This window comes from Limosilactobacillus gastricus PS3 (assembly GCF_000247775.1).
GTDB classification, from domain to species: Bacteria; Bacillota; Bacilli; order Lactobacillales; family Lactobacillaceae; genus Limosilactobacillus; species Limosilactobacillus gastricus_A.
In genome coordinates this window covers 1-45016 of sequence record NZ_AICN01000036.1, presented here as the reverse complement: position 1 = coordinate 45016, position 45016 = coordinate 1, and the positions used below count along the sequence as shown (strand labels likewise).

53 protein-coding genes and 1 other RNA gene are annotated in these 45016 nt (G+C 41.1%); 51 read left to right on the top strand and 3 right to left on the bottom strand.

The genetic code is table 11. From position 1 onward, the window contains the following. The first annotated feature begins 152 nt into the window (after window positions 1–152). The 17 genes from PS3_RS04635 to PS3_RS04555 all read left to right on the top strand — a co-directional run bounded on the left by PS3_RS04635 (window position 153) and on the right by PS3_RS04555 (window position 9501). Window positions 153–1016 (top strand): DUF1351 domain-containing protein, encoded by an 864-nt coding sequence (locus PS3_RS04635; RefSeq protein ID WP_040468171.1) that lies wholly within the window; start codon window positions 153–155, stop codon window positions 1014–1016. 11 nt (window positions 1017–1027) lie between these two features. Then, a complete protein-coding gene (locus tag PS3_RS04630; RefSeq protein ID WP_007122190.1) occupies window positions 1028–1669 on the top strand; it encodes an AAA family ATPase in 642 nt (213 codons plus the stop codon). 12 nt (window positions 1670–1681) lie between these two features. Then, window positions 1682–2428: a DUF669 domain-containing protein gene (locus tag PS3_RS09845; protein WP_007122189.1), complete on the top strand. Its 747-nt coding sequence runs from the start codon at window positions 1682–1684 to the stop codon at window positions 2426–2428. A gap of 3 nt (window positions 2429–2431) precedes the next feature. Next, window positions 2432–3100 carry a putative HNHc nuclease gene (locus PS3_RS04620; protein WP_040468170.1) on the top strand — a complete coding sequence of 223 codons (669 nt, stop codon included), beginning with the start codon at window positions 2432–2434 and terminating at the stop codon, window positions 3098–3100. Beyond that, on the top strand, window positions 3100–3849 hold the full coding sequence (locus tag PS3_RS04615) for a conserved phage C-terminal domain-containing protein (RefSeq protein WP_040468168.1): 750 nt from the start codon (window positions 3100–3102) through the stop codon (window positions 3847–3849). The genes PS3_RS04620 and PS3_RS04615 overlap by 1 nt, the downstream gene beginning before the upstream one ends. Before the next feature lie 9 nt (window positions 3850–3858). Continuing rightward, complete coding sequence (locus tag PS3_RS04610; RefSeq protein WP_007122188.1) at window positions 3859–4641, top strand: AAA family ATPase; 783 nt, start codon at window positions 3859–3861, stop codon at window positions 4639–4641. Beyond that, on the top strand, window positions 4634–4825 hold the full coding sequence (locus tag PS3_RS04605; RefSeq protein ID WP_040468167.1) for a hypothetical protein: 192 nt from the start codon (window positions 4634–4636) through the stop codon (window positions 4823–4825). The genes PS3_RS04610 and PS3_RS04605 overlap by 8 nt, the downstream gene beginning before the upstream one ends. Further along, window positions 4822–5127: a hypothetical protein gene (locus tag PS3_RS04600; RefSeq protein WP_040468166.1), complete on the top strand. Its 306-nt coding sequence runs from the start codon at window positions 4822–4824 to the stop codon at window positions 5125–5127. Before PS3_RS04605 ends, PS3_RS04600 begins: the two co-directional genes overlap by 4 nt. Next, window positions 5127–5351: a hypothetical protein gene (locus PS3_RS04595; protein WP_040468165.1), complete on the top strand. Its 225-nt coding sequence runs from the start codon at window positions 5127–5129 to the stop codon at window positions 5349–5351. Before PS3_RS04600 ends, PS3_RS04595 begins: the two co-directional genes overlap by 1 nt. Further along, complete coding sequence (locus PS3_RS04590) at window positions 5338–5679, top strand: hypothetical protein (RefSeq protein WP_040468164.1); 342 nt, start codon at window positions 5338–5340, stop codon at window positions 5677–5679. The genes PS3_RS04595 and PS3_RS04590 overlap by 14 nt, the downstream gene beginning before the upstream one ends. 3 nt (window positions 5680–5682) lie before the next feature. Next, window positions 5683–5853, top strand: a complete 171-nt coding sequence (locus PS3_RS10465) for a hypothetical protein (RefSeq protein WP_176662254.1) — start codon at window positions 5683–5685, stop codon at window positions 5851–5853. A gap of 1 nt (window position 5854) precedes the next feature. After that, on the top strand, window positions 5855–6271 hold the full coding sequence (locus PS3_RS04585; RefSeq protein ID WP_007122187.1) for a RusA family crossover junction endodeoxyribonuclease: 417 nt from the start codon (window positions 5855–5857) through the stop codon (window positions 6269–6271). A gap of 265 nt (window positions 6272–6536) precedes the next feature. Next, the gene (locus PS3_RS04575) at window positions 6537–6932 is read left to right on the top strand and encodes a hypothetical protein (RefSeq protein ID WP_141566739.1); all 396 of its coding nucleotides are present in this window, start codon (window positions 6537–6539) and stop codon (window positions 6930–6932) included. A gap of 265 nt (window positions 6933–7197) precedes the next feature. Then, a complete protein-coding gene (locus PS3_RS04570) occupies window positions 7198–7410 on the top strand; it encodes a hypothetical protein (protein WP_141566738.1) in 213 nt (70 codons plus the stop codon). Between the two features lie 46 nt (window positions 7411–7456). After that, on the top strand, window positions 7457–7732 hold the full coding sequence (locus PS3_RS10460; protein WP_040468158.1) for a hypothetical protein: 276 nt from the start codon (window positions 7457–7459) through the stop codon (window positions 7730–7732). Beyond that, window positions 7705–8169, top strand: a complete 465-nt coding sequence (locus tag PS3_RS04560) for an ArpU family phage packaging/lysis transcriptional regulator (protein WP_040468157.1) — start codon at window positions 7705–7707, stop codon at window positions 8167–8169. The genes PS3_RS10460 and PS3_RS04560 overlap by 28 nt, the downstream gene beginning before the upstream one ends. Window positions 8170–9072: 903 nt before the next feature. Next, window positions 9073–9501: a hypothetical protein gene (locus tag PS3_RS04555; RefSeq protein ID WP_040468155.1), complete on the top strand. Its 429-nt coding sequence runs from the start codon at window positions 9073–9075 to the stop codon at window positions 9499–9501. A gap of 159 nt (window positions 9502–9660) precedes the next feature. On the opposite strand, the gene PS3_RS04550 is transcribed toward PS3_RS04555, so the two are convergent. Together PS3_RS04550 and PS3_RS10105 are read right to left on the bottom strand one after the other, a co-directional pair. Continuing rightward, window positions 9661–10317 carry a hypothetical protein gene (locus PS3_RS04550; RefSeq protein ID WP_040468153.1) on the bottom strand — a complete coding sequence of 219 codons (657 nt, stop codon included), beginning with the start codon at window positions 10315–10317 and terminating at the stop codon, window positions 9661–9663. A 22-nt stretch (window positions 10318–10339) separates the two neighbouring features. Continuing rightward, window positions 10340–10714 (bottom strand): zinc ribbon domain-containing protein, encoded by a 375-nt coding sequence (locus tag PS3_RS10105; protein ID WP_081478390.1) that lies wholly within the window; start codon window positions 10712–10714, stop codon window positions 10340–10342. Window positions 10715–10931: 217 nt separating this feature from the next. On the opposite strand from PS3_RS10105, the gene PS3_RS04540 reads away from it, so the two are divergent. The 32 genes from PS3_RS04540 to PS3_RS04385 all read left to right on the top strand — a co-directional run bounded on the left by PS3_RS04540 (window position 10932) and on the right by PS3_RS04385 (window position 42179). After that, on the top strand, window positions 10932–11129 hold the full coding sequence (locus tag PS3_RS04540; RefSeq protein WP_040468151.1) for a hypothetical protein: 198 nt from the start codon (window positions 10932–10934) through the stop codon (window positions 11127–11129). Between the two features lie 553 nt (window positions 11130–11682). Continuing rightward, entirely contained in the window at window positions 11683–13653 is a 1971-nt protein-coding gene (locus PS3_RS10455; protein ID WP_176662253.1) for a Cna B-type domain-containing protein, read from the top strand. 281 nt (window positions 13654–13934) lie between these two features. Continuing rightward, window positions 13935–14198 carry an HNH endonuclease signature motif containing protein gene (locus PS3_RS10100; protein WP_235719985.1) on the top strand — a complete coding sequence of 88 codons (264 nt, stop codon included), beginning with the start codon at window positions 13935–13937 and terminating at the stop codon, window positions 14196–14198. A gap of 308 nt (window positions 14199–14506) precedes the next feature. Beyond that, entirely contained in the window at window positions 14507–14968 is a 462-nt protein-coding gene (locus PS3_RS04520; RefSeq protein ID WP_040468148.1) for a phage terminase small subunit P27 family, read from the top strand. Continuing rightward, window positions 14952–15416: a terminase large subunit domain-containing protein gene (locus tag PS3_RS04515; RefSeq protein ID WP_040468146.1), complete on the top strand. Its 465-nt coding sequence runs from the start codon at window positions 14952–14954 to the stop codon at window positions 15414–15416. Before PS3_RS04520 ends, PS3_RS04515 begins: the two co-directional genes overlap by 17 nt. A gap of 235 nt (window positions 15417–15651) precedes the next feature. Beyond that, a complete protein-coding gene (locus PS3_RS04510; protein ID WP_040468145.1) occupies window positions 15652–17001 on the top strand; it encodes a terminase large subunit in 1350 nt (449 codons plus the stop codon). A gap of 24 nt (window positions 17002–17025) precedes the next feature. Continuing rightward, a complete protein-coding gene (locus PS3_RS10770) occupies window positions 17026–17685 on the top strand; it encodes a phage portal protein (RefSeq protein WP_050950837.1) in 660 nt (219 codons plus the stop codon). Between the two features lie 13 nt (window positions 17686–17698). Continuing rightward, window positions 17699–18325 carry a phage portal protein gene (locus PS3_RS10765; protein WP_050950836.1) on the top strand — a complete coding sequence of 209 codons (627 nt, stop codon included), beginning with the start codon at window positions 17699–17701 and terminating at the stop codon, window positions 18323–18325. Beyond that, window positions 18270–19043, top strand: a complete 774-nt coding sequence (locus tag PS3_RS04500) for a head maturation protease, ClpP-related (RefSeq protein ID WP_100207287.1) — start codon at window positions 18270–18272, stop codon at window positions 19041–19043. The genes PS3_RS10765 and PS3_RS04500 overlap by 56 nt, the downstream gene beginning before the upstream one ends. 1 nt (window position 19044) lies before the next feature. Then, complete coding sequence (locus PS3_RS04495; protein WP_007122184.1) at window positions 19045–20175, top strand: phage major capsid protein; 1131 nt, start codon at window positions 19045–19047, stop codon at window positions 20173–20175. Window positions 20176–20396: 221 nt separating this feature from the next. Further along, a complete protein-coding gene (locus tag PS3_RS04490) occupies window positions 20397–20789 on the top strand; it encodes a head-tail connector protein (protein ID WP_050950835.1) in 393 nt (130 codons plus the stop codon). Next, window positions 20746–21099: a phage head closure protein gene (locus PS3_RS04485; RefSeq protein ID WP_040468141.1), complete on the top strand. Its 354-nt coding sequence runs from the start codon at window positions 20746–20748 to the stop codon at window positions 21097–21099. Before PS3_RS04490 ends, PS3_RS04485 begins: the two co-directional genes overlap by 44 nt. 110 nt (window positions 21100–21209) lie before the next feature. Then, window positions 21210–21548 (top strand): hypothetical protein, encoded by a 339-nt coding sequence (locus PS3_RS04480; protein ID WP_040468139.1) that lies wholly within the window; start codon window positions 21210–21212, stop codon window positions 21546–21548. Beyond that, complete coding sequence (locus PS3_RS04475) at window positions 21548–21931, top strand: DUF806 family protein (protein WP_040468138.1); 384 nt, start codon at window positions 21548–21550, stop codon at window positions 21929–21931. Before PS3_RS04480 ends, PS3_RS04475 begins: the two co-directional genes overlap by 1 nt. Before the next feature lie 5 nt (window positions 21932–21936). Next, window positions 21937–22671 (top strand): phage tail protein, encoded by a 735-nt coding sequence (locus tag PS3_RS04470; protein ID WP_007122183.1) that lies wholly within the window; start codon window positions 21937–21939, stop codon window positions 22669–22671. Window positions 22672–22764: 93 nt separating this feature from the next. Continuing rightward, the gene (locus PS3_RS04465; protein ID WP_040468137.1) at window positions 22765–23190 is read left to right on the top strand and encodes a hypothetical protein; all 426 of its coding nucleotides are present in this window, start codon (window positions 22765–22767) and stop codon (window positions 23188–23190) included. Between the two features lie 38 nt (window positions 23191–23228). Beyond that, on the top strand, window positions 23229–23381 hold the full coding sequence (locus PS3_RS10450; protein ID WP_176662252.1) for a hypothetical protein: 153 nt from the start codon (window positions 23229–23231) through the stop codon (window positions 23379–23381). 27 nt (window positions 23382–23408) lie between these two features. After that, on the top strand, window positions 23409–29123 hold the full coding sequence (locus tag PS3_RS09830; protein WP_050950834.1) for a phage tail tape measure protein: 5715 nt from the start codon (window positions 23409–23411) through the stop codon (window positions 29121–29123). A 13-nt stretch (window positions 29124–29136) separates the two neighbouring features. After that, window positions 29137–29973, top strand: a complete 837-nt coding sequence (locus tag PS3_RS04450) for a phage tail domain-containing protein (RefSeq protein WP_007122181.1) — start codon at window positions 29137–29139, stop codon at window positions 29971–29973. Further along, window positions 29970–32141, top strand: a complete 2172-nt coding sequence (locus tag PS3_RS04445) for a phage tail protein (protein WP_040468134.1) — start codon at window positions 29970–29972, stop codon at window positions 32139–32141. Before PS3_RS04450 ends, PS3_RS04445 begins: the two co-directional genes overlap by 4 nt. A gap of 28 nt (window positions 32142–32169) precedes the next feature. Beyond that, complete coding sequence (locus PS3_RS04440; protein WP_040468133.1) at window positions 32170–35085, top strand: tail fiber domain-containing protein; 2916 nt, start codon at window positions 32170–32172, stop codon at window positions 35083–35085. Then, window positions 35075–35266 carry a hypothetical protein gene (locus tag PS3_RS04435; RefSeq protein WP_040468132.1) on the top strand — a complete coding sequence of 64 codons (192 nt, stop codon included), beginning with the start codon at window positions 35075–35077 and terminating at the stop codon, window positions 35264–35266. Before PS3_RS04440 ends, PS3_RS04435 begins: the two co-directional genes overlap by 11 nt. Further along, complete coding sequence (locus PS3_RS04430) at window positions 35266–35574, top strand: hypothetical protein (protein ID WP_040468131.1); 309 nt, start codon at window positions 35266–35268, stop codon at window positions 35572–35574. Before PS3_RS04435 ends, PS3_RS04430 begins: the two co-directional genes overlap by 1 nt. Window positions 35575–35586: 12 nt before the next feature. Then, window positions 35587–36750: an SGNH/GDSL hydrolase family protein gene (locus PS3_RS09825; protein WP_050950833.1), complete on the top strand. Its 1164-nt coding sequence runs from the start codon at window positions 35587–35589 to the stop codon at window positions 36748–36750. Window positions 36751–36766: 16 nt separating this feature from the next. Beyond that, on the top strand, window positions 36767–37819 hold the full coding sequence (locus PS3_RS04420) for a BppU family phage baseplate upper protein (RefSeq protein WP_040468130.1): 1053 nt from the start codon (window positions 36767–36769) through the stop codon (window positions 37817–37819). A gap of 11 nt (window positions 37820–37830) precedes the next feature. Beyond that, a complete protein-coding gene (locus PS3_RS09820; RefSeq protein ID WP_050950832.1) occupies window positions 37831–38652 on the top strand; it encodes a hypothetical protein in 822 nt (273 codons plus the stop codon). A gap of 275 nt (window positions 38653–38927) precedes the next feature. Next, entirely contained in the window at window positions 38928–39443 is a 516-nt protein-coding gene (locus PS3_RS04405; RefSeq protein WP_050950831.1) for a phage holin, LLH family, read from the top strand. Continuing rightward, complete coding sequence (locus PS3_RS10445; protein WP_050950830.1) at window positions 39444–40715, top strand: GH25 family lysozyme; 1272 nt, start codon at window positions 39444–39446, stop codon at window positions 40713–40715. It abuts the gene before it with no gap. 419 nt (window positions 40716–41134) lie between these two features. Continuing rightward, window positions 41135–41266 carry a hypothetical protein gene (locus PS3_RS10760; protein ID WP_268869364.1) on the top strand — a complete coding sequence of 44 codons (132 nt, stop codon included), beginning with the start codon at window positions 41135–41137 and terminating at the stop codon, window positions 41264–41266. Next, window positions 41254–41436 (top strand): hypothetical protein, encoded by a 183-nt coding sequence (locus PS3_RS04395; protein ID WP_040468127.1) that lies wholly within the window; start codon window positions 41254–41256, stop codon window positions 41434–41436. The genes PS3_RS10760 and PS3_RS04395 overlap by 13 nt, the downstream gene beginning before the upstream one ends. 76 nt (window positions 41437–41512) lie before the next feature. Continuing rightward, on the top strand, window positions 41513–41761 hold the full coding sequence (locus tag PS3_RS04390) for an AbrB/MazE/SpoVT family DNA-binding domain-containing protein (RefSeq protein ID WP_040468126.1): 249 nt from the start codon (window positions 41513–41515) through the stop codon (window positions 41759–41761). Window positions 41762–41819: 58 nt separating this feature from the next. Then, window positions 41820–42179: a type II toxin-antitoxin system PemK/MazF family toxin gene (locus PS3_RS04385; protein WP_040468125.1), complete on the top strand. Its 360-nt coding sequence runs from the start codon at window positions 41820–41822 to the stop codon at window positions 42177–42179. 223 nt (window positions 42180–42402) lie between these two features. On the opposite strand, the gene ssrA is transcribed toward PS3_RS04385, so the two are convergent. Next, window positions 42403–42774: a transfer-messenger RNA gene (gene ssrA, locus PS3_RS10085) on the bottom strand. A gap of 134 nt (window positions 42775–42908) precedes the next feature. Between ssrA and PS3_RS04380 the strand changes: the two genes are divergently transcribed. Both PS3_RS04380 and PS3_RS04375 read left to right on the top strand, forming a co-directional pair. After that, window positions 42909–43628 carry a response regulator transcription factor gene (locus PS3_RS04380; protein ID WP_007122178.1) on the top strand — a complete coding sequence of 240 codons (720 nt, stop codon included), beginning with the start codon at window positions 42909–42911 and terminating at the stop codon, window positions 43626–43628. A 3-nt stretch (window positions 43629–43631) separates the two neighbouring features. Continuing rightward, a partial coding sequence (locus tag PS3_RS04375; RefSeq protein WP_040468123.1) for a sensor histidine kinase occupies window positions 43632–45016 on the top strand: 1385 nt, incomplete at its 3' end.

Genomic DNA, 45016 nt, shown 5'->3' with positions numbered 1-45016 from the left:
ATTATCAGCTGGTGGCCAAATCTAGTCACTTTTATCCTGCTAATTATTGACGTTGGGTGCATTGTGACAACCGGCATTGTTGCAGCAAAAAAGCCCTAGCACTGGGCTAGGGCTAATGGAAAATCAAATAGAAATCTTGAGGTAATTATAGCATGGATTTAATTAAACAACCAGACCAAACATTAGAAGATTACGTCGATCAAGTAATCACTAACAACCAAACCATTTTTAATAATGTCATTAAGCCGGTAATTGATCAGACTCAAACACTTGTCGTAATTGAAGATACGATCAAAAGTGCTAAGAAACAACATAGCGACGTTAATAAGGCAATTAAGGAGATTAGTGGGCAACGGAAACAAGCCAAAAAGGATTGGCTTGGTAAGTACCAAAATTACGAATCAACCGTGATGAGCTGGGAGAAACAACTCAAAGCCGTTAACGCAGGGTTGCAAGAGCAGATTGACTACTTTGCCGAGCAAGAACTTGAAAAGCGTCGGAAGATGGTACAAGACCTTATCAACGTTTTAGCAAGTGAACGAGACGAACCGCAGGAAGTGCTTGACCGCTTTGTGATTGATGAAAAGCGATACATCACGAAAAAGCAAAGCAAGCTAGAGCTTGAACGCAAGATTGTCGAAGATTTTGAGTTGATCGAACAACAACTACGTAATGACGAGTTAGCTTACCGATTGATTAATCAGGAAGCGGAATCATTAGGACTAGATTCTAAGCCTTACATCGACGCTTACGATGATCTGCTGGTTAAAGATGTCAACAGTCCAATCAACACAATGCACAACGACATTCGGCGGATCGAAGATGAGAAAAAGAAACATCAAGAAGCGTTAGCGAGATTTAAAGCAGTCAGTGATAAGAAAGCGATAGATAGCGAAACAGGCGAAACGAAAGACCTCTTGACGACCACGCTAGAGCTAACTGGAACGCTAGATCAGCTCAAAGAGTTACGTAAATTTATCGATAACGCTGGAATCACGTATAAGGAACTGAAATAGGAGGATAGATGATGAGATTCTATGAATCGGGTAAAATTCCAAGGCAATCAAACATGTACTTCATTTATGGAGATGGTGGAACTGGTAAAACAAGCCTTTTTAAACAATTTCCGGGAAAAAAATTATTGATTAGTTTTGACATGTCAACCAATCCGTTGGTGGGTGATGATTCGATTGATGTCGCGATATTGGATGAATCTGAGAAACCAAGAATTCAGTCAGTGTTAAATGAATTCCTAATACGCGCTATTTCGAGTGGTCGGTATCAATCGATCTGTTTAGATAATGTTTCTGCTTTACAAAATTATGTGTTAGAAAACATTGATGGTCAAAGCAAAGATGGACGTCAAAATTATCAGAAATTGCAACTATGGTTCCGTGACCTCGGTAGTTACTTACGCAATGTCAACATTAATGTATATGTAACCGCTCACTCAATAGATAAAGGTGCGGATGTGGTGAACGGGCGTTATGAAGCAGATATGAATGTCAAGACGTTTAACGCTCTAACAAGCATGTTTGATGTGGTTGGTCGCATCTACTTACAAGATGGCCAACGGATGATTGATTTAGATCCAGAGCAAGGCAATCACGCCAAAAATCGGATTGACGGCCGGAAATTAATTAAAGCTGATGAACTACTACAACAATAAGGAGATTTAATTATGTTATTTACAACAAATTCTAACGATGTTTTTTCAGGGACGTATGTGGAAGAAGCTGGCGAGTATAACGTCAAGGTGTTGCCAACAACCACACTTACGCAAACGAAAACTAATGGCAATCCAATGATCACATTAAACTACGAGGTAATTGATGGTAAGTATCAAGGTGGCCAGATCCGTTACGATAATCAAACTTGGGTTGACTACGATCAAGAAGCCCACGCTCAAAGTATCAAGCGGTTTAATACATTGTTGAAAGCCACCGGTATTAAAGATGGCATCAAGATCGAAAACATGCAACAGCTTGTGAACCTTTTGATCGGTAGCACTATGTCAATCAAAGTTGACTGGGAACAGGGGAACAACGGTTACTACAATCTTCGGGTAAAACAACACAATCCGGTGTTGCCAAGCGGTTCTAAACCTAATGGAGTTAAAGCCCCTGATTCCGGTAATAGCAACTCTAGCAACAATGGATTTAATACCACTTTTAATTCCACATATAACACCCCACAAGGCAATCAAAATAGTCAATGGGGAAATAATCAAAGCCAAAGTCAAAACGGCTTAGGAGGACAAAATGGGGCTAATAACGACCTGTTTAACGACCTGTTTGCTGGCCAACCCCAATCACTAAAAGATCAAGCACTAGCTAATCAAGATCAACCAGTCGACACTGCTAATCTGCCGTTTGACAATCCACAAGGACAATCAGCCGGCGATCAGATCCAAGAAGTACCGTTTTAGCTTATGACAAGTGCTAGAGCATGGTGGCTGGAAGACAAAGGAGCGTGGCTAGTTAAGCTGGATAAACCAATCAATCTTGATTATGTTGATTTGGTAGATGGCCGGACTGGTGATGTGCCAGTCAGATTTGAGATTGTTGACCCAAGGGCGGTTAGTCCGAAGCAAAGAGCCTTGTTCTTTGCACTACTCAACGATATATATAACTGGAGCGGGCAACCACAAGAGTTTCTCAAAGAGTGGTTTTATGCCCGCTACACGGTTAGGACGAACGGCAAAGTTATCAGCCTAGCTGACAACGGTGGATGTAGTAAGAATGACGCTAGTGTGCTGATTGATGATGTAGTGGACTTCATCTTTGAATTTGATGTACCAGTCAAAACTGGATATGAACTCCTGCCACGAGATGAGAATCAGTTTCAGTACGAGTGCATTAAGCACCGTAAATGCTTGATATGTGGGCAACACGCCGATATAAATCACGTTGACACGGTGGGCATGGGTCGAAATCGAAATACGATTGACCATACGCAAAATCGCTTGTGTGTTCTATGCCGGCAACATCATCAAGAGTGGCACCAGATCGGGAACCAACTCTTTTGTCAAAAGTACAACTTGACCAACTTAGGAATCAAAGTAGATACAGAGACGCTTAAAAGAATCGGGGTGAGATGATGAATAACTTGTTAATTAATGAACCGCCTTTACAAGTATTGCCTAGCCTTGTAATCAAGTTAGGTAATACAGACAAAGCAATCATCCTACAACAGATCCATTATTGGCTACAACGGTCAAATAACATCGTTGATGGTCATAGGTGGATATACAATTCTGCGCATGATTGGCAGAAACAATTTCCGTGGCTGACCGAAAAAACAATCCAGCGTTATCTTAAATCACTGGTTGATGATGGTTGGTTGATTTCTGGTAACTACAACAAGGCAAAATTCGACCGTACAAAGTGGTACAGAGTCCGGTATGACCGATTGGACAAAAATGTCCAAGCATTGGGCCTGTCAGTACCAACGATTGGGCCTGATAGTACCAATGGAATGGGCCTGTCAGTACCAACCAATACCAATAGACTACCAGAGACTACTACAGAGACTAACTATTCTACGTCGATTTCGGACAAGCCGGAAATCGACTATGTCGGAATCGTGAGTTACCTCAACGAATCCACCGGCAAGAATTATCGAGCAACTACCCCTAAGACTAGAACCTTGATTAGGGCTAGATTCAAAGAAGGCTTTAAGAGCGAGGACTTTAAAAAAGTAGTGGACAACAAGGTAGCCGAATGGCAAGGAGATCAAAAGATGAGTAAATTCTTACGACCAGAAACTTTATTTGGAACAAAGTTTGAAAGCTACCTTAACGACGAACCTAAACAACAGGTTAGAGACGATAGCTACTCTTACTTTTAGGAGGCAATTATGGACGGTATCAAGCAACCACCGGTTGAGATTACACCTGAAAAGCGAGCCGAAATCCAAGCAAGGATTGATGGGATCCCCAAAAAATGGAGAGCTATTTTAGCAGATCAGAAACGCAAAGAAATTGCTGACAACAGTTTATGGAGTGGTAACCAGCCACTAGCGTTTAGCTTTGCAGATTGGCAACCTGCTAAGCAACCAGACGAGGGCTTAGGACGAAAGGTAGGCAACCAAGCGTTCCTACTTGCTAAAAAAATGGAAGCCACACCGGTCAATGTCAACTTATTCGGCACTCGTGGATCAGGGAAAACCAGTCTTGCATTGGCAATCGTTGATAAGGTTGCAAAAGAAACGGGCCAATCATGGCTTTTTGTCAACACAACCGAGTTAGCAAGCTTGATCGGTCAACAATACGAGTATCCGGAACTCAAGGGCAAGTTAGACCGGCTTTACAAAGCGATAACCGGAATTAAGTCGGGTGATGGTAGCTGGTACCGCAAGCCGGTTGACATTCTGGTGCTGGACGATTTCGGCACAGAGGGCGGTCAAAAGAGTGACAATCTTAAGGTTCGTCGTGATATGCAAGAGTGGCTATATCGAGCCAGCAATGCCCGAATCGATATACAAAACAACCGGCCGACCGGTTCAACAATCATCACAACTAACAACATCAGTAGTGAACTACTAGCAATGTATGATTCCAAACTGATCAGTCGAATTGTTACTAAGCAACCGGAAAATGTTATTAACTTTACGAAATTAAAGGATGTACGAAATGGATAACTACGTAGAACCAGATTGGACTCGGCTGTATGTCGAGTTCCCGAAAGGACATTATCGTGACTACAATTACGATCACTGGTCGATGGTTGAAACAGATCGGCCAACCAACATGATGATTACATTTAAGCAGTTTTTGTCAGATCGGTTTGGTATTACAAGCGATGAGAGTGGGGTTAGGCAATGAAAGAAACAACTTACACAAATCTAGAAAAGAAATTAATTGAGGTGCTCCCTTTAGGCGGCGAGCATTCTATGGTAGCTAGCCAGATTGAAAAGCTGACTGGTATTAGTAAGCGGGGGCTACGACGGATGAAATTACCATTAGCCTTGAAGGGAGTTCCAATTGCTTCCAGCAGGCAGCATCCCCAAGGCTACTACATTATTTCAAACAATCTGGAAAAGCGACGCTATATCAAGAGCTTGTGGTCACAAGTTAATCAAATGAATTTATTAATCACTGCATTAGAGAAAACGGAGGTGGAATAATGGTGGATCTGAAACGGCCTTTGTGCCCATTTTGTGAAGAATGTGAAGGACTGGTGGATGAAAAGGACGTCTTTATTTTGTTAGCAAGTGATGACGGAGAAGCGGATTTATATATTCAAGGACTTGAGAATTACGCTGACGATTATCAGACTACTTTCCAGTTTACTTATTGCCCGGTCTGCGGTCATAACATGATCACGGGAGACGATGATGAGGACTGTTAAATTACGCGGTTCCTTTAATGGACGTAAGATTTGGTTGATCCGAACTGCTGATGAAGAACCTGGAAAAGCTTGGTATTGTGGGTATGTGGAAATAAAGCTGAACGATCAAATAGCTTGGCAAGATTTAGACGGGCAACTAGATGTGAATGGAGACCTTGTTTATGACCCTTCGATGGCAAAATTGGCAGAGGATCCCGATAATGCTTATATCAGATTTGACACTCGACGTCTTACTGGAATGAACAATCGTGACAGTTTCCAATTCGCCTGTCATGAACTAATTAAACTAATGTACCAAATTGATAATCTAAATAAACGGGAGGAATAGGGAATGAACAAAGACGAAGCACGCGCAGCAATGGTTTTTCATCGCGACGTTAATCTCAAGGGTTCAAGTCGAAAATGGCAGATTCGTAGTGTGAATGCTTTGAAAGAAACCGTTTTGATGAAATCTAACGGTACTTTTGAAGAAGTTGAATACGAAAAACTGGAGGAAGCATGAAGTGAAATTCGTATTTGACATTGAACCAGTAGCCCAAGCTCGTCCGCGGGCAACTCGATTTGGTAAAAGCATCCGCCTATATGATCCTAAGGCTGTGAAAGTATATAAACAGTCACTAGCGTACCTGGCTCAGAATGCATATCACGGGAAACCCCTCTCAGGGCCTCTCAGAGTCATTCTAAGATTTTATCGGTCAATTCAGCGAAGCGTGTCTAAAAAAGAGCATACGCGACGAGATAACGGCCAAATACGGCCAACTGTAAAAGCAGATGTGACAAACTATGCAAAATCGACAGAAGATGCCTTAAACGGAATTTTATGGAAAGATGATGCCATGATCGTTGATGAATTCATTTATAAGTACTATTCTGATCATCCTAGAGTGGAGATTGAGGTGATAGAAATTGGCGAGGCATAACGAAATCCTAGTAACTGTTGTATGCATCAATTGAGAGAATAAGTCACAACAAGTTTATAAAGGACGAGCAAGATGAATAAGCGGATCAAAAATAAGAAATACAAACAAATGGCCATCCGTCGAGTGACGGCTAAGGTTAGAGAGTTTAATCATCGTAAATCATGCGATCCATTAACTGGACGAGACAAGCGGATGATTAAATGGCTTGTTAGTAATGACATTAAGCGACAAATAGCATGGGGTTATTTAAGGGGGCGAAAAGGAAATGACACAAAAGGGATTCTCAACTACGTCAAAGGAGGGTCAGATCAACTATGGCAATGATCAAATGGCACTTAAAGGCACCTTTAACGGACGTCGCTTTGTAGTCATCCGTCGCCGGATCAGCTTGAACGCGAATCATTATGAAGGTTATGTTGAAGTGAAGAAGGATGCAACGATTTCTAAGTCTGTAAAGGATAGTATTAGTGTTTATGGTGGGGTAGACCATCATGGACCAATTCAATTTAATGGTCGTCTATTTGATGACCGGCAATACTTGGGTTTTAGTTTGACCACGGATGGAATCTCTGAAATCGGAAACTACAGCCTCGCGGTATCTGAGGTGAAACGAATGGCTAAACAAGTTGATGGACTAGCCAAGAAAGGAGTTATTGAATAAATGATTAGAACGCTTAAGATTAACGGTCGAGATATTGATATTCTTAAGTCGGCTCAGAATGAGACCTTTTCTGCACGAGTCTTTGTTAATTAACAAGAAGCTAGCGTAATTGAAAATAATGAGTTAGTTAGCACAGAACAAGGGGTTCTAACATGGTTAGAGAGTGCGAGTTTGAATCATGTTTATGGACAGATGATGGATTGATGGCGGCTAAATACTGATTATGTTGAATCACAGTCGTTCATAAATAAGCCTAAAGGGGGTGGTGGTATTGAATTATGTGGAAAAATATGGCATTCAAGACATTCTTGATCATTGCAATGGCGATGTCGATCAAATTAGTCATGATAGTGAAGACTGGAAAAAGGTAGTCATGTTTCGTAAAGCGTTAGGGAGTGAACGAGGCAAAAGCGAACGTTCAGTACAAATTGATGCGAAGTTTGATCGACAACGTGTGAAAGAGTTATTGATGGACTAATAAAGAGATAGCTAATGAATTAGGGGTAGCGGAGTCTAGTACGAATTTGAGAATTGGAGAAGACCCGGAACTGAAACGAATTAAACATGAAGTAAGTCGAAACCAAAAATTGGTTGTAATGATTGATAAAATTACTGGTGAAGTGGTTGATATTGGGGTGAAACATTACTTTACAGATTCTCATTCGATCAGCCCTAGAACTATTATTTCCAAAGTAAATAGCGGTAAACTATATAAGGACCGCTACCAATTCATTCGATATTTAGAAATTAAGGATAGTGAGAGTGTGAAGAAATGGGAATTCTTAAACAAGAGCCGATAGACATCAGTTTAGCTTTTGATCGTCAAGCAACATCCGTTCGGACCCATCAGTTCTTAGTTAATGATTTTCAACATTGGATGATGTTGAGTGGAATTAGTAAGTATGATTTAAGAAGCCCTCAGCTTGATGAACAACTAAATTCGAGATACAAGTCCAATGGTCAGGAAGAACGAGTATTTAGGATTGAGATGGCCACCACAAAGGTTAAGGCTATATATACAGCTATCTCCCATTGTAGGGCAGATCATGCATTACTTTTAAGACTACGGTATGTTGATGATTTATATGATCAACAAGTTATGAATCAACTGGGTGTTGAGAAAACCCAATACTATCACCATCGAAATGCTGCGCTATGTGAATTTGCTGAAAGGCTAGATTATTGGTCTATTATGTTAAAGGCGGAATTACCAAGCTTGATTGTTTCCGGAAAATAACCGGACCAATGCCGGATGAAATGAACGATATAATGTTAGAGTTGAAGGATTGGGATAAACTAATTGCCAATCTGGAGGCACAAACCTAGCGAGCTCTGGAGCTTGCCGTGATGGTTAGTATGTATGGACGAGTTTTCCTAACTTCACGTCCTACTTGAACAGGGTAAGATTGATCTCCTGCCCTGGTATATGATCAACTTGGAGACATACTGAAGAAATGACATTATCGAATAGTTTGTGGGAAAACATAATCTCCTAAAGGTTCTAATGTGTTGTATCAATCTACAGTCATAACTACGTGCTAACAGTATGTGGTTGGTTCGATTCCAGCCTTGGTCATTAACTAGCGTCTAGGGTCATAATTAAAGTGACTTTGATTGTGAAATCAAGTTGTATTTCGCCGGTTAGCGATGTTCATTCAATGTTGATATAACGGCTTTTTAAAAATTGGGAAGTTTGTGAAATTAGGACTTGTGACTCTTCGAAAGGCGTTCGCGTTATGAAATGATTTGGTGCGATGAAGAAAGGTCTTGATTTAGAATGAATGTGTGATACAATTTCGTTGTTTTAAGTTAATTGAGTTTAATTTAAAACATATTCGGTAAATGGTATATGACCATATTCCGGAGGTTAATGGTCTTTTAAAATTATTACTTTACTCACTTACACACCATTAACTTAACGAAATAAGATTCCTGTATTCTTATTTTGTTAAAGAGTAACTTGGAGAATTTCTTTAATTGCTTCTAAGAGGGAGAAAGTTTATTTCCAAATTGATTGGCAAAGAGCTTCTGCTAATAAAGAAATTGTGAGGTTCGATTCCTTACGTACTCGTTGCTATTAAACCATTAAGTCGCCTAATTAAGGTGGCTTTTTCTTTTTGTAAAAAATCGGAGGGGTATTATGCGCAAAGCAACTAAACACATGATTATTGAAATCTTAAAAGATTATCCACGATTAGATCAGTATATTCGTGATCGTGAAGCGGACTTACGTCATCCGGTAACAATTAGAGATGATAACGTTGGCGGCAGTAAGGGTACCCGAACCAACGCTGAAGAAAATAGACGATTGAATATGATTGTGACAATCTCTGAAGACGAGCGCCTAAATGCATTGAAACGTGAGAAAAAAGCCGTGGACAATTGTCTAGATGATTGTGGTAAGGTCACCGAACATATTATTAGTGAATTGTATTTTAGAAAGAATCCACATTCAATTGAATACATGTGTGAAGCGCAAGAGATCCCAGTAAGTCAAGCTAAAGCGTACCGTCTTCGGCAAGACTTTTTTGAGGATTTAGCTCGAGAATTGGGAATTTTCAGTATGTAGCTGTAGTCGCTGCATTAATTTGTAAATTTAAAGTACTAGCCTTAAATCCATAATGAAAAGAGCCAGGTAATGAGTTAACATTGCCCGGCTCTTATGAACTTTTCAAAAATATAGTGACCACAACTAATTAGGACATTAGTTCATCATATTTCCTAATTGCTATAGATCAAGAGTTAAATCATATTCTTTTGTGTTATTGTCATTACTGTCCGCTGGGAAAATCTTCCCCTTCCAGCGGAGCCCTTTAGTGAAATTATCAAGAGAATCATTGCTATCAAAGATATAATATAGCGACCCATCTGTTGTTACACCAGAATTAATGTCACCGGTAAAACTACTACTACCAACGGATGCAGCTTCAGCTTGTTTTCCATTAACTGATAAGGTTGAGATGCTTAATAATGGATTAACATCTTTTTTAGCTGCTATTGAAAGATCAAAGACAACAATAGTATTTCCTGATTCGTTAGAGTAACTAATTTTTTGGCTAGTTGCCAACCGATATAGGGTGACCTTTTTAACAGTTAAGTCAGCATAATCAGCCCAGGATGAGTCAGTATTATTAACGTTATAGGTTTTCTTTTCTGTATACTTATATGACTTTCCTCCCAATGTTACCGAATTTCTAGCATCCGTTGTTTCGCCACTTTGTGTGGTCGTCATTGTTCCTGTAGTGACGGATGAGTCATGGATGGATTTACGTATTCCACGAATGCCAGTATAGGTAAATAGACCAATTAAAAGGGTAATGACGGCCAAAATGCTTATGATCCATGTCCATACTTTTTTGTTTTGAAACCATAGGTTATTGTTCATTTCAATACCTCCATACTAACGATTAGATTGCTGCTATCATTGCTGCAATTGTAGAGACGATTCCGATACAAATTCCCCAAACCACACTAATCAAAGCACCAAATCCGGCAGATTTAGCATTATTAGGCTGAGAGGTTCGCCAAACCAGGAAAAGAATTAGCCCAACTAATGGGATAAAAAAGCCTAGCACAGCCCACCAAGGATTTCCTGAATCGTTAGTAGATGAGGATTCGTATTCTGAAGGATGCGATCGTGAAGACGGAATTGCATCATATTTGGCACCATTTCCTTTTGAGTGATCAGGATCTTTATCATTTAGTACCAAGATGTAACCACAGTTTGAACATACATTGTCACCCTCATTGAGTAGAGTGCCACAATTAGGACAATATTTCATAATATATTACCTCCTCATACTTTTGAATGTGTCAAATGTTCTATAAGTAAATATATCAGAAAATTAATTTTCATGATAGGTAAATTGAAAGATTTAAGTTAGGGTTGTTAAGACCAGACGAAAAGATGAATATCAGATCATTAAATCTTGCTCTTTTCCATAATGAGTGTAGTATGTATGTACAATATACTTAAATAATTAACTGGAGGAACACGAAATGACCGTTAAATTACGTACTGTAGCAACATCAAGGGTACTCACTGTACCTGCATATTTAAAGACAACAGCAAAGGAATACCATGTATTTACTACGAAAGAGGGAGTAATTATGTATATTCCCGCAACTAGAAAAGAAAAAGATACAGTAAAGTTTCTCAAAGAACACGGCTTTGAATTGCCATTATATAATTTTTGATTTTGCAACGCTGGAAATAGGTCATGAGAATAGGCATGGTAAGGAAAATTATATTGTTCATTATTGAAATGATAATTATAAGTTTGCCTATGGTGCAGTGGGAATTAAACAGATCTAATTATGATTATTTGAATATGGCTAATGAAGTAATTCAAACTAATAAGCGTGATCTCAACATCACTCATGACTACAATCGACCAGACGCTTTAATTTATAAGGGCAGTGATGGCTTGTATTACGTGGAATTGTACCAATCTGAATCAATTGTTTATAGAAAGGCGAAGAATGATAGACATTGGCAAATGATCAATCCGTATGGTTCTGATCGCCAGTTAATTTATCGCCAACTTCAACATCAGAACATAGTTTGGCATCAGAAAGGTACAAGTATACGGAACTGATAAACTTAATGAATATGGAATTTTTAGAAAATAACGCGAAAAATAATTTAGGATAAATTCACCTAATCTTCTTATATGTGTTATGCTTAAATTGCGATATGTTGACTGATAGTTCCCAACATATTTGCAAAATTTATAAAGGAGATTAGGTTATGTTAACTAAGACAAATTCCCATTGGTCTAAGTTTATGATGTGGGGATTAGCTTTAGTTGCTCTTTCTGGTGCTTCTCTGGCTGTCACAAATACTGCAAAGGCAGATGTGAATGATAATGGTCAGTCTACAGCAACTAGTTTGTCGACTAGTAATGTTCAGAGTACGATTAATGAAAATGAACAGCAGAATGATCAGATTCATCCTTCTAACTCTATTAGTCAGAAGGATGAATTCGTAAAAGAAGATCAACTGTCAACTAGTGCTACAACCAATACAGAAGAGCAGCCTCGAGCACCGACGAAATCAGATGAAGACCAGCTGGATAGAATGCTATCTGAATCTAAGGTTACCGCTTCTAGAGGATCCCTAGTTGACGTTAATGTTACTAATGCTAAAGTATCAACTAAGGAGATTTCTGGAGGAGGAACAACTGAATTTTCTTTTGATTTTTCAGTTCCCGATTCAGCGAAAGACGGGGATTCGACTGTTATCTCACTCCCTGATAAGCTAGATTTCACTCGTGATCAATCATTTAATGTGTATGCTCCAGATGGGTCTACGGTGGTCGCAAATGCGATTATTAATAAGACAGCAAGAACATTAACCATGACATACACTAACTATGTCGATACACATAATGATATTTCTGGCCATATTAACATGCAAGTAATGGCTAATACGAGTAAGGTAAAGAGGGATACAACTCTTCCTGCAACCATTTTAGTAAATGAAAAAACTATTACGATTGATAGTGATGGTATTAAGTATAAAATCGGTAAAGACGATGCCAATATTGATTTCTACAAATATGGGTGGGTTGATTATGACAAAAATGAAATTAATTATCGTATTGTCATAAATACAACTAATTCTCATCGTGCTAATGTTGTGATTAAAGATGTTCTTCGTTCTGTTGGAGTGGATTATGAGAAAGACAGCATTTCAATTACAACAGGGAAATGGCTTATAAGTTCGGACAACTATTGGACAATGCCCAATTATAAAGATGTGACTGATAAATATAGTCTAGTATTTAATGGATCATCTTTTTCAGTTAACTTAGGTAATATTACTCAAGGCTTTGCTATTAGATACAAAGTAAAACCATCATACAAATTAGTTAATGGAGAACAGATAAAAAATTCTTCGAGTTACTCATCTAATAATCATAGAATAGTTGATTACAGTAATACTGTGTATTATCAAGAGGCTAATGGAACAGCAAACGGATATAACTATAGTTTGTCAATTCTAAAAACGGATGAATCTGGTAACCCATTGGCTGGCGCTACTTTTAATGTGGTTCGTCAGTCAACTGGAGAGATTGTAGGAACTATCACAACAGATTCTACTGGTAAGGGCACTATTTACGGATTGCTGCGTGACAATTATGAATTGAAGGAAACTTCTGCTCCTGAAGGATATCAATTGGCAGATACTGTGGTTGTAACACCAAAGGACTTTAATTCGCAAGGGGCAACTGCAAAAGTAGTTGATAAGCTTGCAAAGACATCTGTTGCAGGGACGAAGGCCTGGAATGATAATAATAATCAAGACGGGATTCGACCAGGAGCCATCACGGTAAACCTCTTGGCAGACGGGACACAAGTTGCCTCCAAGACGGTAACGGCCAGTGATAACTGGAAGTACAGTTTTGACAACTTGCCAGAATACGCCAACGGGAAGAAGATTACTTATACGGTAAGTGAAGCGGCCGTGGATGGATACACAACAGAGATCAGTGGTTATGACATTATTAATACACATATCCCAGTAATTCCTGAAACTCCACAGACTCCAAACGGTGGAAATCAGAATACTCCAAAGTATGTACAAGAAAATAATGTTAATAATGATACTAATAGGTTGCCCCAAACGGGGAATGCTTCATCTGTAGAGATGATAGTACTTGGCCTGTTGGCTCTTTTGGTAACCTTTAGCTTAGTATTCATAGTTTTACACTATTAATATAAGGGCCAAATGTGGAAGGCGGATGATGAATCCGCCTTTTTGTTATGCTTATTTTTAATGGACGCCATACCTGATAGCAAAAACTGATAAAAAATTGATAAAAGCCGGATGTATTATCATGGTATATTGATACCGTGGAGATATGGCATTAAGAGAAACTAAATATCTTTATGTAATATCCCCGTATTTCGGAAGGTAATAATAGCTTGAGAAGAAAATATGAGACAAATAATAATAAATTCTATAAAAGTGACCAATGGCGTACAGTTCGTGAGTTAGTGTTGCATCGAGATGCATACATATGTCAAAAATGTAAGAGACAAGGAAGAATTACGCCAGCAACAATTGTTCATCACATAATTCCGGTTAGATATGATAGTAAGAAAGCTTTAGAACTAGATAATCTCGAAACGATTTGTGCCTCATGTCATAATGCAGAACATACAGAACGGGCTATGTCGTTACGTGCCAAACGAATGAAGCAAACATTGTCTCGTCGTCCGGATATGATCCGAATCAAACGTAATGAAGAAATCTGGTAGATGGTCTAGGTGCAGCCTGCAAATTATATGGATAATGGGATGGGTGGGGAGCTACATTGATTTTTGCACTCGAAAGAATACCCCCCCTACCTTTAAAAACGGAGTTATGAAAATGTCGTGGGAGCGGTGATGAGCCTTCCTGTATAAAAAAACCGATTTTGGAATCAAAAAAATTACGAAATCTGGGTACTAAAAAAGGCCTCCTTATCGGGAGGCCTAGTTTGATTTCTTTTCACGATTATTATCGACCTGGCTTTTATGAAAGTCAACTAAAAATTTAAATTTTTTCGAGAAAGGGGTGACGAGAATTGCCACAGACAGCGAAAAATGCACTTTTGCGAGTGGTAAATGGCTATACAGAGGATCCTGGGAAATTGGGCCGACGCGAAATTGAACGACGGAAGCGGAATGAAGATAAGTTGAAAATTTCAGCTGGTAACATGGAACCTCCAGCCTGGTTGTCCATGGGTGCAAAAAAAGAGTTTAAACGAATTGTGGGGCTTTTTGGTGAGACCGAACTCCTGACCGAAGCCGATACTAACACTTTAGCTCAATATTGCGACCTACTGGGCGAATATAAGGCTTGTAACAACCGTTTAAAGAAGTATGGACGATCTCAAGATGGCCGAACCAATCCAGACATCAAGCTGAAGCTGTCAATCAGTCAAGCTATGCAGCGTCTGGTTAAGGATTTGGGGTTATCACCTGCCGCTCGTGCTTCTTTAGCAATCAATATGAGGGAAGAGGCTACTGATGACGACGACTTCTAATCCACTGGAGATGGATTATGCTGGGATTGTTGAATGGGCTAAATCTTACATTAAAAACGAGAAGGAGCAAGCTCATATCCTGGATAATCCATCTCCAGTTTTGCTAACTACCTATTACGCTCAAGCAGTGGTAGAAGGATCCGTGATGGCTAGTAAATGGGTTAAATTAGCCTGTGAACGTCACTTAAAAGACCTCGAAAAGTCTAAGAATGATCCAGACTATCCTTGGGCCTTCGACGAAGAGAAAGCTCATCGGCCGATCCGATTCATCGAAAAGAAATGTAAACCATCAAAAGGTGATTATGATCACTTGGTTTTGCAACCATGGCAGCATTTCTTTGTTGGCAATATTTTTGGGTGGGTCAATCGTGAGGCTGGATATCGTCGATATCGTGAAGCTTTGGTATTTCTAGGACGAAAAAACGGTAAAGTTATCTCGCCGTTTTAAAACCGACCAAAATCGGTGGAAACCTGTTTTTCAGAAGACACCGAGGTAAGCAATCAGATTGCGAAAGGCTGATTGTCACCGTAACGCGTACGAGATGAATAAATATAATTCTCGCAAGAGTGGCTGGCATCCTTTGACGGATGAAAATGTACGCTAAACTGAGTTGGAATTGACCAACTGATGAAAATGAGGGCGACCTCCAGAGCATGAGATAAAAAGCTCATGGTTAAGAACAATGAAGACAACTTTAGAGTCAGGTATAGCCGACTATATGTGTGGTTTTGACGGCGAAAATGGGCCAAACGTCTATTTTTTAGCTAATTCACAAAAACAAGCGTCGATTCTTTATGAAGAAGCGCGCAATATGATTACCAAATCGCCTTATCTAGCCGAAAGGTTCACACCAAACCGGTCTGAAATCCGTTGTGGTAATAACAATGGTAAGATTGTAGCCATGTCAGCTGAAAAGAATAATAAAGATGGTGAAAATCTGCATTTCGGAGTGTTCGATGAAATTCACGAATATGAAGATTATTCGCTGATTAACGTTATGAAAAGGTCACGGGGAACGCGTAAACAGCCGTTAATTGTGTATATTACGACGGCTGGTTATGTATTAGATGGCCCGTTAATCGACTTTATCGATCAGGGACATGATACCTTGACCAACTATGATGACAACGTTAATGAACAAACCTTCTACTTTCTTGCATCACTTGATGATGAAAAAGAAATTGATGATCCAAGAAATTGGGTGAAAGCCAATCCCAACATTGGCTTAATGGATATTGTCAATCTGATCATGGATTTTAAAAAGGACCGCCGATCGCCTCGTGAATATGCGGATTGGGTTACAAAACAGTTCAATATTTTTGCTGATACCAGTGAAATGAGTTTTATTGATCCAGAAACGCTAGCAAAAAACAATGGTCATTATGAAATTCAAGATCTTTACGATCGTGATTGCGTTGGCGGTTATGACTTATCAGATACAGAGGATTTCACCTCCGCTTGCCTTGAATTTCCGCTTGATGATGGTGGGGTATTCGTTCTGGAACACTCTTGGATCCCGGAAAAACGCTATGAACGAGATAAAAATCCAGAACGAATCAAGATGTGGGAGAAAAATGGCGAGATAACGATCATTCCAGGTAGTTATGTTGATCACTCCTATGTCTTGGATTGGTTTAAAGAGCAATCTGAATACTTTAATATCGTCCAGATTAACTATGATCCGGCTAAAGCTTTGATGCTTAATCGGAAATTAGAAGAGTACGGATTTATCACTAAAATTGTTCGACAAGGTTTCCGGACACTGGGTGGGCCAATGCAAAACTTTAAAGAATTACTGTTGGACGGCAAAGTGGTATTTAACGAACAATCAATGTTCAAGTGGTATCTGAACAACATTCAATTGGTAACCGACCGAAATGATAACTGGATGCCGACAAAATCCAGTAAAAATCGTAAGATTGATGGCTTCGCGGCCGCGTTAGACGCTCACGTCTCAGTGATCGATATGTTGGTCGAACCAACTTATGATTATGGAGATGATGATTCCAGTATGTTTATCAGCTTTAACTAGATTAGCCGGAAAGGGGGTGAATAGATGGGTTTTTGGCAAAGCGTAGGCAAATTTTTCAAAATTGGACAAGGTCCAAATAGTCCAAGCACTTCCTTAACGGGACCAGGATCAGTCTTGGGAGGAATGGGGACGATTGGCAATACAGGTCATTTACAAATGATGATGCGTAATGAAGAAGTGTTCAGCGTTATTACCAGGTTAGCCAACACGCTCGCTAGCCTGCCAGTTCATGAATATAAACAGTATGAAGAAGTCACTGACCAGATTAGCGATCTACTTAGGAATGAAGCTAATCCGTCAATGACTTCTTTTCAGTTGTTTTCACAACTTGAAACTTCAAGAAATCTTGATGGGAATGCATATGCCTTCATTGAGCGAGATGCCAAAGGTCAACCAATTGGCTTGTATCCAATTCGACCAAGTAGTGTGATAGTGATGCGAAATATTGATGATGATTCGATTTGGTATCGGGTATCGTCCGATGACATGAATTTTACCGTGTACAACACGGAAATTATTCATATTAAGCATATTTCGCCATTACGCGAAGTTTTAGGAGTCTCGCCACTTGATGTTTTACGTGGAACTTTGCGATTTGATGATTCGGTGCGTGATTTCTCATTATCTGAGATGGATAAAAAAGAATCAGTACATTATAAAGTACGACCGAAATGTCAGTCCTGAGAAGCGGCAAGCTATGATCAATGATTTTGTGAAAATGATAAAAGAAAATGGCGGTGCTGTTGTCCAAGAAAAAGGTTTTGAATATGAGCGATTCCAATCAAACTTCCAATCAAGTGATCTGACGTCATCATATGGAATTACAAAGACGAAGATCGCAAATGCATTTAATATCCCCATTTCCTTCCTGAATGATACTGGAGGGAAGTCAACAAGGACTGTTGAACAAGAGATGACAGAGTTTGTTCAAATGACTTTATTGCCGATTGTTAAACAGTACGAGTCCGAAATTAATCGAAAATTATTGACGTTGGATCAGCGGCAGGCAGGATGTTATTTTAAATTTAATCTTAATGGGCTTCTGCGGGGTGATACGGCTGCTAGAACTAATTTCTATCAAATGATGATTAGGAATGGAATTGCAACACCAAATGATTTGCGTAAATTGGAAGAGTTACCGCCTTCTAGCGAACCAAATGCGGATGTCCTTCATATCACTGGTGATCTTTATCCGTTGAGTTTGACAGCTGAAGAGCGAAATCCAACTGCATCGACAACATTATCAGCGAAAGGAGGTGAGAATGAGGATGACGAAGAAAGTGACAACAATGCCAAAGTGGCTGACAATCAAACAACTAACTGATAAGCAGGCCGATATGTTTATTGGTGGGGAAATTGTTACGGATGAATGGGACGACTCGGATACATCTGCCTCTGGTTTTCGAGATGCGTTACAGTCGGTTGGTGACGTCAAGACTATTAATTTACATATTAATAGTCCCGGCGGATCAGTCTTCGAAGGCATTGCAATCTATAATATGTTAAAGCAACACCAGGCCACTATTAACGTTTATGTTGATGGCTTAGCAGCATCAATTGCTAGTGTGGTTGCCATGGCCGGTAATAGGATCTATATGCCTCAAAATGCGATGTTGATGATTCACAATCCATGGACTATGGCGGTTGGTAACGCAACTGAACTGAGAAAGCAAGCGGATGATTTAGACCAAATTGCCAAGTCTAGCATTACTACCTATCTTTCTAAGGCGGGCGATAAGCTGGATGAAGAGACATTGAAGCAAATGATGGACGAAGAAACTTGGTTAACTGCAGAGGAAGCTTTGGAATACGGTCTAGCGGATAATGTGATGGAGCCTAATAAAATGGCTGCTTCAATTAGTGATAAATATAAGGCTCGTTATCATAATGTCCCTGACCAATTAATTATGAATTCATCAGAAAAAGTTGATAAACGAAAAAACGGCTTAACTGACGATCAACGCCAAACGTTAATTGAAGAGACACTCAATCGACGTGAATTAGTAACTACTCAATTAAAGCAATTACAAGGAGAACAATAATATGAACTTTTATCAAATGAAACGTAATGCTATGAACATTGGTGATGAATTACAACAAGCCAATGAAAAATTAAACGATATGTTAAATAATCCTCAAATTTCAACTGAGGATATTACTGCTCAACAAAAGGTAGTTGACACTGTTCAACAACGTTTTAAAATCGCTAATGCACAATTGGCAAAGGAGGAAGCTAAGCAAAAGGACAATTTGGTTAAGGAAAGCAACCAAATGGATCCACAAGAAAAGCGCAAGAGTGCCTTTGCTGAATTAGTTCGGAAGACGATGGCTAAGGAATCGGTACCTGCTTCTATCTACCAAGCACTAGGGGATAATGATAGTACTGGTGGGAACAAGTTCCTTCCAAAAACGGTTTCTACGAACATTATCACGGGCCCTCAAGAACATAATCCACTTCGTGATATTTCCACGGTTACTCAAATTACTAATTTGGAAATTCCACGGTTATCATTCACGCTGGATGATGATGGTTTTATTCAAGATGGTGACACCGCTAAGGAAATCCAAGCTAAAGGTGATACCGTTCAATTTACGCGGAATAAATTTAAGGTTAAGGTTGGCCTTTCTGAAACCGTGTTATTAGGATCCGATGCCAATTTGGCTGCCTATGTTGAAAATGAATTAACTAATGGGGTAACTCGTAAGGAACGGAATGTCGCTTTTGCGGAATCACCTGCTAAGGAAAATGAAAAGCATATGTCGTTCTATGATGCATCTGTTGGAATCAAGAGTGTGAGCGGATCGGACTTATATGATGCTATCACTAATGCTGTTGCTGACTTACATGAAGATTATCGTGAAAATGCCACAATCGTTATGGCTTACAAGGATTATCTGAAGATTATTAAGACATTAGCAAATGGCTCAACCACGCTTTATGGTGCTCAACCTGAAGCGGTATTGGGGAAACCTGTTGTTTTCACAGATGCAGCCACAACGCCAGTAGTTGGGGACTTCTCATATAGTCAATACAACTACGATATTAATACCATTTATGATGAAGACAAGGATGTTGACACTGGTATTGAAAAGTTCGTTCTTACTGCATGGTTTGATCACCAAATCAAATTGTCTAGTGCTTTCCGGCTTGCAAAGGTAACGCCGGGAAAATAGACTCCCCGTCGGGTAGCGGATCGACAACCTCAGCAACTAGTCAACCGCAACCCAACGTAAGCGGGGATTCATCATTCAATCCTAGTGGCGATGTAAAGCCTACCGATGCAAATACTGTACAAGAAATTAAAGCTTACCTTGATGCTCATAGTATTAGTTACCAATCAAACGCAACTAAGAGTGATTTGTTGGCTTTGGTTGGATAGAAGTAGGTGAGTCCATTGTCAATTAAAGATCTTCAAACGACGGTTTCAGACAATTTTTTATCGATGGTAAAGCAGTCACTTCGAATTGAAATGACAGCAGATGATCAATTGCTTAAAACCCTGATTAAGGCGGCTCGTACGGATGTAATGGGACAAATTGGCGAACAGATTGATGCCTTTTATGATGATAATGAGACTTTCAATACTTTAGTTATCATGGAAACGGGGCATCTCTATGCGCATCGCGAAGCTGTTTCGAATACACAATATTATGAAGTGCCAATGGCAGTATCTTATTTGATTAACTCTATGAAAGATGAGTATCGCTATCAACTTGAACAACAGATGAAAGGAGAAAGCGTAAATGGTCAAAAATCTCAATCCAGCTCGAATGCAGATCATGCTTGAGTTTGGAAAGGAAGTACAAAACGGCAAGAGGAATCCTAATACTGGAAAAGCCATGAAGAGCTACACCACTAAATTTACAAAATGGGCCGGGCAATATACTTTGACACAATCACAAGCGATCACATTAGCTGGACAGAGTATTAGAGACGCAATCGTTTTCTTCATTCGTCATGATTTAAAAGTCACAAGCGATTATCTGATTAAGTGGGGGGATCAAATCTATAAGATTGATTCCATTGCTTATGATGATGGACTGCCACCAGATGGGTTTGACTTGATTACCTGTCATATGGAGGTGAGTCATGACTGACGGTGGAGAAATTCTTAGTAACGGCTTAGACAAATTTTTGTCTGAGCATATTAATGGATTGACAATTAAGAATAGAAAAAAGAATCAATAAAGCAGGAGCGGATGTTTATATGAAGAACATGCGCTCTTTTCTTGATCAACACAGGTCAAGTAATAACTATATCAGTGGTCAGGAACATTTAGCGGAAACATTAACATCAAGTAATGATCAGTCTAATGGTCAAGTTGATGTTGGGTTTTCGGCTAAAGGTAAGAAGGCATATGTTGCTCGTTTACTTAATGATGGCTGGGAGTCGAAAAATCAGCATGGAGGTCCTTATGGACGAGTTCAACCACCTGAATGGCACGACTTCTTTACTAATGTTGGTGAAGAAAGTAGCAAAGAGATGGAGCGAGAGATGACGAAGAAGGCTCGTAAGATCTTCAGCCCGAACGGGGGTGGCGATTAATGACACCAACCGCTTATATCGTCGGTATGTTAACTGACAATGCAGAGTCATTAGGAATTGAAGAGAGTAACATCTGTGCTTTTATGATTGATGACGATCTTATTGATCATGGAAAGCCTATTGTCGTGGTTTCTGAAAATGCTGCTGGATCACATGATTATGGAAACAATAATATTCTAGGAACTTTACGTAGAATCCAGATTGAGTTCTACTATCCTAGAGATTTTGATGGTGATATGGAATTGATAGAGTCTAGGGTTAAAGGGCTCCTACATGATAACAATATTCGATGTTATTCTGATGCTGGGCACATCCTGGCTCCAGATAATCTTAATATTACCAACACTTTACACTTTAACTATATGAAATATGAAAGGAATTAAATCTAATGGCAAATATCGGTTTAAAACGAATTTATGTTTGGCTGGTTGGATCTGACAATAAGGTACTTACCGGCACTAATGGATTATCAGATGATGGTGTATATGTAGTTGATACGGATGCAAATAAGGGGAACTTGGGTCTTAAGACAGCTAATATTACCGGTTTGTCTGGTACTGTCACCAAGATTGCTGGAAATAATGTGGTTGTCGCCGTGTCTAATCCACCTTCCGCCCCATCAGTGGCAATTGATGCAAACGCGATTAACTTCACTATTAAGCAGAGGTTATTGGGACGAGTAGAAACTAGCGTGAAGGGGGCCTATGTTGATGGGGAAACCATTCCTAAGGCAGGACTAATCATTGAATCTTCTAGTCCAACGACCGGGAAGTCAGTCTTCTATGGATTTGGGATTGGCCAATTTACCGAAGCAAGTCAAAACGTTCAAACGAACACTGATACTGCAGAACAACGTGACGATGATAACTTAACGTTCACTGCACTAGGATGCCCACACTTTCCTAATGAATCACCAGTTATTTTTGGGAATGCGGCTGAAAATGGGTTTACTAAGAATGCCTTCTTCGATCTGGTAGCTCCTGGTCAAACATTAGTAAGTGCTTCCCAAGATAAAACTCCTGGTAATGTAAGTGCTTCTGCATCAGCGCTTAGTGGGGCCACGACCACTTTGGCAGGTGGGGGGACTACGCATCCAGATACAGGGTCTGGAAATACCCACTAGCAATTCTAAATGAGTACCAAATTAATGTAGTCCGAAAGCGACGAACAGAGAAAAATATAAATGTGAGACTTTAAAAAGAAAGGAAATCAAATTATGTCAAAAAGTGTAACTTTTACAGCAGGAGCAGCAGCATTTGGTCGGGAAATTAAAGTAATCGATTCTTTCAAAACTATTAAAAAGTTGAATGAAGGTGTGGGCTCGCTGTTTAAAAAGATGGAAGAATATGAACAAAAGCAAGCCGAACAAGGCAAGTCAGTATACCTCACTGATTATGAAACAATTATTAGTGAATGTGTTATGGCGGAAACCGCAAACTTATTAAGCCTCACCACGAAGAAAGAAAAGGAAGAATTAGAAAATATCTCTTATAGTGAAATCTTTAATTTCTACAGTAAGGTTGTTAATGACTTCTTGGATATGCAAATTCCAACTATGAGTGTATTGTCAGGTGCAATGAACTCAATGGCTGAATCGGCTTCAGAAGATGAAGATACCCCTTTAGAAGAAGAAGCCAAATAATTGCTGATTTAGAAAATATGAATGAGGATATAGATTATATGGCCCAGCAGGTGCTGTATAACTTTGGTGTGATGCCAACTCAATTCTACGAGACCTCAATGAGTGATTATGTTGCGGCTCAAAGAGCTAAGGCGCCAAAGGATCGACCAATTGATCCGTTGCTACTTGCACAAAGTGCTGGATTAGCCTAAATAATTTTTGAAGAAAGGAGGGGAATAATGTCTGCGATCGATGGATATACATTTCAAGTCAATTTGAGTGATCGAGGAGTTACTACAACTCTAAGAACTATTCAGGCTGAAGCCAAAGCAATGAAGACGGCGATGAAAGCCAACTTTGATGCACTGGCCCAAGGCGGACAAACCTTAGCAGCTTATAATTATAAAGTTCAACAATCTGAACGAATTATAGGCACTTACTCTGCGGCAATTCAAAAATTAAAGCAGAAGAATGATGAGTTAAACCAAACGCGTGATAAGAATGGCCAATTATCTGAAGCTGATGCGAGAGCATATGCTAATAATGCTCGTAAAATTGAGTCATATAATGCCCAATTGAATAAATTGCGGTCTGAAATGGCAAATGCACAACGAGCTAGTGCCACTTATGTTGCGGGAATTAAAGAAGCACGAGAAGCGACGGATAGTCTTAATCGAGTAAGCAGAAGCTATGCTGAAATTACTAAGGTTAACGGTAATTCATATCGTTCACAAGTTGGTAACATTAAATTGTTACAAGCGCAAAAAAAGGAACTAATTAATCAATTCAATTTAGAAATCCAAAGTGGTAATTCATTAGTTAACTATATTCATAAACAGCAAATTGAATATAATCAAACAGTAGTGAGACTACAGCACCTTAATACTGCTCGGAAACAAGCAAAAGCGGCTCTATCTGACGAAGTTGCGGCTAATGGAAGTGCCAGTTCGAGGGCTAAGGACCTACGAAATTCATATAATCGTCTTTCATCAGAAATTGCCTCACTCAGTACTAAGCAAGGCCAATTAACTAATGACATTCGTAAGAGCACAAAGGTCCTTGGAGATCAAGCTTCAAAGGCTAACACAACTAAGGCGCGATTAGCAGAGGTAACTACAGAGTTAAAGCGGGTTAACCCTGGTGGATTCACGCGCGTTAATGCGACCTTAAATACGGTTAACCGACGATTGGCGGAATCAACAAAAAACGTCCGAGCATGGGCAAGCAATGCTAAGGCGGGAATCATTTCAGTCACAGCCGCTGGAGTGGGGCTCACTGCTGCCGTTAGTGGTTCCGTAAAGATGGCTGCAAATCTTCAACAACGGTACACTGAAATCAATAACTTGGCAGTTACTGGTGGTGAAAAGCAGACTGAGGTTACTAAAAAAGTTGCCGAGATGCAAAACCAAGCAAGGGACATTTCGCTAAAGTATGGGGAAAGTCAGCAAACGATCGCTGATGGGTATGAAACGTTAGTTAAGCGTGGTTATACTACAAAGCAAGCAATTGGATCAATGACCCCAATTATTCAAGCGGCCCGGGCTTCTGGTGATAGCTTTGATGATACGATTAAGGTCACTACTTCGACGCTTGAATCGTTTGGTATGAAGTCTGATGATGTTAGTGAACAAATGAAGAATACCGCTAAGGTTGCCAATGAGTTAGCAATGGCAGCGGATGCAACGTCCACATCATTTAAAGACATCGGGGATGCCATGACCTATGCTGGCTCGACCGCTAGTGCATCAGGGATTACTCTGCACGAAACAGCGGCCGCGCTAGGTGTCCTGTCCAATAATGGGTTGGAATCCACCCAAGCTGGTACGGGTTTACAACGGATCGTTTCTCGATTGGCAGCGCCCACTTCCACGGGAATTGAAACATTAAATAAATATAATCTTGCAATTGATGAATTCAAGGATAAATCTGGTAAGCTGATACCACTTCAGGACATCTTCAAAAAGTTAAATGATGCTATTCCAAAATCTGAACGGTTGGAAGCTTTTAACAAGATTTTTGGTCAAACTGGTCAAAATTCGGCGATTATACTGTCTGACAATCTGAAAGCGCTTGAAGAAGTTGACAATAAGGTTAAGAAAGCCTACAAGGACAACTACGTTGAGAAGCTTGCAAAGAAGAATATGCAAACGACCAAAATGCAATTGGATATTCTGAAACGTCAATTTGAAGCGTTAGGAATTAATATTGGTTCGGTCTTGCTTCCGCAAGTGAATAAAGTAGCGGATGCAATTAGCAAATGGGCAAGCTCGTCCTCTGGCAAATCTCAAGTAGGACAACTGACTAAAGATATTAAGGGGATTGGCTCGGTAATTGCTGATAATGCTGGCTCGATTCTTGAATTTCTTGGTGGTTTTGCTTCTGGATTGATGGCTGTTGGAGACGTTGTAGGTACCGGTGTTAAATGGATGGCCAGCGCAGTCTCTTTCATTAGTAAAGTGACTGGACTGGGAAAAGCTAAGGATGCACCTAAAATAATCGGTGGAATTGCGGGAGCGTTGGTCGGGATTACTGCTGTCTTTAAGATTGGACACGGACTACTATCAGGAGTTAGGTCTGTTGCCAAAGACATTCATGGTGTCTTTAAGAAAGACAAAACTCCACTGACCGAAAATAATAGGCTTCTGCAAAAATTCATTGACTTGCAGCAAACCTCATTAGGGCTTAGTGAACAACAAGCACAGAAAAGTGGAATATATTCTTCAGATCAGATTGGTAAGGAGAATGCTACTTTACCAGCTTCAACGACCTCAAAGTCTACCAAATCAGATTCTAAGAAAACTAACCCTGTTGCTGGCATTGAACAAGCTGCTACACAGCGAACAATGGTAGTACAACCGACTCAACATGAAAAAGCAACCACAAGTACGATTGAAGAGTCAGTGGCTAAGGGGACAAGTAAAGCCCAAATTGCGGAATCAGGCGTGAAGGCTGGGGGCAAATGGCGAAGGGGATTTAAAAAGGGCCTTTCGTGGATAACTTTACTTGATCCAACCGGTTTGTCCGCAATTGGTTTAGATATTTTCGGCGGGCTTGGCTCTAAGATGGCTGGTGCCTTTAAGAAAGGGTTTGGCAAAATTGGCCTAACCAAGCTATTTACCACACCAGGCTCCTCTGGCCTTAAATCGTTCATGAAGTCAACTGGGGCTAAAGCAGCTGGTTGGCTTGGAATTGGCCTTAACGTTGCTATGGCAGGTGTTGACATCTTTAAGGCAATTACTAAAAAGAAAGATCGGGCTAAAAATGTTGGAAAGGGGATAGGAGCCTTAATTGGCACCGGAATTGGTGCTTATTTTGGTGGCCCAGCTGGAGCTGCAATTAGCGGCCAAATCGGAAGGCTAATTGGTGGCTATGCCGGATCCCATTTTGGCAAAGCATTTAGCAAGTTTAAACTTAGTGCCAAAGATCTACTTAAGGGAGATTGGAGTGGTGCTGCTAAAGCATCACTGGAGGGCTTCAATGAAGTCTTCAAACTGTATAATCCGTTATTGGCCGCGTTTGAACTGAGCGTTAAGCCTGGAGCTTCTAAGTTCAAACAAGGATTTATTCAGGCCATGCAAGGAGATTGGAGCGGTGCTTTTAAGAGCTGGCAGAAAGGTGCTCAAAAATCAGTTGATAGTTGGGTTAAAACCGCTAAAGATACTTGGCAAAAGGCGTCCAACTTCTTTTCTGGAAAAGGTTGGAAGACTAATAGCCAAGCTAAGAGTTCATCTAAGGATGATGACGATGATTCTAAGACCAAGACAACGAAGAAAACGGTTAAATCGCTTGGTGGGAATCATTATTCAAAGACAGATATTGCTAATGTAAAGTCAATGAACTCGGCCATTAAAGCTTATACTGGGTCATTGAAGAAGTTGAAGGATGCCATCAAGAAGGATGATCCAACCAAGCAACTTAATGGGATGAATAATCGGCTTTCCAAATCTATTGATAAGTGGAAAAAGCTTTCATCACCAATTAAGGATATTGCTAAAGCTTTTGATACATTTAAAACATCCATTAAGGATGTTGAAAAATCAACGAAGAATCTTACTGGTAAAAATGGTGTTAATGTTCTAAATTCAGGGCTTAAGAGCCTTCAGAATAATATGAAAAACACTAAGTTAGGCTACTATTTCAAGAAATTAGCAAAGGATATTAAAAAATCCAAGATAAACATTGAATTAGGTGCCTTAGATAAAGCAGTAAATGATTCGGTTAAGGGCTGGAAGAAACTGTCATCCCCAATGCGAAGCGTTAGTCGGAGCTTTAATGTTACCCAGAAGGCCGTAAAAAGTCTTACTACTGGTAAAAATAGTTTTGCCTCTTTACGATCAGCAATAAAGAAGCTAGAACGTGATTCTCGGAAGAGCAAATGGGGCCAACTGTTAGCATCACAAGCTAAAATTGCCTTTAGTGCGATTGCTAGCACTGACTCCAAGGGTTTAACCAAGGCTTTTAAAGGCCTGATGTCTGTGATGACATCACAATTAAGGGACTTTGGTCGGGCATTTACGAAAAACTGGAAGAACAATTGGAATAAATTAGATAAACCAATTACGAACGGGATGAAAAAGGTCCGTTCAACTATTAAGGGTGAACTTTCTGATCTTGGAAAAATTGCAACAAACTTTGAGGGCGATTTCTTAGATGATTGGAGAGATTGGGTTTCTGATATTGACCAATCATTCAAAGATGGATTTAACAAACTGCCTAAGTATGCTGAAAGTTCAATGAATAAGATCATTGATAAGCTAAACAATGGGATTAAGGGTATTAATTCCGTTATTAGTGATTTTGGCGGGGACAAGAAACTGACCACTATCAGGTACGCTAATGGGACTCAAGGAGGTCATCCAGGTGGACACATGATCGTCAATGATAGTGTTCGACCTAGCTGGAAAGAATTAGTTAAATTCCCTGGTCAGCCTTGGACAATGTTTAATAGTCGTAACGTGCTGATCCCTAATGCACCTGCTGGAACGCAGGTATTAAGCGGTGAACAAACAAAGCAGGTTATGAATGAAGCTGGCATATATCATTATGCTGATGGGTCTCTATCTGAAAAGGAACAAGATATTATTTCCCAGGCCTTTATTAGTAATCCGAAGAAGGCCGCTAAAGGATTGATGCTTAAATATACCAATTGGGATTCAAACATCGATGTTGTTGCTAAGTTAGGTAAAGCTTCGGCGATTGCTTTTTCCCAAGGTATTGCTAACGTATTGAAGGATTTATTGGGGATCATTAAAGAGCCAATTAATGGTGATTGGACTCCAGTTATTAAATCGGCTTTCCATTATCTGCACAAAACTGCAGAAGCGTATAAGGTTCAGAAGCTTTTGCGCCAAATCAAGACAGAATCCAATGGTAATGAAAAGATTACTCAACACATCTCAGATGTAAATTCAAGGAATGGTAATCCGGCCAAGGGATTATTGCAATTTATTCCACAAACCTTTTCAACGTGGGCAGTGTCAGGTCATACCAATATTTGGTCAGGATTTGATCAAATACTTGCAGCGATTAACGCATTGGATCACGGTGGTGAAGGCGGATGGAGCAATGTTGGGAATGGACATGGTTGGGCTAATGGTGGTCGTGTCCAATATCATGGGATGTACGAAGTTGCTGAAGGAAATCTTCCAGAATACATTATTCCTATGGATATGAACAAACGCCCACGGGCTTACCAATTATTAGGCGAAATGACGGCTCAAATGGCTCAAGAGGATGGATGGAAATTTAAAGAGTTTAGTAGAACATCTTCTGACAAAAATCCTCAAACGGCGGGGATTGTTAACCGCTTAGATCAAATTTTAAATGTTTTGGCCTCAATTGCTGGATTAGCAGGCGAGCAAATTCAAGCTATTAAGGATCAAGGAGTTTTTGATTCGGATGCATTTAATCGAAAACAGGCCAGAAATATACGAATGAAACAATTCGGTTTGTAAAGGACGAAGGAAAATGCAACAACCAAATATTTATTTAAAGATCGGTGATGAAGAAGAATTTAATCCTGCCGATTGTATCAAAGGGTTAAAATACTTAGGCGTTGCTAATGAATCTTCATCCCCTCAGTGGACAAATTTATATCAGGATTATCAGGGACGGGATGGTTCTCAATTTTTAGGCCAAACACTAGCGAAAAGGACGGTAAATGAACCGTTCTTTTTGCATTTCGGTCAATGGCAAGACTTTCAGCTTGCTAAGCATGAAATTTATCGACTATTTGCAGATCGTGAGAAAGTTCGAGTCCGAACCGATGTGAATCCCGATAAAGTATATTTTGGATATGTAACGCCATTTGATATCGCACCATTAGAAGACTATTCGCATGAGGCTAAATTTACAATTCCTTTTGATGTCCCTGATGGGTACCGATATTCAAGGTATCGTTCAGATGCGCAACCAGGTGAGGGTCAATATGGAATGGATATAGCTAATGATCTGATGAACTATCACTTCACAAGCATGTCATTTAGGGTATATAACGCTAGTGACATTACAATTGATCCATATTATCAATCGCATGATCTGAGACTCTTAGTTACGTTTGAGGGAAATTCATGTAAGGTAACGAATAGTACCACTAATACAGAATGGAGATATCTAAAATCGTGTGAGGGGAAACAATTACTGTTTGACGGGAAAACACTTACCACATATGAAAACGGGAAAAATGTAAATGTGAATACAAACTACGGTTATATCAGTTTAAAGCCGGGATGGAATGAGATTACTGTTAGTGAAGCCAGTTCAATCGATATCACATTTAGTTTTCCCTTTATTTATGTATTATGAGTACAACTAAGAAGAATACTGCGGGACTCATTCTTGTTCGGGGCAAGTCATATACGCATAGTAATGTTAAGGATGACAAGGTTGACACTACTACTTATACGCTTCACTCGTTTGCTCCGGATTCCGTATCTGTTGAATGGGAGCTGAATGAGACGTTTCAGGCCACTTTTACTGCGGCCGATGATGGATCGGCCGCGTTTCAGGCTTTGTTGGTTCAAAATCAAGTGAACGTTGACGGACAGTGGTATGTTATTAAACAAATTACCCCTGATTATTCGGGTGGAATTACGACTTTTTCTGTTACTGCAACTCATGTGGTTTATGAAGTGCTTCAAAGTTCAAGAATATACCATGCAACAGAAATGAGGTGGTTAGATGCTGATAACCATCTCCAGAATCCTACTGCTAAAGAAGGACGAACGGAAAAGGAAATTGATCCTTCAGAATTACAAGACAAAACCAATGAGTCCGATGATGCAACTACGGATAGTACGGTAAGTAATGACAATTCGACTATTAATAATGATCAACAAACGACCGTTGTTTCTGTTAGTGAATTATTGAAATCATTTTTCCCATCTGGAAAAATTGGTGAACAGATAACCTATGAAATTCATGGGGATTTTTCACCAGTTGCGATTGCCTTAAATCAGGATTTGCAGGCAGCAGACGTGATAGATTTAATCAAAACTAATTGGACGTCGGCAATTATAATGCCTGATAACTTTAAGCTTAATATTTATTCTGATACAGAGTTTTATAAGCATAACGGAAATAGGATTGATTATCTCCATGACACTTCTGAAATGCAGTTAAGTTATGACACAACTAACTTAACAAACGCTGCTCGGTTAATTGGTGCTTCTTACAATGATGCATCTTCTGGCAATGTTTCTGGAATTACCACTGCTCAAAATGGAGATTGGGGTCCGGCAATTAGAAATGCTGCTTCTATGATGAATGTATCCATTTCTGATTCACAGGTTGAATTGATTAAAAGCGTGATCCAACATGAATCACATGGAGATGAGAAGGCAATTAATAACTGGGATAGCAATGCGGCGAAAGGAACTCCTTCGAAAGGGCTGCTTCAATACATTGATTCATCATTTAAGAAATATCAGGTATCTGGTCATACTAATATCTGGTCAGGTTTTGATCAGTTGTTAGCCCTTTTTAATGATTCTAATTGGGTTTCTGATTGCCATGTGGGCGGTTGGGGCCCAACCGGAACCAAACGGATGGATAAAGTTGCAAAGTCTGAAGAAAATATGGGGGCTAAAAAGTGGATTAGCGTTGCTAAAAGTTATGTGGGTATTGACTATGTGTATGGTGGAGGCCACAGTGCCAGTGGAGACCCAAAAGCAGGCATGGATTGTTCTGGGCTTGGTGAGAAAATAGCACAGGCTTGTGGCCTTGATATTGGATGGGGAGCCACCACTACTCTTGAAAGCCAAGGAAACGTTATTAATAGGTCTGAAGTCCAAACCGGAGATATGGGTTTTTATGGCTCCCGAGGATCTTCATACCATGTTGTCTGGGCATTAGACAATAGACAGTTCATTGCCGAACCTCAGCCAGGGCAAAAATGTTACATTGGTAATATTGATGGTTATCCTGCTGATTTTTGGATTAGAAATCCTAAAATTGCGGCATTTGTTGGAAACGGAACGACAAGCGGCTCTGGTGGATCAGGTGAGAGTACCGTGACGGTTTATTACTTCACGCCGTTTTATTATATTAATCAAGAATCTGCCAAACGTTGGGGAGTTCATGAGACGGATGATATCACTAGTGATTCTATTTCAACCGTTGAAGAAATGAAAAAGTACGCTGATAAAACGTTTAGCTTAAACCCTGAGTTTAATCTAACTGCAACACTAGATCCTAATACGGAGATTGTTAAAGGTGACATAACACATGTTTCTATTAGACCAGCTGATTATGAGACAGATTTAAAGTTAGTAGGGTATACTCAGTATCCCTACTCCAGTGCTCAACAGCCTTCTGTAACGTACAATTCAAATCCCGCAACAATACTTGACTTTTATACATCTCAAGAGAAAAAAATAAGCTCAGTTCAACGACAATTGGTTGATGCGACTAAAATCAGTCGTACCAACCAGAATTGGCTTAATAATTATGTAGGAGGTGAGACCAATCAATAAGGAACCCACACTCGATGACATTATAGATGTGATCAGAAAGATCGATATCAAATATGACGGGAAATCTGGGGCGGTTTCACAGGCGATCTCTGATTTAAACTATAAGGTGGTTCAACCCGCCATTAAAGAGGCTAACCAGACTGCCAAACAGGCGGATAAACTGGTTGAACAGTCTAAAGTCCATGATGACGCCATCAAGGCACAAGATGAAGCTTTAACAGAAGCTAAGCAAAATATCAACGAGGCATGGTCAACTGCTCATAGCGCACTTGAAGAAGTTAAAGAGACAGGCAAGATACAAGCGGCCGATCATCGCGATTTAGTCGCCAATCAACAAGCCCTTGATCAATTAACGACGGCTTTGGCTAGTCAATCGGCCGAGACAGTAGTGGTAAAACGAACCGCCAGTGAGGCTAGTGTGACCGCCAAGGGCGCCAACGAGGCTGCTGTTCAGGCTAAAGTAACGGCTGCAAGTGCCCAGACGATTGCCACCAATGCGGCCAGTGACGTGATAGTCGCCACTCAAACGGCGCAGGAGGCGAAGACCGTGGCCACCAACGCGCAGGGAGCGGTTAGTGTTTTTGACCAGACGGTCCACGGCTTTAGCCAGCGGGTGAGTGAGGTAGAGAATTCGGTCAAGACGCAAGTCTTATCGGATAGCCAACAAGACCTGAACCGCCTGACCACAACTGGAATCTACTCCATCCATCGGACTGATACCACCAACGCGCCGTCAACGGAGCGGTGCTTGGTCACAGTTCGCAACGATGGTAATGGCCGGATTTACCAGACATGGCAAGCCGACGATAAGCCGGGAAAACGGTTCTATCGCACTAACAACGGTTCTTGGTCATCGTGGGTGGCGGTTACTACTCAATTGGATATCTCATCGCTGAAAAACTTGGTAACCAGTGCCCAAACGCAGATCAATCATAACAAAAACGACATTGCGTTTAAAGCTGACAAGACGACGGTTGACGCACTCAACAATATGGTTATCCAACAAGCGGCCACCTTGAAAACGGCTAGTGATGCGATCTCGTCGAAAGTCTGGAAGAGCGACATCACCAGCGCCACTAACGGTCTGGCGAGCCAATCCTTTGTACAGACAACTGTGAATCAGAAAGCAGATTTGTTCTCGCTGGCTATCAATAAGCTACAAGACCAGGTTGACAGAACCAAGATTGGTGGTGTCAACCTGATTAGTAACAGTGATGGCACGTTAATCCTTGGCTACGGTATCAGTAACACGACGTGGCAAGATGGCAAAGTTTACCATCAGCTACCAACGACGGTTGATGCTGGCGAAGTCCTTCCACAGAGTGGATCGGTGTCAAGTTTTACATCTTACTATGGTTGGCAAGCAAACACTACTTACTGCCAATCAATCATGATTGACACGGACGCTAGCTTGCTTACAGCTACCCCTCAAATGTCATGGTTTAACACAAAGAAACACATCGTCGTCAACGGTAAGTTGGAAAAGATTGGCAATAATACTTATCGGCTGTGGACAACTTACACGCCGTCACAAGACGATGTAGCAGGCGGCAAGCTTCGGTTACTGGATCTAATCAATTTAACTAAGATTATCAACATGGCGACTGGGACTTACATCAAGTTATATCATCCACAGTTAGAGCGTGGATCGCAGCCGACTGACTGGTCGCCAGCGCCAAGCGACTTGGCCACCAGTCAAAGTGTTACTAACCTGACAGCCAGCCTAGACGGCCTTCAAGGAGTGGTCAGAGATAAGGCCTCTCAAGCACAGTTCAACGAACTGAGTAATTTAATCCAGACTAAAGTCGCCAATGAGACCTTTTCGAGTAAGGTTAGTCAGTTAGCGGAGGCAATTAACCTGCGAGTGGCCACCAAAGATTTAATCTCACAAATCAATCTACAAGCTGGGGGCAATGGCTTAATCCAAATTAACAATGGACGAGGCAAGTTAGTGATGGATGCTGGGACGACTGTTTTCACGGGAACGGCGTTTATTCCTGGCGTGGCTATTAGTGAATTGTCGGCCGATAAGATCACTTCCGGAACCATTGCCACGGGGACTTTAAAAGTGAACCTAAATCAGGGTTTGATTGATTTCCGAACGGGTAATGGGTCAGGAACCTACTTTACTAAGGATCAAGTGGTGTTTAGTAAAAATAATGTAGAACCAGGCTTTATTGGGATTGCTGGTTCACCGATTGGTAATACCACGACCAACGAATTATCCATTAACTATCATGGTAAGAATAAAGGGGGCTTTGCGGTTCGTGACATTGATAATCTGGATCGGCAGGGCCGGTTAATTGTCTCCAATGAAGATAACCGGTGGGAAACGCATACTAATAATGCCACGTATTCAAAATTAGTCGTTGGTAATAAAGATCCCTATTTTGAATACCACTATGGAGTCGGGCTGAAAACGGATGTTATCAATGGCCTGTATATCGATCAATCGGGGGCCAGTTTAAAGTATAAGTCGGTATCGCAAGGGACGGGAACGGGAATCAACATTCATGATGCTTTAATTAATGTGCATGGCGATGACACTACCTCGGCGGTGGGCTGTCAGTTGCGCGTCCAAGGCTGGTCGTGGGTGGCCGGTTACGTTGAAGCGATGGGGCATTCGCTCCATTCAGCCTTGTCATTAAAAACGAATATTGAACGTTTAGATCCGGCTTATTGCTTGGCCTTAATTAATCAAACAGACTTGACCAGCTTTACCTTTAAGGCAGAAGTAGCTAGCGGAAGTAATTTCCGCCATTTTGGGCCAATTATTGATGACGTCAATCAAGTAGCACAATATAATACCCCGCCCGAATTTATCGCAGCTACTTATGGAGATGCACCGGCGCGGGACGATGATAATATTATTGGTGCCCTGATGGGCGCCGTGCAAGAATTAACGAAACGATTAGAGAAAGTTGAGAAAACTAATGGAATTTAACTTAGAAGAATTAACCCAAGCCTATGCGGCTAAGTTAGGTAGTCTAGAAAGTCAATTAACGCTATCGCAAGTCACGGTGGAGAAGTTGCAAGATCAAGTCAACAGTCTCCAAGCCGAATTAGACAAATTAAAGCCAACTGAGGAAGCGACAGCTGATGCCAAGAAAGGAGGGCGTCGTTAATGACCTACAAAGTCCATGCAACTAATATTAATACGGTGCTCAATGAGGATGGATCGACTCAATATGTGGAAGTAGCCTTAGCTGGACAAGAAAGTGAGACTAATGGCTATGCCAGTGCACGGGTGCGGATCCAACAAGCTGATTTAACGGCCCCACAAACCTTCGATAACATTAATAAGACGGTGACCGTTAATCTGGCTTTGAAGCTTAGTCGGAACTTTTTTACGGCGGAAGCTCTGAATGCGAACAAGACAGCCACTGCCCCAAGTGCTCAAGCTAGTCCAGCCCCGGCGAGTGCTGAGCAATAGGAGGTGGTCAGGATGACCACCAGAATGATTGTACTGGGGGATTCAATTTTGTGGGGGACGACCGGTTTTGATTCGGCCCACCCGCGAGCGAACCCAACCATCCCCGACGCGATTGGTTCTGCACTGGGCTGGACGGTTGATAATCAAGCTATTGGCGGTACTAGGTGGGCGGACGTTGATAACAAGGACAACTTTCTTGAACAAGTTGCTAAGTTTAATTTTAAGAACTACGACGTTGCTTTACTGGGCTACGGAATTAACGATTTTGACGACTTCCCGCACTCAAGCCCTAAGCAGATTACATCCGCTATGTCGACTGGAATCACCAAGATGAGATCAGATAATCCAACAATTCGGATTTACATCGAGCTGCCAACGCCCAGCTTTGCCAAAGGATCCGATGATGGAGTGGTTAACGAAGCCGGTTACAGCCAACGTCAAATCTACGATACGATCAAACAGGAGGCAGCAACGCTTAACCTACCAAGCTATGATTGGCGGGATAGTCCCCTAATCACTTATGCGAATCGTAATCAAACGTTGGGCGATGGTCAAATCCACCCGGTTAACGCTATCCAACAGCAAATGGCGGCAAGGTTGGCCAGCTGGATCAAGTCACTGGAACCAACTTACAATGCGACTTATCTAGCCGGTAAGGCCGTTACGGCAGGTGATAACTCGTCAAGCGGGGTGGTAATCGACCATGACAACACCCCCTCGATTGACTGGTCAACCTTGGATAATGGAAGAGCCAGTCAACCATCAGCAATAGTCACGACACCGAAGTTTGACAAGATCACGCTAGAGACGATTAATGTGACGTGCGAACTCAACAGCAAATTCAACAGCAATGTCAGCAAGATTATCAACGCAATGTGCAAGATTGCCGGTGTCAATGCCGCTGAAGTTGGGTGGACGGCTAAATCATTTACCTTACTAAACCGTGCCTGCAGGAATTACCTGATTGACACGGTTTTATTATTGCGTCAAACCACGATTGATTTACTCGGATCAACCGAAATCGATGATGGCAACGGAAATTTAGTCAGTGTGGAGGCCATGACCCCACCGACGAGCTTGATCATTGATGAAGTGATCACCGAGCTAAATACCGATTTTAAAAACGCCGCAACGGCGCTCAATTTGATGATTGATCAACTCAATCAAGGTTACTAAATGAAAGGAGTAAAATATGACAGAACGATATGCGGGGCGGAACTATACGCCCATTGATACCACTTTGCCCAGTGATGACACCACGGCGATTCAAGAATTGAGTGGTCGGCAAGGCGATAATATGCGGACGGCTTACTTGCAACTCATGCAGACGTCGGGCGGTGTGCAATCTGCTTGGAACTTATCCGGTTACACAATCAAGCTATCTGGTAAGGATAGTGCGGGAGTAGTTAAGACTACGACCACGGCAACGGTGGTTAACGCTAGCAAGGGATTGGTTAACTTGTCGATTCCTAGTGCTTTCTATCAAGCCACTGGGGACTACCAACGGGCCTTCTTACAAATCTTAAAGGACAGTCAAGTAGTCTCAACGGTTAACGTCGGCATTAGTGTCTACGAAAACGGTCTAGCCATCACGACTAGTCAATCAGAACTTTACTTGGATAGCGTGGCGCAAGCCGAAAAGTCGGCCTTGGCGATGTATGATCCACTAACCACGCAAACCAAAGCGTTGCAAACGGCACAAGCCGCCATGACAACCGAACTAAAAGCCATGCAATCCACCATCGAATCGACGGGGGTGGCTAAGGTCGGCACCAACAATACCTTCACGGGGACCCAACAATTCGCCAATGTTAATGTTGGGGGCACTCTTAATGCCAACCAAATCACCGGTGGCGCGTGGGAACAAGTAAAGGCACTTCATAATTCCTTAGTTAGTGATTCCGGATTTACTTCCAAGGGGATCAACTATCTGAATGGGGCGAGTGGGGCCTTGGTAGTGCGGCGAACCCGGATTGGGACTATTAATACACTAACGGTGAATGGAAATATGCATTTAAACGAAAGTCTCAGCCCGTGGGGGCCACGACGGAATGCTTTCCAATTGACCGCCTTAAGTGGAGCGCAAAACGTCCAAATTATCAATAACGAAATGCCCGCGGATAAGGGCATTACGCTTTGGTGGGGCTTAAATGGAACGACCTTGACTTTGCAAAACATTACGGGTGGCGGCAGTACTGGTGATCCGGGTTGGGTCTTCCAAGTGGCCTTGACCCTACAATGGTAGGAGGTGATTAGATGGCTGAGACAGACATTCTAGGAGATAAAACCGTCATCTCGCTTAACTTACAAGATGATGGCACCGTGGCGATTAAGCAATCGGACCTGGCAAAGCTGCTACCAACGATTGATGCGGCCACGGGGGATTGGTTGATCAACGGCGTTGACTCGGGCACTAAAGCGAAGGCGCCAGTCTTAACGATCAGTGATACGAATGGGCATTGGTTAATCGATGGTCAAGATAGTGGCCAAGTGGCGATTGGAACCCAAGGGACTCAAGGCGCCAAAGGTGATGCCGGGGTTAGCTTTGTGATTAATTCAGTCACGATAGGGGAACAAGCTAGCGTTACCAATGCCGGGACCACTAGTGATGTCAAGCTTGATATTGTTTTACCGAAAGCAGCAGCTGGGAAGGACGGGGTCACGCCAAGCTTTAAGATTGGATCAGTGACGACTGGCGGTAGTGCAAGCGTGACGGATAGTGTTGATGGGACGACTCACACCCTTAACTTTGTCCTCCCACAACCGGATCTGAGTGCCTATACCGCCACCGATACCTTGACTAAGTTGTTGACCGATAAGGTTGATAAGGCGACGCTGACGAGCTACTACACGGCCAGTCAGTTGGACACTAAATTATCTAACAAAGCGGACTTATCCACCATCGCTAATATCGCCGATAAGGACACGGTGGCAACGCTAAGTGACAAGGTTAGCAAACTCCAAGATCAGGTCAACACACAAGCTCAAACGATCGTCAAACTTAACGATAGCGTCAACACGCTCATGGCCAAGATTGCAACACTAAGTTCGACGTCGTCAACAACAAACGGAAAGTAGGTGATTAAACTGCCACCACATGGATTTTGGGGGCTTGGTTGGGACGAGATTGCTTCAATTATCACAATTGGAGCCTCGATGCTTGCCGGGCTCCTATATGTAATAAGGTTAGCCTTACGACCAACAAATCAGTCGCTAGACCAACTAAATGACACAATTAAGCAAGAGCGCAGCATTAACGATCAGCAAGACCGTATACTCGACAATCATGAAACAAGGATCATTAAACTAGAAGATTTTAGGAACTATCACGAAAAAAGGAAGGACAACTAAAAATGAACACACAGACGATTGCACAATGGATTGTGGCGGTCGCTATCGCCATTTTAACGGCTAGCACGCCTTATCTATCAAACCTGCTTAAAAACAACACAGCAGCTAAAACAGACGCCAATTACGTGGCTTACTTGGCTCAATACGCCAAAGAGGCGGTCGTGATGATGGAAAAGATCGCTAGTGATGGCTATGTGCCAGGAAGTGCACAACTTCAAGGAGCGGTCACTTACGTTAAGGAAGCCTTGGTTAAGCTGGGCTTTACGGCAACGACTACCAAGGAGCTGACGAATGCCGTGGAAGCGGCTTACGCACAGCTCAAAGCGGATGGTGCTTTAGACTCCTACCCAGCCGTGACGAAAGAAGAAGCTGAATCAAAGCAAGCTAGCCAGTTAGATAGTCAAAGCGCCAGCTTATCGGCTAGTGTAGCTGAATCACAACTTGCTCAGGCTAGTCAAACAGCTAGTGAAGCCGTTGCCGCATACAACAGTCTCAGCGAAAAAGGGGGAGTAAACTAGATGATTAAAAATAAAGTCAAATGGGGAGCGGTCGCATTAGCGTCCGCTTTTATTTTGGTAACCTCACCAGTAATCGCCAATGGATCATCCAAGACGGATGACGCCGGATCTAAAGTTACTTATAAGATTGATGGCAAGACGATCAAGGACCAATGGTTGTATAAGTGGGGTAACAACTACTACTTTAACGCGGATGGTTATCGGTTAACCAATAAGACCGCCAAGATTGATGGTACCGTCTATCACTTCAACGATGACGGGGTCATGGTCAAAGACGGTTTCAGTGATGGCGGTGACCACTACTATAATCAAGAAGGAGAGCAGGTCGCTGACTACTTTTATAGCAATTGGGGGCACACCTACTACTACGGTGCGGATGGCAAGCGTTACACTGATCAATTTTATAGTAACTGGGGTAACACCTATTACTTTGGTAGCGATGGGGCTTTATATCAAGACCGGTTCTACTCTAACTGGGGTAATACGTATTATTTCAAGCCTGACGGTGTGTTAGCTCGGAATTACGTATACACGAATTGGGGTCATAGCTACTACTTCGATCAAGATGGTGTCTTAGCCAAGAATCGAGACGTAACCATCAACGGAGCTAGTTATCACGCAGACACGGATGGCGTGTTGCAAGGCGGAATCCAAAGCGGAGACTACGGGGTTGACGTGTCAAGCTTCCAGGGAACTGATTTAAGCGGTTATGCGGCTAGCGGGGCCAAATATGCGATCGTCAAGGTATCAGAGGGGACAGGCTATGTAAACTACAACGCAAGCGGCCAAATCGCTAGTGCGCAAGCTAACAACATGTACACGATGGCTTACCACTTTGCGACCTTTAGCAATGACAGCTATGCCGCCGTTAATCAAGCTAACTTTGCCATCCAACAAGCCCAAGCCGCCGGCTTACCAGCTGGAAGTTACCTCTGTCTTGATTGGGAAACTGGGGATGGTAATTATATCTATGGCAATACCGAGGCCAACACGCAAGCAATCCTGGCATTCATGCGGACGGTTCAAGCGGCTGGTTATAAGACGATGCTCTATTCAGGCGCTAGTGCTCTCCGGAACAATGTCAACACGTCTGAGGTGTTAGCAGAGTTCCCGAACTCTCTCTGGGTCGCTAGTTATCCAACGACAGCAGCGCAATGGCAAGCTAACATGAACTACTTCCCGTCAATGGACGGCGTGGCTGTCTGGCAATTTGCGGATAACTGGGCCGGTTTTGGTGTCGATGGTAACATCGCCGTGGCCAACGTGAATTAGTATGGACTGGTCAAAGCTAATCAACCTGGTTGTTGATATTGCAATTGGAATCATTTTAATTTGGATAGTCACACATTAATTTAATACCGCTTAGTTGATACTATATAAGCCCTACTAACTGGCAAGAATGCTGGTCGGTAGGGCTTTTTTGTTGTGGATAATTCACTTAAATTATTTATCAAATACACTTGATTATGTACCTAAATAAGTGTATTATAATAGATGTACCAGAAAGGAGGTGAGGCCTCATGTTCTTTCAGGGTAGAAAAAAGCCACAATTAACATCGATTAACTTAACGATCAGATTAGTAATCGTGACTTTAACTCTACATTTTGAGATTAACTAAGATCTCTAGGCAGGTAATCCAACTGCCTGCCTTTCTGGTACTTATTATAGATTAATAATGGGAGGTTGACAAATGATTTTACACGAAAGCAAACATGTCAAAATTGAAGCCCATAAAAACACCAAAAAGGAAATGGCAATTCAAGCAATAGAATGGGTTGTTTTGATCGGATTGATTGGAGGTGTTATCTGGTGGCTCAAATAAGCGAAGCCCGGAAACGAGCTAATAAAAAATGGAATGATGCAAATAAGGATAAGATGAAGCTTTATCAATATCGGTCAAAAGCACGTAAGTTTATTACTGAGTATGCAAGCGAAGATGAGTTACAAGAGTTACGTAATATGATAGAAGAGCGAATGAAAGATCTAAAGTAAATTTTAATTGTTATCATGTTTAAACGTGTTATACTTAATTTGTAACGTTTCACTTGGAACTGTAAGGAGATATGTCATGAAAACAAAGTCAAAATTAAGGAAGTGGGGGAATAGTCAAGGAATCATTTTATCAGCAGAAATGATAAAAAATGCTGGATTGTCTGTTGGCGAAGAAGTTAGCTTAGATGTCAAAAATGGCGAAATAACGATTGCACCAATCAAGAAAAAGTCCAGGTTAGCCTATCTGCTTGATAATTATGATCCTTCTCAGCCGTACCCGTTTGAACGAGTTGAATTGTCACCGACTGATAATGAAATCATATAGCCTCTGACGTGCGAGTTAACACGGTTAACGACAATAATAAATTATTTGGAGCGTGTATATGGAAAGTTATGTCTCTCCGCAAGTAAAGCGTGGGGATATCATTAAAGTTGAAAATTTACGTCATGGTGAACAACAAACTCATGACCAACAAGGATATCGACCGTGGTTGGTAGTTAGTGATGAAGGATTGCAAGACACGAGTCCGTTTGTAATTGCGATCCCATTTACAAGTCGTAAGGGGAGTTACCAAATTGAGATTGATTGGGATAAATTAGGCTTACGGACTAAAACCACCGGTACTCTATTATGTAGTCAAGTAAAATCTATGGATGTTGCTAATAGATCGTGGACCCGTGTAGAACACGTTGAGGTTCCGAAACTGGTTAGCCAACGGTTACGAGATTTAATGGATTTATAAAATAAAAAAACCCTTGCTTTAGCACAGGCAAGGGACAGACGGTATAGAGTGTTGGAACACTCATAATATACCGTCTTTTTTATTTGCGTGTCAAGAAATCACACTAATTTTAATCCATGTGTGCCATTTGTGTGCCAACTTGATTATTTTTAGTGATTCATAATTATTTATTTGTTGGTATATCAAGGGTTAGTCATTCTTAATTATTTATGATTACCCATCATAATGGAGATGGCGGGAGTCGAACCCGCGTCCGAGCATATTGCCATTCCAACGTCTACGTTCATAGATTAACTATTTAAATTTCGCTAGGTCGTCCGCCGCTAATCAAGGCTAATCTTCCTAGCTAGTTAGAAAAACTCTTTAATTAATTTCTAACAGCAATTAATTACGTAGTCCACTATTGTTAAAACCCAGGACTGCACCATGGACGAGCCCAGCTGGATTTACACCCGCTGTGGTTTAGGCAGCTAAAGCGTAAGAGTTTGAATTATTGTTTGCAGTTATAATTTAAAACTGAGCGTTTTTACGAAGCCGCAACCTTCGAAACGCAGTTGGAACTCAACCTATACCCGTCGAATCCAAGAACATCCCCGAAAAGAGTAAAAGTATTGTACATCAAATTAAATTTAATTTCAATTTCATAAATCGATCAAGTTTTGACTATGCTTTAATCAATAAAGTCGCTTATAATAACTTTAGAACTCTATGAATATAAGGAGCGATACAATGAAAATTTTAATGATTGAAGATAATAATTCAGTTTCGGCAATGATGGCCATGTTCTTTAAAAAGGAACAATGGGAAGCAACCTTTGCTTATGATGGGGAAGAAGGGGTTGATAAATTTAATGAAGCCAATGGTGATTATGACATCATCTTATTAGATTTGAACCTACCGAAAAAAGACGGAATGCAAGTTGCTGCTGATATCCGGCGGGAATCACCAACAATTCCGATCATTATGTTAACAGCTCGTGATTCGGAAAGTGACCAAGTTTTAGGTTTGGAAATGGGCGCAGATGATTACGTTACCAAGCCTTTTAGTCCAATTACTTTAATTGCCCGGATTAAGGCCTTACATCGTCGAATTCAATTGAGTCAAATTTCGGATGATACCGAAACTGAAAATTCTGAATACGATGTTCAAACGGATCACTTTAAGTTAAACAGTAAAACTCGTGAGGCCTACATTAATGATCAATTAATCGAGGACCTGACACCAAAGGAATTTGACCTCTTGAAGACCATGGCCATGAAGCCCAAGCAGGTCTTTACTCGGGAACAATTATTACAGTTAGTTTGGAATTACGAATTTTATGGTGATGAACGGACTGTAGATGCCCATATTAAAAAACTACGGCAAAAGATTGAAAAAGCCGGTCCAAAGGTCATTCAAACAGTTTGGGGGGTCGGATATAAGTTTGATGATTCCGATGCGGGTGAATAATGTATGCGACTAATTTATCGACAGATGATCGGTTACCTAGTGGTAATTGCGACCATTATGATCATGCTGACGATCACCTTTATTAGCGTTACTAACAGTACCATCTATCGCAGTACTTGGATGCAACTAAGTAAGTATGCTGACAGTATTGTCAGTACTTCAGTCCGCTATGATACTAGCCAACAAAAAGTGGTCGGTTTTAATAATGATCCGTTACGTTATAATGGCGAATTGTTATCGATGCAAAATGTTCACTTTGTAATATATGGAAGTAATAAAAAGAAGGTTTTCTCCAGTAACGAATTTCAATTAAAGATTACGGCAAGTGATTGGAAAAAATTACAAGATGGTGATACGATCCATCGGCGGATCGATCATCCTTCCATCAAAAAAGAAGCTAAAAAGAAGCCTAATGACACCATTTCAAGCAAGGATAAAGATACTAAGAAGTCTGATAAATCCGGTAAAAAAATCAGTCCGCCAATGACGGAAATCATTCGACCATATTTCTATAAGAATAAATTGGTGGCAGTGGTTGCGATTGGGACTTATGTTTCAACTGTTCATCAATCGATTAATCAGTTAATTCTAAACTTTGTCGGTGCCTTTATTATTGCGATGATTTTAGCCATTGGTTTGAGTTACTTGATTGCCCGGTCTTTAACTAATCGGATTAAGAAGATTCAGTTAGCGACTCATCAAATTGCCCAAGGTGATTATGATATCCATTTGAACCCGAAAGGTAAGGATGAATTGGATCAACTGAGTGAAGACTTTAACTTCATGGTGGATTCCTTAGCAGCGCAAAAAGAGGAAATTCACCAACAAGAAGAGCGACGCAAACAGTTTATGGCCAATGCGGCTCATGAAATGAGGACCCCATTAACCACGATCAATGGACTGCTGGAAGGGCTAGCTTATGATGCTATTCCAGAAGAAGATCGGATGCAAAGTATTAAGTTAATGCAAAATGATACTAAGCGTTTGATTCGACTCGTCAACGATAATCTGGATTATGAAAAGATTCGGACTAATCAAATTTCAATGGATCGGAAAATCTTTGATGCCAGTGCTGTTTTAGCAACCTTACATAAACAGTTGTCCAAGAAGGCGGAAGCTAATCAAGATCGGATAGAAATATATGCTCCTAAAGCCATGGATGTTTATGCTGATTATGATCGGTTTGTCCAGATTATGTTTAATATTATCCAAAATGCGATTCAATTTACCCAAAATGGGGTAATCACGATTAGTGGACAATTGGTTGCGAATGGATCTGAATTCTCAGTTTCTGATACGGGGATTGGAATGTCAGAAGATCAGATTAAGCATATCTGGGACCGATATTACAAGGCTGATCCGTCGCGGATGAGTACCAAATATGGTGA

Coding starts and splice junctions, on each gene's coding strand:
- PS3_RS04635 (WP_040468171.1), top strand. CDS start 153: ATGGATTTAATTAAACAACCAGACCAAACATTAGAAGATTACGTCGAT.
- PS3_RS04630 (WP_007122190.1), top strand. CDS start 1,028: ATGAGATTCTATGAATCGGGTAAAATTCCAAGGCAATCAAACATGTAC.
- PS3_RS09845 (WP_007122189.1), top strand. CDS start 1,682: ATGTTATTTACAACAAATTCTAACGATGTTTTTTCAGGGACGTATGTG.
- PS3_RS04620 (WP_040468170.1), top strand. CDS start 2,432: ATGACAAGTGCTAGAGCATGGTGGCTGGAAGACAAAGGAGCGTGGCTA.
- PS3_RS04615 (WP_040468168.1), top strand. CDS start 3,100: ATGAATAACTTGTTAATTAATGAACCGCCTTTACAAGTATTGCCTAGC.
- PS3_RS04610 (WP_007122188.1), top strand. CDS start 3,859: ATGGACGGTATCAAGCAACCACCGGTTGAGATTACACCTGAAAAGCGA.
- PS3_RS04605 (WP_040468167.1), top strand. CDS start 4,634: ATGGATAACTACGTAGAACCAGATTGGACTCGGCTGTATGTCGAGTTC.
- PS3_RS04600 (WP_040468166.1), top strand. CDS start 4,822: ATGAAAGAAACAACTTACACAAATCTAGAAAAGAAATTAATTGAGGTG.
- PS3_RS04595 (WP_040468165.1), top strand. CDS start 5,127: ATGGTGGATCTGAAACGGCCTTTGTGCCCATTTTGTGAAGAATGTGAA.
- PS3_RS04590 (WP_040468164.1), top strand. CDS start 5,338: ATGAGGACTGTTAAATTACGCGGTTCCTTTAATGGACGTAAGATTTGG.
- PS3_RS10465 (WP_176662254.1), top strand. CDS start 5,683: ATGAACAAAGACGAAGCACGCGCAGCAATGGTTTTTCATCGCGACGTT.
- PS3_RS04575 (WP_141566739.1), top strand. CDS start 6,537: ATGACACAAAAGGGATTCTCAACTACGTCAAAGGAGGGTCAGATCAAC.
- PS3_RS04560 (WP_040468157.1), top strand. CDS start 7,705: ATGGGAATTCTTAAACAAGAGCCGATAGACATCAGTTTAGCTTTTGAT.
- PS3_RS04555 (WP_040468155.1), top strand. CDS start 9,073: ATGCGCAAAGCAACTAAACACATGATTATTGAAATCTTAAAAGATTAT.
- PS3_RS04550 (WP_040468153.1), bottom strand. CDS start 10,317: ATGAACAATAACCTATGGTTTCAAAACAAAAAAGTATGGACATGGATC.
- PS3_RS10105 (WP_081478390.1), bottom strand. CDS start 10,714: ATGAAATATTGTCCTAATTGTGGCACTCTACTCAATGAGGGTGACAAT.
- PS3_RS04540 (WP_040468151.1), top strand. CDS start 10,932: ATGACCGTTAAATTACGTACTGTAGCAACATCAAGGGTACTCACTGTA.
- PS3_RS10455 (WP_176662253.1), top strand. CDS start 11,683: ATGTTAACTAAGACAAATTCCCATTGGTCTAAGTTTATGATGTGGGGA.
- PS3_RS04515 (WP_040468146.1), top strand. CDS start 14,952: ATGACGACGACTTCTAATCCACTGGAGATGGATTATGCTGGGATTGTT.
- PS3_RS04510 (WP_040468145.1), top strand. CDS start 15,652: ATGAAGACAACTTTAGAGTCAGGTATAGCCGACTATATGTGTGGTTTT.
- PS3_RS10770 (WP_050950837.1), top strand. CDS start 17,026: ATGGGTTTTTGGCAAAGCGTAGGCAAATTTTTCAAAATTGGACAAGGT.
- PS3_RS10765 (WP_050950836.1), top strand. CDS start 17,699: ATGATCAATGATTTTGTGAAAATGATAAAAGAAAATGGCGGTGCTGTT.
- PS3_RS04500 (WP_100207287.1), top strand. CDS start 18,270: ATGACGAAGAAAGTGACAACAATGCCAAAGTGGCTGACAATCAAACAA.
- PS3_RS04495 (WP_007122184.1), top strand. CDS start 19,045: ATGAACTTTTATCAAATGAAACGTAATGCTATGAACATTGGTGATGAA.
- PS3_RS04485 (WP_040468141.1), top strand. CDS start 20,746: ATGGTCAAAAATCTCAATCCAGCTCGAATGCAGATCATGCTTGAGTTT.
- PS3_RS04480 (WP_040468139.1), top strand. CDS start 21,210: ATGAAGAACATGCGCTCTTTTCTTGATCAACACAGGTCAAGTAATAAC.
- PS3_RS04475 (WP_040468138.1), top strand. CDS start 21,548: ATGACACCAACCGCTTATATCGTCGGTATGTTAACTGACAATGCAGAG.
- PS3_RS04470 (WP_007122183.1), top strand. CDS start 21,937: ATGGCAAATATCGGTTTAAAACGAATTTATGTTTGGCTGGTTGGATCT.
- PS3_RS04465 (WP_040468137.1), top strand. CDS start 22,765: ATGTCAAAAAGTGTAACTTTTACAGCAGGAGCAGCAGCATTTGGTCGG.
- PS3_RS10450 (WP_176662252.1), top strand. CDS start 23,229: ATGGCCCAGCAGGTGCTGTATAACTTTGGTGTGATGCCAACTCAATTC.
- PS3_RS09830 (WP_050950834.1), top strand. CDS start 23,409: ATGTCTGCGATCGATGGATATACATTTCAAGTCAATTTGAGTGATCGA.
- PS3_RS04450 (WP_007122181.1), top strand. CDS start 29,137: ATGCAACAACCAAATATTTATTTAAAGATCGGTGATGAAGAAGAATTT.
- PS3_RS04445 (WP_040468134.1), top strand. CDS start 29,970: ATGAGTACAACTAAGAAGAATACTGCGGGACTCATTCTTGTTCGGGGC.
- PS3_RS04435 (WP_040468132.1), top strand. CDS start 35,075: ATGGAATTTAACTTAGAAGAATTAACCCAAGCCTATGCGGCTAAGTTA.
- PS3_RS04430 (WP_040468131.1), top strand. CDS start 35,266: ATGACCTACAAAGTCCATGCAACTAATATTAATACGGTGCTCAATGAG.
- PS3_RS09825 (WP_050950833.1), top strand. CDS start 35,587: ATGACCACCAGAATGATTGTACTGGGGGATTCAATTTTGTGGGGGACG.
- PS3_RS04420 (WP_040468130.1), top strand. CDS start 36,767: ATGACAGAACGATATGCGGGGCGGAACTATACGCCCATTGATACCACT.
- PS3_RS09820 (WP_050950832.1), top strand. CDS start 37,831: ATGGCTGAGACAGACATTCTAGGAGATAAAACCGTCATCTCGCTTAAC.
- PS3_RS04405 (WP_050950831.1), top strand. CDS start 38,928: ATGAACACACAGACGATTGCACAATGGATTGTGGCGGTCGCTATCGCC.
- PS3_RS10445 (WP_050950830.1), top strand. CDS start 39,444: ATGATTAAAAATAAAGTCAAATGGGGAGCGGTCGCATTAGCGTCCGCT.
- PS3_RS10760 (WP_268869364.1), top strand. CDS start 41,135: ATGATTTTACACGAAAGCAAACATGTCAAAATTGAAGCCCATAAAAAC.
- PS3_RS04390 (WP_040468126.1), top strand. CDS start 41,513: ATGAAAACAAAGTCAAAATTAAGGAAGTGGGGGAATAGTCAAGGAATC.
- PS3_RS04385 (WP_040468125.1), top strand. CDS start 41,820: ATGGAAAGTTATGTCTCTCCGCAAGTAAAGCGTGGGGATATCATTAAA.
- PS3_RS04380 (WP_007122178.1), top strand. CDS start 42,909: ATGAAAATTTTAATGATTGAAGATAATAATTCAGTTTCGGCAATGATG.